At 58.8% G+C, this 51,737-nt stretch carries 47 protein-coding genes (1 of these 47 only partly in view); 31 read left to right on the forward strand and 16 right to left on the reverse strand.

Annotated elements, in window-relative coordinates:
• The 9 genes from ABNT42_RS20235 to ABNT42_RS20275 form a co-directional block, all read left to right on the forward strand.
• Window positions 1–593, forward strand: partial view of a hypothetical protein gene (locus tag ABNT42_RS20235; RefSeq protein ID WP_348700031.1) — the 3' portion only. The gene continues 250 nt to the left of window position 1, outside the view; 593 of the gene's 843 nt are visible here — the last part of the coding sequence; its start codon lies beyond the left edge, outside the window; the stop codon is at window positions 591–593.
• Window positions 590–1,141 carry a hypothetical protein gene (locus ABNT42_RS20240; protein WP_348700033.1) on the forward strand — a complete coding sequence of 184 codons (552 nt, stop codon included), beginning with the start codon at window positions 590–592 and terminating at the stop codon, window positions 1,139–1,141. Before ABNT42_RS20235 ends, ABNT42_RS20240 begins: the two co-directional genes overlap by 4 nt.
• Window positions 1,126–1,716 (forward strand): hypothetical protein, encoded by a 591-nt coding sequence (locus ABNT42_RS20245; protein ID WP_348700035.1) that lies wholly within the window; start codon window positions 1,126–1,128, stop codon window positions 1,714–1,716. Before ABNT42_RS20240 ends, ABNT42_RS20245 begins: the two co-directional genes overlap by 16 nt.
• Window positions 1,713–2,357, forward strand: a complete 645-nt coding sequence (locus ABNT42_RS20250) for a hypothetical protein (RefSeq protein WP_348700036.1) — start codon at window positions 1,713–1,715, stop codon at window positions 2,355–2,357. Before ABNT42_RS20245 ends, ABNT42_RS20250 begins: the two co-directional genes overlap by 4 nt.
• Entirely contained in the window at window positions 2,357–4,384 is a 2,028-nt protein-coding gene (locus ABNT42_RS20255) for a secretin N-terminal domain-containing protein (RefSeq protein WP_348700037.1), read from the forward strand. The genes ABNT42_RS20250 and ABNT42_RS20255 overlap by 1 nt, the downstream gene beginning before the upstream one ends.
• 8 nt (window positions 4,385–4,392) lie before the next feature.
• Window positions 4,393–4,857 carry a type II secretion system protein gene (locus ABNT42_RS20260; protein ID WP_348700039.1) on the forward strand — a complete coding sequence of 155 codons (465 nt, stop codon included), beginning with the start codon at window positions 4,393–4,395 and terminating at the stop codon, window positions 4,855–4,857.
• A complete protein-coding gene (locus ABNT42_RS20265; RefSeq protein ID WP_348700041.1) occupies window positions 4,851–5,231 on the forward strand; it encodes a type II secretion system protein in 381 nt (126 codons plus the stop codon). Before ABNT42_RS20260 ends, ABNT42_RS20265 begins: the two co-directional genes overlap by 7 nt.
• On the forward strand, window positions 5,231–5,917 hold the full coding sequence (locus ABNT42_RS20270; RefSeq protein ID WP_348700043.1) for a type II secretion system protein: 687 nt from the start codon (window positions 5,231–5,233) through the stop codon (window positions 5,915–5,917). Before ABNT42_RS20265 ends, ABNT42_RS20270 begins: the two co-directional genes overlap by 1 nt.
• Before the next feature lie 214 nt (window positions 5,918–6,131).
• Window positions 6,132–6,623 (forward strand): FxDxF family PEP-CTERM protein, encoded by a 492-nt coding sequence (locus ABNT42_RS20275; protein WP_348700045.1) that lies wholly within the window; start codon window positions 6,132–6,134, stop codon window positions 6,621–6,623.
• Window positions 6,624–6,814: 191 nt separating this feature from the next.
• Here ABNT42_RS20275 and murJ read toward each other — a convergent pair whose 3' ends face one another.
• The gene (gene murJ, locus ABNT42_RS20280) at window positions 6,815–8,365 is read right to left on the reverse strand and encodes a murein biosynthesis integral membrane protein MurJ (RefSeq protein WP_348700046.1); all 1,551 of its coding nucleotides are present in this window, start codon (window positions 8,363–8,365) and stop codon (window positions 6,815–6,817) included.
• A 182-nt stretch (window positions 8,366–8,547) separates the two neighbouring features.
• Between murJ and rpsT the strand changes: the two genes are divergently transcribed.
• Entirely contained in the window at window positions 8,548–8,814 is a 267-nt protein-coding gene (rpsT, locus tag ABNT42_RS20285; RefSeq protein ID WP_154359505.1) for a 30S ribosomal protein S20, read from the forward strand.
• A 76-nt stretch (window positions 8,815–8,890) separates the two neighbouring features.
• On the opposite strand, the gene ABNT42_RS20290 is transcribed toward rpsT, so the two are convergent.
• A complete protein-coding gene (locus tag ABNT42_RS20290; protein ID WP_348700048.1) occupies window positions 8,891–9,451 on the reverse strand; it encodes a pseudouridine synthase in 561 nt (186 codons plus the stop codon).
• 197 nt (window positions 9,452–9,648) lie between these two features.
• Here ABNT42_RS20290 and icd point away from each other — a divergent pair, with 197 nt between their 5' ends.
• Both icd and chrA read left to right on the forward strand, forming a co-directional pair.
• Complete coding sequence (icd, locus tag ABNT42_RS20295; RefSeq protein ID WP_155434754.1) at window positions 9,649–10,902, forward strand: NADP-dependent isocitrate dehydrogenase; 1,254 nt, start codon at window positions 9,649–9,651, stop codon at window positions 10,900–10,902.
• Window positions 10,903–10,973: 71 nt separating this feature from the next.
• On the forward strand, window positions 10,974–12,365 hold the full coding sequence (gene chrA, locus ABNT42_RS20300) for a chromate efflux transporter (protein ID WP_348700050.1): 1,392 nt from the start codon (window positions 10,974–10,976) through the stop codon (window positions 12,363–12,365).
• Window positions 12,366–12,446: 81 nt separating this feature from the next.
• Here chrA and ABNT42_RS20305 read toward each other — a convergent pair whose 3' ends face one another.
• Window positions 12,447–12,650, reverse strand: coding sequence for a cold-shock protein (locus ABNT42_RS20305; protein ID WP_008446468.1), 204 nt, complete (start codon window positions 12,648–12,650; stop codon window positions 12,447–12,449).
• Between the two features lie 322 nt (window positions 12,651–12,972).
• On the opposite strand from ABNT42_RS20305, the gene clpS reads away from it, so the two are divergent.
• Together clpS and clpA are read left to right on the forward strand one after the other, a co-directional pair.
• Window positions 12,973–13,275, forward strand: a complete 303-nt coding sequence (clpS, locus tag ABNT42_RS20310; protein ID WP_348700052.1) for an ATP-dependent Clp protease adapter ClpS — start codon at window positions 12,973–12,975, stop codon at window positions 13,273–13,275.
• Window positions 13,272–15,578, forward strand: a complete 2,307-nt coding sequence (gene clpA / locus ABNT42_RS20315) for an ATP-dependent Clp protease ATP-binding subunit ClpA (RefSeq protein ID WP_348700054.1) — start codon at window positions 13,272–13,274, stop codon at window positions 15,576–15,578. Before clpS ends, clpA begins: the two co-directional genes overlap by 4 nt.
• 181 nt (window positions 15,579–15,759) lie before the next feature.
• Here clpA and prpR read toward each other — a convergent pair whose 3' ends face one another.
• On the reverse strand, window positions 15,760–17,418 hold the full coding sequence (gene prpR, locus ABNT42_RS20320; RefSeq protein ID WP_348700056.1) for a propionate catabolism operon regulatory protein PrpR: 1,659 nt from the start codon (window positions 17,416–17,418) through the stop codon (window positions 15,760–15,762).
• Window positions 17,419–17,601: 183 nt separating this feature from the next.
• Between prpR and prpB the strand changes: the two genes are divergently transcribed.
• The 8 genes from prpB to ABNT42_RS20360 all read left to right on the forward strand — a co-directional run bounded on the left by prpB (window position 17,602) and on the right by ABNT42_RS20360 (window position 31,327).
• Window positions 17,602–18,489, forward strand: coding sequence for a methylisocitrate lyase (gene prpB, locus ABNT42_RS20325; protein ID WP_348700058.1), 888 nt, complete (start codon window positions 17,602–17,604; stop codon window positions 18,487–18,489).
• 14 nt (window positions 18,490–18,503) lie between these two features.
• Window positions 18,504–19,649: a 2-methylcitrate synthase gene (gene prpC / locus ABNT42_RS20330; protein WP_348700060.1), complete on the forward strand. Its 1,146-nt coding sequence runs from the start codon at window positions 18,504–18,506 to the stop codon at window positions 19,647–19,649.
• The gene (gene acnD, locus ABNT42_RS20335) at window positions 19,649–22,246 is read left to right on the forward strand and encodes a Fe/S-dependent 2-methylisocitrate dehydratase AcnD (protein WP_348700062.1); all 2,598 of its coding nucleotides are present in this window, start codon (window positions 19,649–19,651) and stop codon (window positions 22,244–22,246) included. Before prpC ends, acnD begins: the two co-directional genes overlap by 1 nt.
• Window positions 22,247–22,248: 2 nt before the next feature.
• Window positions 22,249–23,439, forward strand: coding sequence for a 2-methylaconitate cis-trans isomerase PrpF (gene prpF / locus ABNT42_RS20340; RefSeq protein WP_348700064.1), 1,191 nt, complete (start codon window positions 22,249–22,251; stop codon window positions 23,437–23,439).
• A gap of 34 nt (window positions 23,440–23,473) precedes the next feature.
• Window positions 23,474–25,375 (forward strand): propionate--CoA ligase, encoded by a 1,902-nt coding sequence (locus ABNT42_RS20345; protein WP_348700066.1) that lies wholly within the window; start codon window positions 23,474–23,476, stop codon window positions 25,373–25,375.
• A 91-nt stretch (window positions 25,376–25,466) separates the two neighbouring features.
• Complete coding sequence (locus tag ABNT42_RS20350; RefSeq protein ID WP_348700068.1) at window positions 25,467–25,775, forward strand: DUF485 domain-containing protein; 309 nt, start codon at window positions 25,467–25,469, stop codon at window positions 25,773–25,775.
• Window positions 25,772–27,442: a cation acetate symporter gene (locus ABNT42_RS20355; RefSeq protein ID WP_348700070.1), complete on the forward strand. Its 1,671-nt coding sequence runs from the start codon at window positions 25,772–25,774 to the stop codon at window positions 27,440–27,442. Before ABNT42_RS20350 ends, ABNT42_RS20355 begins: the two co-directional genes overlap by 4 nt.
• Before the next feature lie 252 nt (window positions 27,443–27,694).
• Entirely contained in the window at window positions 27,695–31,327 is a 3,633-nt protein-coding gene (locus ABNT42_RS20360) for an EAL domain-containing protein (protein ID WP_348700072.1), read from the forward strand.
• A 32-nt stretch (window positions 31,328–31,359) separates the two neighbouring features.
• On the opposite strand, the gene xth is transcribed toward ABNT42_RS20360, so the two are convergent.
• A complete protein-coding gene (xth, locus tag ABNT42_RS20365; protein WP_348700074.1) occupies window positions 31,360–32,124 on the reverse strand; it encodes an exodeoxyribonuclease III in 765 nt (254 codons plus the stop codon).
• 402 nt (window positions 32,125–32,526) lie between these two features.
• Between xth and ABNT42_RS20370 the strand changes: the two genes are divergently transcribed.
• Genes ABNT42_RS20370 through ABNT42_RS20380 form a run of 3 tightly spaced genes read left to right on the forward strand, consistent with a single transcriptional unit; the run spans window position 32,527 to window position 33,637 of the window.
• Window positions 32,527–32,934, forward strand: coding sequence for a hypothetical protein (locus ABNT42_RS20370; RefSeq protein ID WP_348700076.1), 408 nt, complete (start codon window positions 32,527–32,529; stop codon window positions 32,932–32,934).
• Window positions 32,934–33,128, forward strand: a complete 195-nt coding sequence (locus ABNT42_RS20375; protein WP_155434769.1) for a DUF1653 domain-containing protein — start codon at window positions 32,934–32,936, stop codon at window positions 33,126–33,128. Before ABNT42_RS20370 ends, ABNT42_RS20375 begins: the two co-directional genes overlap by 1 nt.
• 59 nt (window positions 33,129–33,187) lie before the next feature.
• On the forward strand, window positions 33,188–33,637 hold the full coding sequence (locus tag ABNT42_RS20380) for a hypothetical protein (protein WP_348700078.1): 450 nt from the start codon (window positions 33,188–33,190) through the stop codon (window positions 33,635–33,637).
• 63 nt (window positions 33,638–33,700) lie between these two features.
• Here the strand turns inward: ABNT42_RS20380 and ABNT42_RS20385 are convergent, their stop codons facing one another.
• Window positions 33,701–35,194 (reverse strand): leucyl aminopeptidase, encoded by a 1,494-nt coding sequence (locus ABNT42_RS20385; protein ID WP_348700080.1) that lies wholly within the window; start codon window positions 35,192–35,194, stop codon window positions 33,701–33,703.
• A gap of 113 nt (window positions 35,195–35,307) precedes the next feature.
• Between ABNT42_RS20385 and lptF the strand changes: the two genes are divergently transcribed.
• From lptF to ABNT42_RS20400, 3 genes are read left to right on the forward strand one after another with little or no spacing between them, the layout of a single operon-like run.
• A complete protein-coding gene (lptF, locus tag ABNT42_RS20390) occupies window positions 35,308–36,444 on the forward strand; it encodes an LPS export ABC transporter permease LptF (protein ID WP_348700081.1) in 1,137 nt (378 codons plus the stop codon).
• Window positions 36,441–37,610: an LPS export ABC transporter permease LptG gene (gene lptG, locus ABNT42_RS20395; protein ID WP_348700083.1), complete on the forward strand. Its 1,170-nt coding sequence runs from the start codon at window positions 36,441–36,443 to the stop codon at window positions 37,608–37,610. Before lptF ends, lptG begins: the two co-directional genes overlap by 4 nt.
• A 14-nt stretch (window positions 37,611–37,624) precedes the next feature.
• Window positions 37,625–37,996 (forward strand): CbiX/SirB N-terminal domain-containing protein, encoded by a 372-nt coding sequence (locus ABNT42_RS20400; RefSeq protein WP_348700085.1) that lies wholly within the window; start codon window positions 37,625–37,627, stop codon window positions 37,994–37,996.
• Between the two features lie 23 nt (window positions 37,997–38,019).
• Here the strand turns inward: ABNT42_RS20400 and ABNT42_RS20405 are convergent, their stop codons facing one another.
• From ABNT42_RS20405 to ABNT42_RS20435, 7 genes are read right to left on the reverse strand one after another with little or no spacing between them, the layout of a single operon-like run.
• Window positions 38,020–38,811, reverse strand: coding sequence for a glutaminyl-peptide cyclotransferase (locus ABNT42_RS20405; protein WP_348700087.1), 792 nt, complete (start codon window positions 38,809–38,811; stop codon window positions 38,020–38,022).
• A 39-nt stretch (window positions 38,812–38,850) separates the two neighbouring features.
• Window positions 38,851–39,624 (reverse strand): uroporphyrinogen-III C-methyltransferase, encoded by a 774-nt coding sequence (gene cobA / locus ABNT42_RS20410; protein ID WP_348700089.1) that lies wholly within the window; start codon window positions 39,622–39,624, stop codon window positions 38,851–38,853.
• Between the two features lie 39 nt (window positions 39,625–39,663).
• Window positions 39,664–40,983, reverse strand: coding sequence for a GTP-binding protein (locus tag ABNT42_RS20415; protein ID WP_161036779.1), 1,320 nt, complete (start codon window positions 40,981–40,983; stop codon window positions 39,664–39,666).
• Window positions 40,983–41,915, reverse strand: a complete 933-nt coding sequence (cysD, locus tag ABNT42_RS20420; RefSeq protein ID WP_155434777.1) for a sulfate adenylyltransferase subunit CysD — start codon at window positions 41,913–41,915, stop codon at window positions 40,983–40,985. Before cysD ends, ABNT42_RS20415 begins: the two co-directional genes overlap by 1 nt.
• Before the next feature lie 48 nt (window positions 41,916–41,963).
• Window positions 41,964–42,683 carry a phosphoadenylyl-sulfate reductase gene (locus tag ABNT42_RS20425; protein ID WP_348700092.1) on the reverse strand — a complete coding sequence of 240 codons (720 nt, stop codon included), beginning with the start codon at window positions 42,681–42,683 and terminating at the stop codon, window positions 41,964–41,966.
• A gap of 9 nt (window positions 42,684–42,692) precedes the next feature.
• Window positions 42,693–43,304 carry a DUF934 domain-containing protein gene (locus ABNT42_RS20430; protein WP_348700094.1) on the reverse strand — a complete coding sequence of 204 codons (612 nt, stop codon included), beginning with the start codon at window positions 43,302–43,304 and terminating at the stop codon, window positions 42,693–42,695.
• Window positions 43,297–44,988: a nitrite/sulfite reductase gene (locus ABNT42_RS20435; RefSeq protein ID WP_348700096.1), complete on the reverse strand. Its 1,692-nt coding sequence runs from the start codon at window positions 44,986–44,988 to the stop codon at window positions 43,297–43,299. The genes ABNT42_RS20430 and ABNT42_RS20435 overlap by 8 nt, the downstream gene beginning before the upstream one ends.
• A 153-nt stretch (window positions 44,989–45,141) precedes the next feature.
• Here ABNT42_RS20435 and ABNT42_RS20440 point away from each other — a divergent pair, with 153 nt between their 5' ends.
• The 3 genes from ABNT42_RS20440 (at window position 45,142) to ABNT42_RS20450 (ending at window position 48,025) form a co-directional block, all read left to right on the forward strand.
• Window positions 45,142–46,083, forward strand: coding sequence for a CysB family HTH-type transcriptional regulator (locus ABNT42_RS20440; protein WP_348700099.1), 942 nt, complete (start codon window positions 45,142–45,144; stop codon window positions 46,081–46,083).
• Window positions 46,084–46,097: 14 nt separating this feature from the next.
• Window positions 46,098–46,751: a class I SAM-dependent methyltransferase gene (locus tag ABNT42_RS20445; protein ID WP_348700100.1), complete on the forward strand. Its 654-nt coding sequence runs from the start codon at window positions 46,098–46,100 to the stop codon at window positions 46,749–46,751.
• Between the two features lie 206 nt (window positions 46,752–46,957).
• A complete protein-coding gene (locus ABNT42_RS20450; protein ID WP_348700140.1) occupies window positions 46,958–48,025 on the forward strand; it encodes a porin in 1,068 nt (355 codons plus the stop codon).
• Here ABNT42_RS20450 and ABNT42_RS20455 read toward each other — a convergent pair.
• From ABNT42_RS20455 to ABNT42_RS20465, 3 genes are all read right to left on the reverse strand, one after another.
• Entirely contained in the window at window positions 48,022–49,188 is a 1,167-nt protein-coding gene (locus ABNT42_RS20455) for a PAS domain-containing sensor histidine kinase (protein WP_348700102.1), read from the reverse strand. The two genes, ABNT42_RS20450 and ABNT42_RS20455, sit on opposite strands and share 4 nt — an antisense overlap.
• Before the next feature lie 91 nt (window positions 49,189–49,279).
• On the reverse strand, window positions 49,280–50,041 hold the full coding sequence (locus tag ABNT42_RS20460; protein WP_348700104.1) for a LytTR family DNA-binding domain-containing protein: 762 nt from the start codon (window positions 50,039–50,041) through the stop codon (window positions 49,280–49,282).
• A gap of 59 nt (window positions 50,042–50,100) precedes the next feature.
• Window positions 50,101–51,429 (reverse strand): histidine kinase, encoded by a 1,329-nt coding sequence (locus ABNT42_RS20465; protein ID WP_348700106.1) that lies wholly within the window; start codon window positions 51,427–51,429, stop codon window positions 50,101–50,103.
• Window positions 51,430–51,737 lie beyond the last annotated feature (308 nt).

Genomic DNA, 51,737 nt, shown 5'->3' on the forward strand with positions numbered 1-51,737 from the left:
CGCCTGCCGGGGCAGCCCGTCTGGCTGACCTGCAGGCCAGCGCGGGCTTGCGCTTCCAGTCGCTGTATGGCGAAGCGCCGTCGGGCTGGCAGATCGGTGCGGACTGGAACGCTACAGCGCCGTTCTTTGCGGCCGCGCTGCCGCGTGACTTGCTCACCGTGCTGCAGTTGCTGGCACAGGAGAGCGGGCTGCACATCGTCAGCATCGAACCGCAATTTATCGCCGCACTCAATTGCTGGCGCCGTGCTTTGCAGCCGGGCGCGTGGTTTGGCCAGATCCATGACGGTGTTCTGAGCATCGCTGCGCTGGAGCCAGACGCTTCGGCCATGCGCGCCATCCGTGTGTTGCCGCTGCCGGCGGGGCAGGGGGCGGATCTGCACTGGCTGGGCCAGACCCTGCAGCGCGAAGCGCTCCTGCTGGATATGGCGCCGCCGCAGTTGCTGCAGGTTTGCGGTGCAACGCCCGCCTTGTGGAGCAAGCCAGCTAGCCAGTCCGGCCAGATTGCCTGCGCAGTGCTTGATCACGCGCAGCAGGCTGGTGGGCCGGCCATGTCGCCACTGGCGCAACTGGCCCGTAGCGGGAGCGCACGATGAAATCGATAAAGATCGATTTTGCGGCAGGCAGTGTGCGGCGCACGCTGTTCCATACCCATCCGCTGGTCATGTTGCTGGCTGCTGCCGGTGTGCTGCTGTGTGCCTCGGCTGCTTACGCTAGCTGGCAAATAACACAGCAGCAGCGGCTGCGTGCCGCCGAACTGGAGCAGTTACGCCAGCGTGCTGCGGCACAGGCACAGGCACAGCGCCCGCGTGAAGTGGCACAGGTGGCGATTGCGCCAGCGCAGGCGCAGTTTGTGAATAGCGCAATCGGGCAGCTGAATCTGCCGTGGCGCGAGCTACAGGATGCCGTGCTGGCCGCTACGCCGCGCCAGATCGCTTTGCTGGCGCTGGAGCCTGAACCACGCAAGCAATTGCTCAAGTTGACGGCAGAGGCTAAGTCCAGTGACGACATGGTGGCGTATGTGGCGGCGCTGAAGCAGCAGGAGCTGTTCACCAGCGTCAGCTTGATGCGGCACGAAATTAACGAGCAGGATGCTAATCGTCCTCTGCGGTTTCAGGTGGAGGCTATATGGCTGGCGCGTTGAAGTCGCCCAAGCCGCTGCAGTCTTTGCAGCAGCTAGAGCTGGCGCCACTGGTGCTGCGGGGCCGGCTAGCGCTGGCACGTGCCGGTGTGCTGCCATGTCTGGCGGCGTTGCTGTTGCTGGCTGGTGTGGCGAGCTGGCTGTGGTTGTTACCGCAGCGTACCGCCGTGCAGCAGCAACTGGCGCAGCCATTGCCGCCCGTGGCGGCGCTGGTGGCGCCACCGCCTGCGCCATCTGCCAATCAGAATCTGGCTGATTTCTATGCTGTACTGGGGCCGCAACGCTACGCCGAGCAGCAGGTGAAAGTGCTATTCGATCTGGCGGCAAAAAACGGGCTGGTGCTGAATCAGGGCGAATACAAGACGGCGCGCGATGCGGCCAGCGGCGTGACCACCTACCAGATTATTTTGCCCGTTAAAGGCGGGTATCAGGCGATCTGGCAGTTTGCCATGCAGGCCCTGCGCGATATGCCATTTGCCGCGCTCGATGAGGTGGCATTCCGGCGGGAGAGCATTGCTGAGCCGGTAGTGGAAGCGCGCCTGCGTCTGACGCTATATCTGAAGGATGGTGGCGCATGAAGCCGTATCAGATTCTGATGGCGCTGGCGCTGGTAGGCGCGGCTGCGCTGCTGGTGTTCGGTGATTCCAGCCCCGATGGCGGGATCGCGGAAGCGGTGCAGCGTCCCCGTGCATTATCCGCTGCGGGCGCCAGTTCGGCGCCGGCGGGCAGTGTGTCGCAAGCTGCTGCGCCACAATCCACCGCAGCGGTGCCCGAGGCGGCGGTGCCCGTGGCTGGCAGTACCGCTGGCAGTGCCGCAGGCGTTGCACGTGCCAGCAAGGCGCAGCCCGGGGCGGCGATTCTGCGCCTGATCCCGCGCGCCGCGCTGGTGGGCGAAGCTGGCGAAGCCACTTTCGCGGCGGGTGAGGGCGTCTTCCACGGGCAGAACTGGAATCCGCCGCCGCCACCGCCGCCGCCCGTATCGAATGCGCCGCCACCGCCACCTATGGCGCCGCCCGTGCCGTTTACCGTGATAGGCAAGGCTCTGGCAGATGGGGTGTGGGAAGTCTATCTGGCCCGTGGCGACAAGACCTATGTGGCCCGTCCGCAAAGCACTATCGACGGCAGTTATCGCGTGGAGAAGATCACGCCGCCGACGATGTCGATGACCTACCTGCCTTTGAATCAGGTACAACAGATGAATATTGGAGCGCTCGACTGATGGCTAGTCACTTGAAAAATCTGGGCCGCCGTGCTGCCCTGCCTGCCATGCTGGCGGCTGCATTGAGCGGTTGCGCCGGTCAGATGGCGTATCGCGATGGCCGTGCACTGATAGCCGAAGACAAGATCGAGGCGGGCTTGCTCAAGTATCAGCAAGCCACGCTGGCCGATCCTAGCAATGCTCAATATCGGGCGGCCTATCTGCGCGAGCGCGAGCGGGCTACCCAGCGCCTGCTGGATCAGGCCGAGCGCCTGCGCGCCGACGGCAAGCCGCAACTGGCCGAGCAGAACTTGCTGCGGGTGCAGGGGCTAGACCCGCAAAACGAGCGTGCCCGCGCGGGACTGCGCCTGCTGGAGCGGGACGAGCGGCTGGCCAAACTGTTTGACGCCGCCAGCCAGCATCTGGGCCGCAACGAGCTGGAACTGGCCAAGCAGAAGCTCAATGCCATCCTCACCGAGCAGCCAGCCAACGAGAAAGCGCGACAGCTGCTGCGCGAATTGAGCGAGCGGCAAGCGCCAGCCAGCAGCGAAGCGGGGCTGGCTAAAGCATACAAGCAGGCGATTACCATCGAGTTCCGTGATGCGCCGCTCAAGCAGGTGTTCGATGTGATCTCGCGTCGCTCCGGATTGAACTTTGTATTCGATAAGGATGTGAAGCTGGATCAGCGCACCACCATCCTGCTGAAGAATAGTACGGTGGAATCGGCCATCTATTTCATGCTGCTGACCAACCAGCTGGAGCAGCAGGTGATGGATGCCAACACTATCCTGATCTTCCCCAATGTGGCAGCCAAGCTGAAGGAATATCAGGAGATGTCGGTCAAGACCTTCTTCATGGCGAATGCCGAAGCCAAGCAGGTGGCCAATACGCTCAAGACCATTCTCAAGACCCGTGACGTGGTGGTAGATGAAAAGCTTAATCTGCTGATCGTGCGCGATACGCCGGAAGCGATCCGTCTCGCCGAACGGCTGGTGGCCTTGCAGGATACGCCCGAACCGGAAGTGATGCTGGAAGTGGAAATTCTGGAAGTGAATCGCGGCAGTACCATGGATCTGGGCGTGGCCTGGCCTACATCAGTAGGGTTGACGCCTTTGTCGACGACGAGTGGCGCGGGGCTCACCATCCGCGACTTGAATAATCTGAATCAGCGCAGTATCGGCGTGAGCGGCGTCTCGGGCAGCCTGAATGCCAACACCAAGGATAACAATACCAATCTGCTGGCCAACCCGCGCATTCGCGTGCGTAACAAGGAAAAGGCTAGCATCGTCATCGGTGACAAGCTGCCGGTTATTACCACGACGGTCTCGTCTGGGGTGGGGGGCTTTGCCAGCGATTCTATCAGTCTGGTGGAAGTGGGCTTGAAGCTGAATGTGGAGCCTATCGTCTACCTGAACAACGAAGTGGCGATCCGCGTGGCGCTGGAAGTCAGCAATTTGACTGGCACCATCACCACCAAGAACGGCGGCACGGCCTATCAGATCGGCACCCGACAGGCTACCACCATGCTGCAGCTGAAGGATGGCGAGAATCAGGTGCTGGCAGGCCTGATCAATAGCGAGGAACGCGGCTCAGGTAACCATGTGCCGGGCTTCGGTGATCTGCCTGTGCTGGGGCGTCTGTTTGGTAACAAGCGCGACGATAATCAGAAGACGGAAATCGTGTTGTCGATTACGCCCCACCTGATACGCAATCTGCAGCGTCCGGAAGCTTCCATGTCCGAGTTCTCGGCAGGGACAGAAGCTAGTTTCCGTCGTCGTCCGGATTTCAGCGCGCGGCCACCTGTGATGCCGGCAGCACCCGTGCCGCAGCCATTGCCGGCGCCTGCACCTGCACCTGCACCTGCACCTCTGCCTGCTGCCGTGCCTGCGCCAGCGACGGCGGCAGCAGCCGATGCAGCCACGCTACCACAGGCTGGAGCGGTCAGCCTGCCAGCAGTGGCCGCGCCATTTGCTCCAGCTGCGACGGTGCCCACGCCCGCTGGACAGGATGAAATCGTTGCCCCTTCGCCGCTGCAACCGCGGCCCTGAGTCATGCCATGAAAGGCTTCACACTGATCGAATTGCTCGTGACGCTGGCGATACTGGGCCTGCTCAGTGCGCTGGCCGTGCCCACCGTGCAGGTGGTGGTGCAGCGTCGTCAGGAGCAGGAACTGCGTGAAGCACTACAACAGATCCGGCAGGGCATAGATGCCTATAAGCTGGCCTACGATCAGGGGCGGATTACCAAGATGCTAGGCGAGACCGGCTATCCTAAAACGCTGGAGTCGCTGGCGGCAGGGGTGACGGATATGCAGAATCCCGCGCATGCCAAGATCTACTTCTTGCGTCGCGTACCGCGCGATCCGTTCAATGCGGATACCAGTCTGAGCGATGCCCAGACCTGGGGCAAACGCAGTTATGCCAGCGAGCCGGACCAGCCGCGTGAAGGTAACGATGTCTATGACGTGTACAGCCTGAGCGAGAGAAGCGGGCTGAATGGCACCCCTTACAGGAAATGGTAACTATGCGTAGCCGAGGATTTACTTTGATCGAATTGCTGGTGGTGCTGGGCATCGTCGCCTTGATGCTCACGCTGGCTGTGCCACGGTTTTTCGGCGGCATCGATAAATCGAAGGAAGTGGTGCTGGCCGATAATCTACGCAATGTGCGGCAGGTGCTGGACCAGTATTACGGCGATACGGGGCGCTATCCCGATTCGCTTGAGCAACTGGTCGAGAAGAAGTATCTGCGCGCGCTGCCGGTAGATCCCGTCGCCGATAGTGACGCCAGCTGGATAATCGTGCCGCCGGAAGACGGAAGCAAGGGCGGGGTCTACAACATCCGTAGCGGTGCGCCGGGAAATGACCGGAATGGCAAGCCTTACGCGGACTGGTAATGTTTCCAAAAAAGCGTTCCAGCCAGTCTGGCTTCACCTACCTGAGCCTGATGATAGTGCTGGCGATCATAGGTCTGGTGACGGCGACGAGCATCAAGCTGGGTTCTGTGTTGCAGCGCAGCAAGGCGGAGCAGGAACTCTTAAATATCGGCATGGCCTTCAGTGATGCCTTGCAGAGTTATGCAGAGGCTACGCCGGCAGGTCAGTCCACTATGCCGGCAACGTTAGCCGATCTGCTGCGCGATCCACGCTTCCCTACACCTAAACGACACTTGCGCAAGATATTCGTCGATCCTGTGACTGGGCGTACAGAATGGGGGATAGTCTATGCAGGTGACAGGACGGGCGTGGTGGCGATCTATAGTTTGTCCAATGCACGTCCAGTGAAGATTAGTAATTTTCCACAGCGGTTTGCGGGTTTTGCAGGTGCTTTAAAGATATCTGACTGGAAATTTTCTGCTTCGTCCATGACAGGCTCAGCAGCGCCTAAACAGGAAATGCAATCAAAACCTGGCGAAAATGTCGCTCCAGCGCTACAAAGTGCAGAAAAATATAACGAGATCACCACTCAGGTGCAGGGTGAGCCTGGCGAGTCCCGCGAAAACGCCGATGTTCCCTCTGAAGAGTCACCGACGCCTCCTGTTTCTGAGAAAGTCTATTTGCCTTTACGTCAAGATTCTCACTAGTTCATTTCGGCTCCCGCACCAAAAAGGTGTGAAAAATGTTGCACTGCAGATCGGCTTTTCATACTGCGAAAATAGTTTCTCAAAAGAAAACTAAAATGGAATATTTACAATTGCTTTGCAACTTGTTATGATATGATCTGTTTCGTAGTACACCGATTAACTAATTTGTGGTCAGCGCAAGCGAAGCCACCATTCGTCTGATTAAGGAAATCACATGAAGTTCAAAACTATCGCTGCTGGCGCACTGCTGGCTGTTGCTTCGTTCGGCGCATATGCTGGCGACCAAACCATCGTAGTTAACACCGATGGCGAATCCTATTCCTGGAGCTCGGTTGTAGGTGATGGCATTCTGTCGGGTGGCAAAGACGTCATCAGCTTCACCTCGAATCTGTCGGGCTTTTTTGATGTAGCAATCAGCGTTACCGGTCAGAATCTGACTTTTGATGCTGCTACGAACCTGAACGGTATCGCCGCTGATCTGTCGCAATCGAGCAGCGGTAAGCTGAAGTTCGTTGGCGTAGAGCTGACCGGCAAGTCCCCATGGAAACTGGAACTGTTCGGTACTCCTACCGCTGGCAAAGTGGCTTCGTATGCTGGTACCTACAGCGTATCCGCTGTTCCAGAACCAACCACCTACGGCATGCTGGTAGGCGGCCTGGCACTGCTGGGCGCAGTTGCTCGTCGCAAAGCAAAAAAAGCAGCTTAATTTTTAGCTGACTTGGAAAAACCCGCTTCGGCGGGTTTTTTTTCGTCTATTGGAAATGACGTGCGAAGCGGGGTTGGGTGGAAGTGAGGAGTGATGTGCGCTGTTGGCGGCGCTGGTTCGTGGGGGTTTTTGGGATATTGGTTCAGGCGGAGGGTGGATGGCCGCAGGCGGCCACCCATCCGGTGGTTTGATTAGCGGGCGCTACGTTTGAAGTCGCGCAGGCGGAAACCCATTGCCAGTAGTGCGGTGAAATACACGCCAGCACAGCCGGCTATGACTAGCAGTAGAGCGCCGATACGCAGCAGGGTGTGGTGTTGCATACCCAGCCAGTTGACTTCGTGTGCGCCATACCATGCGGCCGCACCCATCATCACGCAGGCAATTGCCAGCTTCAGGCAGAACAGCGGCCAGCCCGGTTTCGGCATATAGATGCCACGTTTTCGCAGGCCGGCAAACAGGAAGCCAGCATTGATGCAGGCACCCAAGCCAATCGACAAGGCCAGACCGGCCACCTGCAGGTAGGGTACGAATATCCAGTTCATCAACTGCGTGGCAAGCAGCACACCGGTGGCGATCTTGACGGGCGTACGGATGTCCTGTCGCGCGTAGAACGCCGGTGCTAGCGTCTTCACCAGAATAATTCCCAGCAGGCCAGCGCTATACGCGATCAGTGGTCGCGCCGACTGTGTGGCGGCTTCGGCAGTGAATTTGCCGTAATGGAATAGGGTGGCGATCAGCGGTTCGGCCAGCATGGCCAGCCCTACAGCTGCCGGCAATGCTAGCAGGAAGGTCAGGCGCAGGCCCCAGTCCAGTAAGTCGGAGTATTCTTGCGGGTCGCCGTCCGATTGAGCTTTGGACAGGCTGGGCAACAGAATCGTGCCCAGCGCGACGCCCAGCAGAGCAGTGGGGAATTCCATCAGACGGTCGGCGTATGAGAGCCACGAAATACTGCCCTCGACTAAGCGCGAAGCGATGCTGGTATTGATCATCAGGCTGATCTGGGCAGCCGAAACCGCAAACACGGCGGGTGCCATTTTTTTCAGCACGCGGCGCACGCCGGGATCGCCGAGGCCGGCGGCAGGGTTCCACGACAGCGTCGGCAGCATGCCGATCTTGATCAGAGCGGGAATCTGGATGGCCACCTGCAGTATGCCGCCGATGAAGACGGCAATCGCCATGGCATAGATAGGCTGTTCCAGATGCGATTGCAGGAATAGCGAGGCTGAAATGAATGAGAGATTGAGCAGTACGGGCGTAAAAGCCGGTATCTTGAACTCGCGCCAGGTATTCAGTATGCCGCCAGCCAAGGCTACAAAGGCCATGAAACTAATATAGGGGAACATCAGGCGCGTCATCCAGACGGCGGCGTCGAAAGCGCCCGCTTGCTGGTCGAGGCCCGTGGCGATCAGGTAGACAAAGGCCGGGGCGCCGATGATGCCGATAGCACTGACGAATAGCGTGGCCCACACCAGTGTGTTGGCGACGTGGTCGGCTAGCGTTTTACTGGCTTCCTGCCCGTGTTGGTTCTTGTATTCGGATAGAATAGGCACGAACGCTTGCGAGAATGCACCCTCGGCAAACAGGCGGCGTAGCAGGTTGGGAATGCGAAACGCGACGATGAAGGCATCTGTATAGGCGCCGGCGCCAAAGGCACGGGCAAACAGGGTTTCACGCAACAGGCCGGTAACGCGCGACAGCATGGTCATGCTGGAGATGGCGGCTAGAGTTTTAAGCAAGTTCATGGGGCATGATTATAGTTGCTCCTGACGGAAAATATCGCTATAATCGCAGGCTGTACAAAATTCTGTTATGCAGACACTAATGTTTGGCAAGCAGTAGTTTGATCGGCAGATGCAATGAATTGCACCTGCTTGGCAAACAATAATGTTTGCAAACGCACCTTTACCCTGATTTAGGAAATTCCATGGCAAATACCGCACAAGCGCGCAAACGTGCTCGTCAAGCAGTTAAGCAAAACGCTCACAATTCGGCTCAGCGCTCGACCCTGCGTACCGCGATCAAAGCAGTTCGCAAAGCGATCCAAGCTGGTGACAAGGCTGCTGCTACGACTATCTTCCAATCGTCCGTGTCGACCATCGACAGCATCGCCGACAAGAAGATCATCCACAAAAACAAGGCTGCTCGTCATAAGAGCCGTCTGGCCGCTGCTCTGAAAGCACTGGCCGCTTAATTTCCCTCACGGGAAGTTAGCTGTTTTAAAAACCCGCACTAGCCACTGGCTAGTGCGGGTTTTTGCGCTTGCGCGCTCAGGTGTTCAGGTCCTTGGGTGCAACTTCCATCCATTCGCCCGGCATCAGCGGATGGGTCGCCAGCGAGATACCGCCGATGGCCGTGCGCACCAGTCGCAGCGTGGGCAGACCCACGGCCGCCGTCATGCGCCGTACTTGCCGATTTTTTCCTTCCTGCAGTGTGATTGCCAGCCAGCTGGTGGGCTGCCCGGCCCGTTCGCGGATGGGCGGGTTGCGCGGCCATAGCCACTCCGGCGCTTCGATCTGCACGGCTTTGCATGGTTTGGTCACGAAATCGCCCAGATCAAGCGGCGCCTGCAGTTTTGCCAGACTGGCTGCATCCGGCACGCCTTCCACCTGCACGATATACACCTTGGCTTCCTTGTGGTCGGGGTGGGCGATCATGTGCTGCAGCTTGCCGTCATCCGTGAGCAGCATCAAGCCTTCGCTGTCGGCATCGAGCCGGCCGGCAGGGTAGATGTTGGGGATGGTGAGGTGGTCGGCCAGCGTGGCACGGCCATCCTGTGGTGAGAACTGACACAGTACTTGGAAAGGTTTGTTAAATAGAATGAGAGACATACTTTTCTTGGGGTGTTTTTGGTGTAGGCTTATTGGCCAGTATCTGAAAAACCGTAGCGCCTAGTAAAATACTCGTGCATAATGTGAAACGCCCGTCTTATGTCTTATAGAAGACTTCGGACAAATGTACCAACGTGCAACTAATTCCTGCCTGATAGCAGCTTGCTGCTAGTCTAGCGTCCACTTCGGAGATCACGATGTATCAACATATCAAAGTACCTGCCGACGGCCAGAAAATCACCGTCAATGCCGATTTTTCCCTGAATGTACCAGATAATCCTATCGTTCCGTACATCGAAGGTGACGGTACCGGCGTCGACATCAGCCCAGTCATGATCAAAGTGATCGATGCTGCTGTGGCCAAAGCTTACGCTGGCAAGCGCAAGATCAGCTGGATGGAAATCTACGCTGGCGAAAAATCGACCAATGTGTACGGTCCGGACGTATGGCTGCCAGAAGAAACTCTGACGGTACTGAAAGACTACGTGGTTTCCATTAAAGGCCCTCTGACCACCCCGGTTGGTGGCGGCATCCGTTCGCTGAACGTGGCCCTGCGTCAGCAGCTGGACCTGTACGTCTGCCTGCGCCCAGTGCGTTACTTCACCGGCGTGCCTTCGCCAGTGAAAGAGCCAGAGAAGACCGACATGGTCATCTTCCGTGAAAACTCGGAAGACATCTACGCCGGTATCGAATACCAGCAAGGTTCGGAAGGCGCCAAGAAACTGATGGACTTCCTGATCAAGGAAATGGGCGTTACCAAGATCCGCTTCCCAGAGACCTCGGGTCTGGGCATCAAGCCAGTGTCGAAAGAAGGCACCCAGCGTCTGGTACGCAAAGCGATCCAGTACGCGATCGACAATGACAAGCCATCCGTGACCATCGTTCACAAAGGCAACATCATGAAGTACACCGAAGGTGGCTTCCGTGACTGGGCTTACGAACTGGCACAAACCGAATTCGGTGCAGAACTGATCGACGGCGGCCCATGGTGCAAATTCAAGAATCCTAAGACCGGCAAAGACATCATCGTCAAGGATTCGATCGCTGACGCGTTCCTGCAACAGATCCTGCTGCGTCCAGCAGAGTACAGCGTAATCGCTACCCTGAACCTGAACGGCGACTACATCTCCGACGCACTGGCAGCACAAGTGGGCGGTATCGGTATCGCTCCAGGCGCCAACCTGTCGGATTCCGTAGCAATGTTCGAAGCCACCCACGGCACCGCACCTAAGTACGCAGGCAAGGACTATGTGAACCCAGGTTCGCTGATCCTGTCGGCTGAAATGATGCTGCGTCACATGGGCTGGGTTGAAGCTGCTGACCTGATCATCTCGTCGATGGAAAAATCGATCGACTCGAAGAAAGTCACCTACGACTTCGCCCGCCTGATGGAAGGCGCAACCCAGGTTTCGTGCTCGGGCTTCGGCGACGTGATGATCGCCAACATGTAATTCATGCATTAGCATAGAGGGCCCGCTTCAGCGATGAAGCGGGCTTTTTTATTTCCGTACGGAGAAGGTGGATGGCGCAGCAGGGGCAGCAGGGGTGGCAGGGGCAGCAGGCCGGAGCGCCGCAGTCACGGGCGCAGCAACAAGCTGCGCTGGCGCCTACGTTCTGGCAGGCCGTACGTTACTGGTGGCTGCTGGGCTGCATCAGTTTCGGCGGGCCGGCGGGACAGATCGCGCTCATGCATCAGGAGTTGGTAGAGCGGCGCCGCTGGATCTCGGAGCGGCGCTTTCTGCATGCGCTGAACTACTGCATGACCTTGCCCGGCCCCGAAGCGCAGCAACTGGCCACCTACATCGGCTGGCTGCTGCACCGTACCCGTGGCGGCGTGGTGGCCGGCGTGCTGTTCGTACTGCCTTCGCTATTGCTACTGATAGTGCTGTCGTGGCTGTACGCCGCCTATGGCCATCTGCCGCTGCTGGCGGGCATGCTATACGGAATCAAGCCCGCAGTGACGGCCATCGTGCTGCAGGCTGCCCACCGCATCGGCAAGCGTACGCTGCGCAACGGCTGGCTATGGAGTATTGCGGCAGCCGCGTTTGTGGCCATCTTCGCGCTGCACTTGCCTTTTCCGCTGATTATCGGGCTCGCTGCGCTGGCGGGCTATCTGGGCGGGCGCTGGCGTCCGGCCGCGTTCAGTATGGCGGGCCATGGCAGCGCAGCGGTACGGCACTATGGCGCGGCCGTGATCGATGATGCTACGCCACCGCCGCCGCATGCAGAGTTCCGCTGGTCGCGTCTGCTGAGCGTGCTGGCCTGCGGCCTGCTGCTATGGCTGTTGCCTATGTCCGCGCTGACGCTGCTGCTGGGCTGGCAGCATACACTGACCCAGATGGGCTGGTTCTTCACCAAAGCAGCGCTGCTGACCTTTGGTGGCGCCTATGCCGTCCTGCCGTATGTGTATCAGGGCGCCATCATGCAATACGGCTGGCTGCAGCCGGCGCAGATGATGGACGGGCTGGCGCTGGGCGAAACCACGCCGGGCCCGCTGATCATGGTGGTGACGTTTGTCGGCTTTATAGGCGCCTATGGACAGGCGCTCACGGGGCCTTATCCGGCATGGCTGGCTGGCACGGTTGCAGCGCTGCTGGTGACATGGTTCACCTTCCTGCCGTCGTTTATCTTCATACTGGCCGGCGGGCCGCTGGTGGAGGCGACGCGCGATGATCTGAAGCTGACTGCGCCTTTGACAGGGATCACAGCTGCCGTCGTGGGCGTGATCGCCAATCTGGCACTGTTCTTCGGATACAACGTTTTATGGCCGCAGGGTGGGGCGGGTGCGCTTGATCTGACCGCAGCCGGGATTGCCATTGTGGCGGCAATCGCACTGATACGCTATCAGCAGAAAGTGCATAAAGTAATCATTTTCTGTGCTGTGGCAGGGTTGCTTCGCGGATACTTTTTGTAGGGCTGCTACAACAGTGCTGCACAACTCGGGACGAAAAAAAACCTCGCGCTGCGAGGTTTTTCACATCTGCTGCTTAAGAAATTAAGCCGATTGGATGTTGGAAGCTTGCTTGCCTTTAGGGCCTTGCGTGACTTCGAATTGAACTTTTTGACCTTCTTTGAGGGTCTTAAAACCGTTCATGTTGATTGCGGAGAAGTGAGCGAACAAATCTTCGCCGCCGTCATCAGGAGTGATGAAGCCAAAACCTTTGGAATCATTGAACCACTTAACAGTACCTGTTGCCATAAAAAGAACTTTCAAAATTAAAACGGATCACACGAGCCATAAAAGCAAGAAGCTTCTTGCCCCCTCCTCACGCCTCACTTCTTATCAACATGTACATTTCTGCACGCAGCCGATAACGCATTGTTAGCGTAGCAAATTCTAATGTCAAGCATATTTGTATCCATTTTGCTACTTTGAATTAAATTGGTGAAAATGCAACTCTTGAATTTGGAATAGAGGGAGCCATCTGCGACAAGTCGAGAAAACGCGTAAGATGGAAACTATGGACACAGCACTGTGAAATCACATTGCAACAAGACTGAAAGCATTAGAATATAAGCGTATGGCAACCAAGCATGACACCGAAGCGCTTTTAGAGCGGCAGGCCCTGAAACCGCCGTCGCTATATCAGGTAGCGCTGCTGAACGATGACTACACCCCGATGGAGTTCGTGGTGGCCATCATTCAGGAGTATTTCAATAAAGACCGGGAAACGGCCACGCAAATCATGCTCAGTGTGCATCAGCACGGTAAAGGTGTGTGTGGCGTATATTCCAAAGACGTCGCCAGTACCAAAGTGGAGTTTGTTTTAACGCACGCACGCAAGGCAGGCCATCCCCTGCAATGTGTGATGGAGGAAGTATGATTGCGCAGGAATTAGAAGTAAGTTTGCACATGGCGTTTGTCGAGGCACGGCAGGCACGGCACGAATTCATCACGGTCGAGCACTTGCTGCTGGCTTTGCTGGACAACCCTTCGGCTGCCGAAGTGTTGCGCGCCTGCGCCGTCAATATTGAAGACCTGCGCAAAACGCTTACCAATTTCATCGGTGATAACACCCCGACCGTGCCCGGCACGGGTGAAGTGGATACCCAGCCCACGCTGGGCTTCCAGCGCGTGATCCAGCGCGCCATCATGCATGTGCAGTCGGCTTCCAACGGCAAGAAAGAAGTGACGGGCGCGAACGTGCTGGTGGCCATCTTCGGCGAAAAGGATTCGCACGCCGTGTACTACCTGCACCAGCAGGGCGTGACTCGCCTGGACGTGGTCAATTACATCTCGCACGGTGTGCGCAAGGATCAGCAGGGCGAACCGGCCAAAGCTTCGGAAGGTGGCGAGGAAGGCACGCCTAGCGGCGAAGGCCAGCCTAAGGAAAGCCCGCTCGACCAGTACACTCAGAATCTGAACAAGGCCGCTGCCGAAGGCAAGATCGACCCGCTGATTGGCCGCGAAGAGGAGGTGGATCGCGTGATCCAGATCCTGTGCCGTCGTCGCAAAAACAACCCGCTGCTGGTGGGCGAAGCCGGTGTGGGCAAGACCGCGATTGCCGAAGGTCTGGCCTACCGCATCACCCAGAGCGATGTGCCGGAAATTCTGCAGAATGCCGTGGTGTATTCGCTCGACATGGGCGCGCTGCTGGCCGGTACCAAATACCGTGGCGATTTCGAGCAGCGTCTGAAAGCCGTGCTGAAACAGCTCAAGGATAATCCCAACGGCATCCTGTTCATCGACGAGATCCACACCATTATCGGTGCCGGTTCGGCCTCCGGTGGCACGCTCGATGCGTCCAACCTGCTCAAGCCAGCACTGGCGAATGGCCAGCTGAAATGCGTGGGCGCGACCACCTACACGGAATTCCGTGGCGTGTTCGAGAAAGACCATGCGCTGAGCCGTCGCTTCCAGAAGGTTGATGTGAATGAGCCTACCGTGGAGCAGACCGTGCAGATTCTGCGTGGCCTGAAGTCGCGCTTCGAAGAACACCATGGCGTGAAGTATTCCGCTTCGGCGCTGTCCACCGCGGCCGAACTGGCAGCGCGCTTCATCAATGACCGTCATCTGCCGGATAAGGCCATCGACGTAATCGACGAAGCCGGTGCAGCGCAGCGCATCCTGCCGAAATCGAAGCAGAAGAAAACTATCGGCAAATCCGAGATCGAAGACATCATCTCCAAGATCGCGCGGATACCGCCGCAGACCGTCAATCAGGACGACCGCAGCAAGCTGCAGACCATCGACCGCGACCTGCGCAACGTGGTGTTTGGTCAGGACCCTGCGATCGAAGCGCTGTCGTCGGCTATCAAGATGGCCCGTGCCGGTCTGGGTAAAACGGACAAGCCTATCGGTTCCTTCCTGTTCTCCGGTCCTACCGGCGTGGGTAAAACCGAAGTGGCGAAGCAGCTGGCCTTCATTCTGGGCATCGAACTGATCCGCTTCGACATGTCCGAATACATGGAGCGTCATGCAGTGAGCCGTCTGATCGGCGCGCCACCGGGTTATGTTGGTTTCGACCAAGGCGGTCTGCTGACGGAAGCCATCACCAAGAAACCGCATGCGGTGCTGCTGCTGGACGAGATCGAAAAAGCCCATCCGGACATCTTCAACATCCTGCTGCAAGTGATGGACCATGGCACGCTGACGGACAACAACGGCCGCAAAGCCGACTTCCGCAACGTGATCATCATCATGACCACCAATGCTGGCGCCGAAAGTCTGCAGAAGGCTTCGATCGGCTTCACCACGGCCAAGCAGGCGGGCGACGAGATGGCGGACATCAAGCGCATGTTCACACCGGAGTTCCGCAATCGTATCGACGCCACGATCAGCTTCCGTCCGCTGGATGAGGAAATCATCCTGCGTGTGGTCGACAAGTTCCTGATCCAGCTGGAAGAACAGCTGCACGAGAAGAAAGTAGAAGCCGTATTCACCGAGAACCTGCGCAAGTTCCTCGGCAAGAAAGGCTTCGATCCGCTGATGGGCGCACGCCCGATGGCGCGTCTGATCCAGGACATGATCCGCAAAGCGCTGGCCGACGAACTGCTGTTTGGTCGACTGGTAACGGGCGGCCGCGTCACAGTCGATCTGGACGAGAAAGATCAGGTCAAACTGGAGTTCCCGGAACCGCCGGATGCCGCACCAAGCACACCACCGGAAACGGTCGAAGTGGAATAAGGAAATCGGGGCTATGCCCCGATTTTTTTACCAACAGCCGGCAGCCGGGGTCACAGCCGGGGTCAGGTCGGGCAAAGTGCAGGTGTCAGGTCGGGCATTGGTGCACAGTCTGCTCAAACCGTAGCGGGCTCTGCGCCAATGCCCGACCTGACACCTGCATAATGCCCGACCTGACCCCGGCTTAGTTTTGCCCTTCTGCCCGTAGTTTGCGCCACAGGGTGGTGCGGCTGATGCCGAGATAGTCGGCGGCGGCATCGCGCCGGCCGCCGAAGCGGGCCAGCACGGCGCTGACACTTTCGCGGGCAGCGTGTGGCACTGGCATAGGTGCTAGTGCGGGGGCTGGACCGCTGGCTAGTGCCGGCGTGCCGTGGTGGCTTGCATAGCTCAGTTCCGGTGCGACGCTCACGGCGAAGGCGGGCGTCAGTGCCTGCAACGGTTCGGCGGCGAGGAATAGGGCTAGCCGTTCCGTCAGGTTGCGCAGTTCGCGCACATTGCCCGGCCATTCGTAGGCTTGCAGTAGCGGTGCGCAGGCGCGCATCTCGGCATGCAGGTTGGGATGGGGGCGGGCGCCTAGCGATGCCAGCGCATTCTTCAGTGACCACTCGGCCAGTGGTGCGATATCGTCCGGCCGCTCGCGCAGCGGCGGCAAGGTCAGACGCAGCACGGCCAGCCGGTAGAACAGGTCGGCACGGAAGCGGCCTTCGCGCACGCGCTGTTCGAGGTCGCAGTGGGTGGCGCTGATGATGCGTACGTTGATGGGAATGGGGCGGGTGCCGCCTACCCGTACCACTTCGCGCTCTTCCAGCACACGCAGCAAACGGGTCTGTAGCGTTAGCGGCATCTCGCCGATCTCGTCGAGGAATAGAGTGCCACGGTTGGCCGCTTCGAACAGACCGGCGTGGCCACCCCGTCGCGCGCCTGTGAACGCGCCTTCTTCGTGGCCGAACAGTTCCGATTCCAGCAGCGATTCGGCGATAGCGCCGCAGTTGACCGCCACGAACGGCCGGTTCTGGCCCAGCGTGCGCGGGCTTTCGCGGTGGATGGCCTGTGCTACCAGTTCTTTGCCGCAGCCCGTCTCGCCCTGTATCAGCACGGTGGCGGCCGATTTCGCATACAGCACGACGGACTGGCGTATGCCTTCCATCGCCAGCGATTCGCCGCGCAGGTCATTGATGCCGTGCTTGGCGCGCAGCGTGTCTTTCTCGACCGTGCCACGGCTGCGGTGGCGGTTCGACTCCAGTTGGGTCAGGCGTGCTATTTCCAGCGCATTATCGAAGGCATCGCGGATCGAGGTGGCCGAATACACGAATACGCCCGTCAGTCCCGCTTCTTCTGCCAGATCAGTAATCAGGCCGGCGCCGACGATGGCTTTGATGCCGGCTGCTTTCAGGTCATTGATCTGAGCGCGCGCATCCTCCTCCGTAGCGTAAGTGCGCTGTTCCACATCGACGCCGAAGGTGCTGGCAAATTCGGCCAACTCGGGGAGCTTTTCCTGATAGGTGATGATGCCGATGCGGTTCGATACGCGGCGCGCCCGCGCCAGCGCCTGCATCACATCGAAGCCGCTGAAGCGGGCAATCACCACGGGAACGGACAAACGTCCCTTCAGGTAGGCGGCGTTCGAGCCTGCCGCAATCACGGCATCGCAGCGTTCCGTCGCCATGCGTTCGCGGATATGCCGCGCCGCTTCGTCGAACCCCAGCTTGATCGGCTCGATGGTGGCAAGGTCGTCGTATTCCAGCGTGATGTCCCGGAACAAATCGGACAGGCGCGAAACGGATACCGTCCAGATCACGGGTTTGTCGTTGGCATCGAAGGGCAGGGGAGTGGAGTGGCGCATAGTTTCATTCTAGAACAGGTGATGCAATGTTTCAATGTGAAACGCGTGTGAAACATATTTGAAACCCTCATGAACCTCGGTGAAACGTTGCAGTTTGCTAAGTGTTTGATTTGTATAGGCTGGCTGCATGGCACGCTGCTTGCACTAAGGTCAGCACTTAACGCAACATTGAAAGGTCACAACATGAGTCAATATTCCGCAGGCGCCGCTTTCCGTAAAGCTGTACAGGAAGAATCCCCTCTGCAAGTCGTTGGTGCGATCAACGCCAACCACGCCTTGCTGGCTAAACGTGCCGGCTTCAAAGCCATCTACCTGTCCGGTGGCGGTGTGGCGGCTGGCTCGCTGGGTCTGCCGGATCTGGGCATCTCCAGCCTCGACGACGTGCTGACCGATGTGCGCCGCATTACCGACGTGTGCGACCTGCCGCTGCTGGTCGACGTGGATACCGGCTTCGGCGCTTCCGCCTTCAACGTAGCACGTACCGTCAAATCGATGATTAAAGCTGGCGCCGCCGCTATGCACATCGAAGATCAGGTCGGCGCCAAGCGCTGTGGCCACCGTCCCGGCAAAGAGATCGTGACCAAGCAGGAAATGGTCGACCGCGTGGCCGCCGCCGTGGATGCGCGTACCGATGAAAACTTCGTCATCATGGCCCGTACCGACGCACTGGCTGTCGAAGGTCTGGATGCTGCCATCGAGCGCGCCGTGGCCTGCGTGGAAGCCGGTGCCGACATGATCTTCCCAGAGGCCATGATCGATCTGGCCATGTACAAGAAATTTGCCGCCGCCGTGAAAGTGCCGGTGCTGGCCAACATCACAGAATTCGGCGCGACCCCGCTGTTCACCGTGGATGAACTGCGCGGCGCCGACGTTGGTCTGGTGCTGTACCCGCTGTCGGCCTTCCGCGCCATGAACAAGGCGGCCGAAAACGTCTACACCGCCATCCGTCGCGACGGCACCCAGCAGAACGTGGTCGACACCATGCAGACCCGCGCTGAACTGTACGAACGCATCAACTACCACAGCTTCGAGCAAAAGCTCGATGCCCTGTTCGCCGCCCAGAAAAAGTAAGAGGAGAATCCAACATGACCGAAGCTACCTTCAAACCAAAAAAATCCGTTGCCCTGTCGGGCGTTGCAGCCGGTAACACGGCACTGTGCTCCGTCGGTAAGAGCGGCAATGACCTGCACTACCGCGGCTACGACATTCTGGACGTTGCCAACACCTGCGAATTCGAAGAAATCGCTCACCTGCTGGTACACGGCAAACTGCCGACCGAAGCAGAACTGAAAGCCTACAAAGGCAAACTGAAATCGCTGCGCGGTCTGCCAGCCAATCTGAAAGCTGCGCTGGAAGCACTGCCAGCTTCGGCGCACCCGATGGATGTGATGCGTACGGGCGTGTCCGTACTGGGCTGCACGCTGCCGGAGAAAGATGACCACAACACCCCGGGCGCACGCGATATCGCTGACCGCCTGATGGCATCGTTCGGCTCCATGCTGCTGTACTGGTACCACTACAGCACCAACGGCAAACGCATCGACGTGGAAACCGACGACGATTCGATCGGCGGCCACTTCCTGCACCTGCTGCACGGCGAGAAGCCACAGGCATCGTGGGTACGCGCCATGCACACCTCGCTGATCCTGTACGCAGAACACGAATTCAATGCATCGACCTTCACCAGTCGCGTCATCGCCGGTACGGGTTCCGATATGTACTCGTCGATTACCGGCGCGATCGGCGCGCTGCGCGGCCCTAAACACGGCGGCGCCAACGAAGTCGCGTTTGAAATCCAGAAGCGCTACGAAAATCCGGACGAAGCCGAAGCGGATATCCGCAACCGCGTGGCCAACAAGGAAGTGGTGATCGGTTTCGGTCACCCTGTGTACACCATCTCCGACCCGCGTAACGTGGTGATCAAGGACGTGGCACGCCAGCTGTCGGAAGAAGCTGGTTCGACCAAAATGTACGACATCGCCGAACGTCTGGAAAGCGTGATGTGGGAAGTCAAAAAGATGTTCCCGAATCTGGACTGGTTCTCGGCTGTGTCCTACCACATGATGGGCGTGCCGACTGCCATGTTTACGCCGCTGTTCGTGATCTCGCGTACTTCCGGCTGGGCTGCACACATCATCGAGCAGCGCATCGACAACAAGATCATCCGTCCTAGCGCCAACTACGTTGGCCCTGAAGACCTGCAATTCGTGCCTATCAAGGACCGCAAATAATGAATACCCAATTCCGTAAAAGCCTGCCGGGTACCAAGCTCGATTACTTCGATGCGCGCGCCGCCGTCGATGCCATCGCGCCCGGTGCCTACGACAAGCTGCCGTACACCTCGCGCGTACTGGCAGAAAATCTGGTACGCCGCTGCGATCCTGCCACGCTGAACGCTTCGCTGTCGCAGCTGATCGAACGCAAGCGCGACCTGGACTTCCCATGGTTCCCTGCGCGCGTGGTGTGCCACGACATTCTGGGCCAGACCGCGCTGGTCGATCTGGCTGGTCTGCGTGATGCGATTGCCGAGCAGGGTGGCAATCCTGCGCTGGTCAATCCTGTGGTGCCGACCCAGCTGGTAGTAGACCATTCGCTGGCCGTGGAGTGCGGCGGTTTCGATCCGGATGCTTTCAACAAGAACCGCGCCATCGAAGACCGTCGTAACGAAGACCGCTTCGACTTCATCAACTGGACCAAGAAAGCCTTCCAGAATGTCGACGTGATCCCGCCCGGTAACGGCATCCTGCACCAGATCAATCTGGAACGTATGTCGCCGGTGATTCAGGTGACCGACAACGTGGCTTACCCTGATACGCTGGTCGGTACCGACTCGCACACCCCTATGGTCGATGCGCTGGGCGTGATCGCTATCGGTGTGGGTGGTCTGGAAGCGGAAACCGTGATGCTGGGCCGCGCGTCGTGGATGCGTCTGCCGGACATCATCGGTGTGGAACTGAGCGGCAAGCCGCAAGCAGGCATTACCGCGACCGACATCGTGCTGGCGCTGACCGAATTCCTGCGCAAAGAAAAAGTGGTTTCTGCCTATCTGGAGTTCTTCGGTGCTGGCGCTACGGCGCTGACGCTGGGCGACCGCGCCACCATCGCCAACATGGCACCGGAATTCGGTGCAACCGCCGCGATGTTCTCGATCGACGAACAGACCATCAAGTATCTGAAACTGACGGGCCGCGACGACGAGCTGGTAGCGCTGGTCGAACAGTACGCCAAGCATACCGGCCTGTGGTCGGATGCGCTCAAGAACGCCGAGTACGAGCGCGTACTGAAGTTCGATCTGTCTACCGTGGTGCGTAACATCGCTGGTCCATCGAATCCGCACAAGCGCGTGCCGACCTCGGAACTGGCAGCACGCGGCATTTCCGGTGTGGTGGAAAATGAACCGGGCAAGATGCCGGATGGCGCTGTAATCATCGCGGCGATCACTAGCTGCACCAATACCAACAACCCGCGCAACATGATTGCTGCCGGTCTGCTGGCACGCAATGCCAACAAGGCTGGTCTGCTGCGCAAGCCATGGGTGAAATCCTCGCTGGCGCCCGGCTCCAAAGCCGTGACGCTGTATCTGGAAGAAGCAGGCCTGATGCCTGAACTGGAAAAACTGGGCTTCGGCGTTGTCGCCTATGCCTGCACCTCGTGCAACGGCATGTCCGGTGCGCTCGATCCCGTGATCCAGCAGGAAGTAGTGGAGCGCGATCTGTACGCTACCGCTGTGCTGTCCGGTAACCGTAACTTCGACGGCCGTATTCACCCTTACGCCAAGCAGGCTTTCCTCGCTTCGCCGCCGCTGGTGGTGGCTTACGCGATTGCCGGCACTATCCGCTTCGATATCGAAAAAGATGTACTGGGTACCGACGCAAGCGGCAAGCCGCTGACGCTGAAAGACCTGTGGCCTAGCGACGAAGAAATCGACGCCGTGGTAGCTGCTTCGGTCAAGCCCGAGCAGTTCCGCAAAGTGTATATCCCGATGTTCGACCGCAGCAATGCGGTGGCCGAAAAAGCCGAGCCGCTGTACGACTGGCGTGCACAATCGACCTACATCCGCCGTCCGCCATATTGGGAAGGTGCGCTGGCAGGCGAGCGCACGCTGAAGGGCATGCGTCCGCTGGCTGTGCTGGGCGATAACATCACCACCGACCACCTGTCGCCATCGAACGCCATCATGATGGACAGTGCTGCCGGTGAATACCTGCACAAAATGGGTCTGCCGGAAGAGGACTTCAATTCCTACGCTACCCACCGTGGCGACCACCTGACGGCGCAGCGTGCCACCTTCGCCAATCCGACGCTGAAAAACGAGATGGTGCGCAATGCTGACGGCAGCATCAAGGCCGGTTCGCTGGCCCGCGTGGAGCCGGAAGGTCAGGTTACCCGTATGTGGGAAGCCATCGAAACCTATATGGAGCGCAAGCAGCCGCTGATCGTGGTGGCCGGTGCCGACTATGGTCAGGGTTCCTCGCGTGACTGGGCTGCCAAAGGCGTGCGTCTGGCGGGTGTGGAAGCGATTGTGGCCGAAGGCTTCGAGCGTATCCACCGCACCAATCTGGTCGGCATGGGCGTGCTGCCACTGGAGTTCAAGCCGGGCGTGAACCGTCTGACGCTGGCGCTGGATGGCACCGAGACTTACGACGTAGTGGGCGAGCGTGCACCGCGTGCCACGCTGACGCTGGTGATCCACCGTAAGAACGGCGAAACCCTGCAAGTGCCGGTCACCTGCCGTCTCGATTCGTCGGAAGACGTGTCGATCTACGAAGCGGGTGGCGTGCTGCAGCGCTTTGCGCAGGACTTCCTCGCATCGTCCAAGGCGGCTTGATCATGGCGCATCTTCCACAGATCAAAGTCCCTGCGACCTACATCCGCGGCGGCACCAGCAAAGGCGTATTTTTCCGCCTGCAGGATCTGCCGCCTGCGGCACAGCAGCCGGGCGCCGCACGCGACGCCTTGCTGCTGCGCGTGATCGGTAGCCCCGACCCGTACGGCAAGCAGATCGACGGCATGGGCGGCGCTACTTCCAGCACCAGCAAGACCGTCATCCTCGCCAAAAGCAGCAAGGCCGATCACGACGTCGATTACCTGTTCGGTCAGGTTTCCATCGACAAGGCTTTCGTTGACTGGAGCGGCAACTGCGGCAACCTGTCGGCGGCCGTGGGTGCTTTCGCCATCAGCGGCGGTCTGGTCGATGCCGCCCGCGTGCCGCGCGATGGCGTGGCCGTGGTGCGCATCTGGCAGGCCAACATTAGCAAGACCATCATCGCTCACGTGCCGATGACCAATGGCGAAGTACAGGAAACGGGCGACTTCGAACTCGATGGCGTGACCTTCCCTGCGGCCGAAGTCCAGCTGGAATTCATGGACCCTGCGGCTGAGGAGGAGGGCGCTGGTGGCTCGATGTTCCCGACCGGTCAGCTGGTGGATGATCTGGAAGTGCCCGGGGTGGGCACGTTCAAGGCCACCATGATCAATGCCGGCATTCCCACCATCTTCGTGAACGCCGACGCAATCGGCTACACGGGTACGGAACTGCAGGATGCCATCAATGGCGACGCCAAGGCACTGGCCATGTTCGAAACCATCCGTGCCTACGGCGCTGTGCGCATGGGCCTGATTTCGGATGTAAGCGAAGCGGCCAAACGCCAGCACACGCCCAAGATCGCATTTGTGGCACCACCCAAGGATTACGTATCGTCCAGCGGCAAGGCCGTAGCAGCAAACGACATCGATCTGCTGGTGCGGGCGCTGTCCATGGGCAAACTGCACCACGCCATGATGGGCACGGCCGCTGTTGCTATCGGCACGGCAGCTGCCATTCCCGGCACGCTGGTCAATCTCGCAGCGGGCGGCAAGGCGCTACCTGCCGTGCGCTTTGGCCACCCGTCCGGCACCTTGCGCGTCGGCGCGGAAGCCCAGCTCAAGGATGGTGAATGGAGCGTGACCAAGGCGGTCATGAGCCGCAGCGCCCGCGTACTGATGGAAGGATGGGTGCGCGTACCCGGTGATACGTTCTAAATAGCTGCAATCTGATACGGAGTATGGAGGAGACATGAATTACGCTGATTTCTATCAGCGCTCTATCGCCGCGCCCGAACAATTCTGGCAAGACGAATCTGCGCTGATCCACTGGAACACGCCATGCACGCAAGTGCTCGATCATTCCAACCCGCCGTTTGCCAAGTGGTTCGTGGGCGGCACCACCAATCTGTGCTATAACGCGGTGGACCGCTGGGCCGCCAAGCAGGGCGACAAGGCGGCACTGATCGCCATTTCGACCGAGACGAATACGGAACGCAGCTATTCGTTCACTGAGCTGCAGCGCGAAGTCGAGCGTTGCGCCGCTATCATGCAGTCGCTCGGCGTAGGCCGTGGTGACCGTGTGCTGATCTACATGCCGATGATAGCCGAAGCGGCATTTGCGATGCTGGCCTGCGCCCGCATCGGCGCAATCCACTCGGTGGTGTTCGGCGGCTTTGCGGCCAACTCGCTGGCCAGCCGTATCGACGATGCCAAGCCGGTGCTGATCGTGTCTGCCGATGGTGGTTCGCGCAACGGCAAAGCCATTCCTTACAAACACCTGCTGGACGAAGCCATCAACCTGTCTTCGGCCAAGCCGGCCAAGGTGCTGCTGGTGGACCGCAAGCTGGCACCGATGGAACTGGTAGCTGGCCGTGATGTGGACTACGCTGAACTGCGCGCTGCCCACATGGATGCGCAAGTGCCGGTCACGTGGCTGGAATCGAACGAGCCTTCCTACATCCTGTACACATCGGGCACCACCGGCAAGCCGAAAGGCGTGCAGCGCGACGTGGGCGGCTATGCCGTGGCACTGGCTTCGTCGATGAAGTACAACTTCTGTGGCAACGCGGGTGAAACCTTCTTCGCTACCTCGGACATCGGCTGGGTAGTGGGCCACTCCTACATCGTGTATGGCCCGCTGATCGCCGGCATGGCCACTATCATGTATGAAGGTATGCCGATCGTGCCTGATCCCGGCATCTGGTGGAGCATCGTCGAGAAGTACAAGGTGACCCGTATGTTCTCGGCGCCGACGGCGATCCGCGTGCTGCGCAAGCAGCCGCCCGAATATATGCGCAAGTACAATCTGACGTCGCTGCGCGCACTGTATCTGGCGGGCGAGCCGCTCGATGAAACCACTTCGCAGTGGATTTACGACGAACTGCATGTGCCCATCATCGACAACTACTGGCAGACGGAAACGGGCTGGCCGATTCTGTCCATCGCCAAGGGCATCGAAGATCTGCCGACCCGTCTGGGCAGCCCCGGTGTGCCGATGTACGGCTACAAGGTCAAACTGCTCAATGAGTCGACCGGCGAGGAATGCGGCGCCAACGAAAAAGGCGTGGTGGTCATCGAAGGGCCGCTTCCACCGGGCTGCATGCAGACCGTGTATGGCGACGACCAGCGCTTTGTCGATACCTACTGGTCTACCTTCATCGACAAGCAGGTGTATTCGACTTTCGACTGGGGCTTGCGCGACGCGGACGGCTATTACTTCATTCTGGGCCGTACCGATGACGTGATTAACGTGGCCGGCCACCGTCTGGGTACGCGCGAAATCGAGGAGTCGATTACCAGCCACCCGAATGTGTCGGAAGTGGCCGTGGTCGGCGTCGAGGACAAGCTGAAAGGGCAGGTGGCGGTAGCGTTCGTGATCGCCAAGAACGCGGCCGAAGTGAGCAGCGACGAGCAGCGTGCGGCGCAGGAGAAAGAAATCTTCGCCGTGGTCGATCGTCAGCTGGGTGCGGTGGCACGGCCAGCACGGGTATTCTTCGTGCCGCAGCTGCCGAAAACCCGTTCCGGCAAGCTGCTGCGCCGTTCGATCCAGGCCATTTGCGAGGGGCGCAGCCCGGGCGACCTGACCGCCATCGAAGATCCTGCATCTTTACAACAGATCCAGAACGCAGTGCAAAACGGCCTCAAAAAATAACAGCCGTAAGGGGCTGGTAAGCCAGCCCCTTTAATCTTGCCTCAAGCTCGAATAAAAAAAGAGTACCTGTACCTAAAATAGGAGACATAAAATGCAAGATCATCTCGTTCAGAAAATAAAAAGTGATCCCAACTATCACAAGTTGGTCAAGGCCCGTTCGGGCTACGGCTGGTGGCTGACGCTGGCTATGCTGGTGGTCTACTACGGCTACATCCTGCTGATCGCTTTCAATAAAGAGTTCATGGCGACCAAACTCGGTGCCGGCGTGATGACCTGGGGGATTCCTCTCGGTCTGTTCGTCATCCTGTTTACGGTCCTGATCACCGGCATCTACGTACGTCGCGCTAACAGCGAATTCGACGAACTGACCGAAGCCATCAAAGCAAAGGTGAAAGCATGAACGCACGTAAGTTTCTCTCTCTGATGGCAGCCGTCGGGCTGCTCGGTGCCTCCGGTGCAGCGCTGGCTGCCGGTGGCGATCTGGGTCAGGCCGCCAAACAGGCGACCAACTGGACCGCAATCATCATGTTCGGCGTGTTCGTCGTGTTCACCCTGTTCGTGACCAAATGGGCCGCTGCCAAAACCAAATCGGCCGCTGACTTCTACACCGCAGGTGGCGGTATCACCGGTTTCCAGAACGGTCTGGCCATCGCCGGCGACTATATGTCGGCCGCTTCCTTCCTGGGTATTTCCGCTTCCGTGTTCCTGAACGGTTACGACGGTCTGATCTACGCGATCGGCTTCCTGGTGGGCTGGCCTATCATCACCTTCCTGATGGCAGAGCGTCTGCGTAATCTGGGTCGCTTCACCTTTGCTGACGTCGCGGCTTACCGCTTCAAGCAGACCCCGATTCGCGTGTTCTCCGCTTCCGGTACGCTGGTGGTGGTAGCCTTCTACCTGATCGCCCAGATGGTGGGTGCAGGTCAGCTGATCAAACTGCTGTTCGGTCTGGACTACTGGATCGCTGTGGTGCTGGTTGGTACCCTGATGATGATCTACGTGCTGTTCGGTGGTATGACGGCAACCACCTGGGTGCAGATCATCAAAGCAGTGATGCTGCTGGGTGGCGCGTCCTTCATGGCTTTCGTGGTGATGGCACAATTCGGCTTCAGCCCTGAAGCGCTGTTCTCGAAAGCTGTGGAAGTGCACAGCAAAAAAGAAGCCATCATGGGCCCAGGTACCTTCATCAAGGACCCGATCTCGGCAATCTCGTTCGGTATGGCACTGATGTTCGGTACCGCCGGTCTGCCACACATCCTGATGCGCTTCTTCACCGTACCTAGCGCCAAAGAAGCACGTAAATCCGTGTTCTGGGCCACCACCTGGATCGGTTACTTCTACATCCTGACCTTCATCATCGGCTTCGGCGCAATCGTGCTGGTCAGCACCAACCCTGAATTCAAGGATGGCGCTGGCAAACTGCTGGGCGGTAACAACATGGCCGCTATCCACCTGGCCAAAGCTGTGGGCGGCGACGTGTTCCTCGGCTTCATCTCGGCGGTGGCATTCGCTACCATTCTGGCCGTGGTAGCCGGTCTGACCCTGTCGGGTGCTTCGGCGGTGTCGCACGACCTGTACGCTACCGTGATCAAAAAAGGTAAAGCTTCCGGCGCTAGCGAACTGAAAGTGTCGCGTATCACCACCATCGCACTGGGTATCGTTGCTGTGGCACTGGGTATCGCCTTCGAGAAGCAGAACATCGCCTTCATGGTGTCGCTGGCCTTCGCCATTGCTGCTTCGGCTAACTTCCCTGTGCTGTTCATGTCGGTGCTGTGGAAAGACTGCACCACCCGTGGCGCCACCATCGGCGGCTTCATGGGTCTGATCACTGCAGTGGGCCTGACCATTCTGTCGAAATCGGTGTGGGTGGACGTGCTGGGCAATGCCAAGGAAATCTTCCCGTACGCATCGCCAGCCATCTTCTCGATGACGGTAGGCTTCGTTGGTATCTGGCTGTTCTCGATTACCGACAAGAGCCAGCGCGCTGCAGAAGACCGTGCAGGTTACGAAGCGCAGGAAATGCGTTCGGAAACCGGTATCGGCGCCGACGCTGCCAGCGGTCACTAAGAGACCTTGGCCTGACAGGCCACGCGATGGGCTAGCTTTCAATGCGAAACTTAGCTACATCAAGTGGCCTGATTAGCCGAAAATAAATAGTGCTTGAAACGCAATGCCCGGTTCGCCGGGCATTGTCGTTTTTAGGAGGACTCCTCGGCTGGCGCGTTGGCGTAGTCCTAGTTTGTGGTTTATCATCTGCCAACTATGCTGCCAAGTGGTCACTGGCGAGGTGGCATCGCCGATTAGATGCCACAGGTGTACATGACTCACGCTGCAAGTAATTCCGAATTTATCGCCGAGGCCCTAGCGCTGGTTGGCGTTCCCGCCTGCGCTTACGACGTGGATGGCGTGCTGCTTGCGGCCAATCCCGAACTGGTTGCGCTGCTGGGCATCGATCCGGCCGGACGACAGGCGTCCGACCTGTTTGCGCGCCATGTGCGTGCCACCAGCGTCAGCGCCATGCAGGCATCCGTACAGGGCAATCTGCGCTGGGATAGCTGCCTGACGTGTGCCGACGGGCGCTATCTGTCCGTGCAGGCCAGCAGCAAGCCACTGCCTGCGACCACCGGCGTGCGCGGCGCCACCATCGTCTTCCACGACATTACCGATCTCGAACGCGATCAGCGTGCCTTGCGCAAGACCCTGCTTGAGCAGCAGGCCATCCTTGAGAATGCCGCCGTCGGCATTCTGTTCACCAAGGATGCCACGGTACAGGAGTGCAATATCCGCTGCGCCGAGATGCTGGGCTACAGCCGGCATGAACTGGAAGGTGGCTCGACCAATCAGGTATTTCCGTCCGAAGCGGCGTTTGTCGAACTGGGGCGCGCGGCCGGGCCGCTGCTGTCGCAAGGCTTGTCGTTCAAGCGCGAAGCGCAGTTACGCCGCAAGGATGGCACGCTGTTCTGGGCCCGCCTGTATGGCCGCGCCGTCGATCCTAGCCATACGGACGATGGCACCATCTGGATCGTGGAAGACATCAACGAACACCGGATCGACGAGGAAAAGCTGCGCCGCGCACTGCTGGAAATGCAGGCGATTATGGACAATGCGCCGCTGGCCATCGTGTTCCAGCGCGATCACCGCATTCTGCGCTACAACGACCGCTTCGCCGAGTTCTTCGGCTTCAGTGTCGATAGCGGGGTGGGGCGCCTGACGTCCACCCTGTATCCGTCCAGCGAGACTTTCGATACCGTCATGGCGCAGGCCATGCCGCTGCTGGCTAGTGGCAAGCCCTATCAGGCCGAAATGGAAATGCGCCGGCAGGATGGTTCCACTTTCTGGGCCCACGCTTTCGGTTACGTGATCAATCCGGGTCGCTCGCAGCAGGACACCATCTGGATCTTCGATGACCGCAGTGCCCAGCGTCAGCATGAAGAAGCTACCCGTCAGCTGCTGCTGGAGCAGAAGGCAATTCTGGATAATGCCTCGATCGGCATCCTGTTCAGCAAATCGCACACGGTGGTGAGCTGCAACCCGCGTATGGCGCAGATGTTTGGCTACGACGTTAGCGAGATGATAGGCCAGCCTTCTTCCGCCGTGTTCCCGTCCTACGAGCTGTATCGGGCGTTCCGGCGCGAAGCCGCGCCGTTGCTGGGCAAAGGGCTACCGTTCGAACTGGCCGAATACGAATTCAAGCGCAAGGATGGCAGTCTGTTCTGGTGCCGTGTGCGCGCCAAAGCCGTCGATGCCAGCCACCATGAAGGCGGCACCATCTGGATTCTGGAAGACGTGACGGTATCGCGGCAGATGCAGATGGAAGTCGAAGCCATCATGACCAATGCTTCGATGAGTATCCTGTTCACCAAGAACCGCGTGGTCACGCGTTACAACCGCGGCTTTGCCGAGATGTTCCGTTACGAGGGCGATGCTGCCTTAGGCCTGCCCGGCATGGCGCTGTACCCGTCGCGTGCGGCCTATGAAGCGCTGGGGGCTAAAGCCTATCCCTTCCTGTCGGTGGGCAAACCGTTCCAGACCGAGATCGAGATGCGTCGCGCCGACGACTCGCTGATGTGGGCGCAGCTGATCGGCTATGTGGTCAATCCGGAAGACCCGACTCAGGGCACTATCTGGGTGATCGAAGACCGCACCGAACATAAGCGTGCGGAAGAATCCCTGCGCAATGCGCTGCTGGAAAATCAGGCGATACTCGATAGTGCGGTGATGGGGATCTCCATGATCGAACAGGGCCGCAACCTGCGCTGCAACGCCAAGATGGAAGAACTGTTCGGCTATGCGCCGGGCGAAATGCAGGCGCTCAGCGTGCAGTCGTTCTACCCCGATCTGGCAGCGTGGGAACAGGCCCGTGCCGCCACGGCGCGTGATTTTCAGGCAGGGCGTGTGCATGCGGCCGAATACCGGCTGGTGCGGCGCGACGGCTCGCTGTTCTGGGGCCGCCTATCGGGCCGGCCATTCGATCTGTCGCAGCCACAGGGGCGCTCGGTCTGGCTGGTGGATGATGTGACGGAACGCCACGAGGCGGCCGATGCCGTGCGGCGCGCGCGTGATGAGCTGGAACTGCGGGTGCAGGAGCGTACGGCCGAACTGGCCGGTGCCAACACCCAGTTGCAGGCCGAGATCGTCGAGCGCCGTCAGGCCGAAGCGCGTGTGCACCACATGGCTTACCACGACAGCCTGACGGGCTTGCCGAACCGTGCCCTGCTGGCCGACAGGCTGGACCGTGCCATGCTGGCGGCGCAGCGTTCGGAGCGCCTGCTGGCCGTGATGTTCATCGATCTGGATCGCTTCAAGACCATCAACGATACACTGGGCCACCTGACGGGCGACCAGTTACTCAAGGACGTGGCCAGCCGGCTGTGCCGCGCGGTGCGCGCCAGCGATACGGTGGCCCGTCTGGGCGGCGACGAATTCGTCGTGCTGGTGCCGGGCATACGCTCGTCCGAGGAAGCCAGCAACGTAGCGCAGAAGATTATCGAAGCGCTGTCCGAAGCGTTCCCGCTGGAAGGGCGCAATCTGCATATCACGCCGTCGATCGGGATTTCCGTGTTCCCGGATGATGGCGGCGATGTCGAGACCTTGATGCGCCACGCCGACGCGGCCATGTATCACGCCAAGGCCAGCGGCCGCAACAACTATCAGTACTTCAAAGAGGCGATGAACCAGACGGCGGCGCGCCACTTCGAGCTGGAATCGAGCTTGCGTGGTGCGCTGGCGCTGGATGAATTCGAGCTGCACTACCAGCCCATCATGGACATCGGCACGCGCCGCCTGCACAGCATGGAAGTGCTGCTGCGCTGGCGCCACAAGGGCGAGCTGATACAGCCCGACCACTTCATTCCCATCTTGGAAGAAAACGGCCAGATCGTCACCGTGGGCGAGTGGGTGTTGCGGCAAGCCTGTGTCCAGAGCATGGCATGGCGTGCGGCCGGCATGCTGCCGGTGCCGCTGGCGGTGAATCTGTCGCCGCGCCAGTTCATGCACCGCGGCCTGATGGATACTATCCGCAGCATACTGGCCGATACCGGCATGGACCCGCACATGATCGAATTCGAGATTACGGAAACGGCGCTGATGCAGCACGGCGAACAGACGCTGGATGTGCTGGGGCAGATCGATAAGCTGGGTATCCGCCTGTCGATCGACGACTTCGGCACCGGCTACTCGAGTCTGGCCTACCTCAAGCGCTTCCCCGTGAAGAAGCTGAAGATCGACCGCGCCTTCGTCAAGGATCTGGAAGCCAGCGCGGAAGACCGTGCGATTGTGGAAGCCATCATCGCGCTCTCCGACAGCCTGCAGCTATCGGTGGTGGCGGAAGGGGTGGAAACGGAAGGGCAGTATGCGCTGTTGCAGCGTAGTGGTTGCCAGTATGCGCAGGGCTATCTGTTCTCGCAGCCGGTGCCGCATGCCACGGCCCAGCTGCTGCTACCGCGCGCCTGAGCGCAGCAGTAGCAAGATTGGCCGCAGCGCGTTCAGTCCAGCGTGGCGACCACGGGAGCGTGGTCGGACGGCTGTTCCCATTTGCGCGGCACACGGTCGATGATGCAGGCGCTGCAGCGCTGCACCAGCGCTGGCGAAAGCAGAATGTGGTCAATACGCAGCCCTTTGTTGAGGCGGAAGCCCAGCGCGCGGTAATCCCACCAGCTGAACGATTTGTCGGCCTGCTCGAACAGGCGATAGGCATCGGCCAGACCGATGTCGAGCAGGCGCTGTAGCGCTGCGCGTTCCGGTACCGACACCAGTACCTGACCTTCCCATGCGGCCGGATCGTGCACATCGCGGTCTTCCGGCGCGATGTTGTAATCGCCCACCACTGCCAGTTGCGGGTGCTGCGCCGCTTCAGCCTTGATCCAGTCGTGGAAGGCGGCCAGCCAGCCCAGTTTGTACTGGTATTTGTCGGAATCGATACTCTGGCCGTTCGGCACATAGGCGCATACGACGCGCACGCCATCGATGGTGGCAGCAATGATGCGCTGCTGGGCATCTTCATACAAGGGGTTGTTCTTGACCACATCGGCAATCGGCAATTTCGACAGAATGGCGACGCCGTTATAGGTTTTCTGGCCGCTGAATACCACGTGATAGCCGGCCGCTTCGATGGCAGCCTGTGGAAACTTATCATCCGTCATCTTCGTTTCCTGTATGCACAGGACGTCGATAGGGTTTTCTTCCAGCCATTTCAGGACATGGGGCAGGCGAACGTTAAGAGAGTTGACGTTCCAGGTGGCTAATCGCATCGTGGTGTTCTCGGATGGTTGAATTTGTGCCGCGCATCTTACCGCATCTGCCGCAAGCTGGCTGTTGTTGTAAAGATAATCAGTTTTCTAAAAAAACATCGAAAACCACTTTGTGCGCGGCGAGGGCGAGGCTAAAATGCAGCAATTCGCTAAAAAATGAAAAATAATTTCTGAAAATGTCTCGCCGTTGTCAAAAATGAACGGAAAAGGCGGGCGTAGTAAGTAAAAAAGAAATATACTATTGTAAATTCATAAGAGAACTTAATTTTCTCTGTGGCAATAAAGAAATATCAAGTATCTGATAGATTTCTATGTTGTAAAAGAATAATAAATGGTACTATATGGAAATTACTTGTGGTTTTAATAGTGAATTGCGCGTGGCGCGTTTACAAAGGATGAAAAATGCGAGCTGCATTTGAAGCATGGGCACAGAAAGACGGTCACATCGTCCGACGGCGCGAAGATAAACCTGATGAATACCTGGTCTTTGAAACCCAGCGCCGCTGGGTGATCTGGCAGGCTGCTCTGGCTCACGGCAAAGCGCCCGGTGGCCGTAAGACGGCTGCCCAGAAAGAAGCCGAAGCGCAGGAAAAAGCCAAGCAGGCGGTGCAACGCGCACCAGTCGTTGCACAGGCCGATGCTGCGGTGCGTAATCAGGTGCTTAACGAAGTTCTGGATGCGTTCTCCTCGCTCGGCGGTGCCGGCGGTCTGGACGATATTCTGAAAGTGGTGCAGAGCCTGAAACAGAAGCAGGATGTCGCGACCGAGCAAACGGTCAAAACGGCAGAACGCGTGCATCACAACGCTTGATGGCGCAACGCTACAGGCATTACAAAGGTGGCCTCTACGAACTGGTGTGTGAGGCCACCCAGGAAGCTGATCTCCGTCCAGTCATCGTGTATCGCGCCGCGAACGGCACAGTCTGGACCCGTCCCAAAGATGTATTCTTCGAGCTTGTCGAGGTCGATGGCGTGAAAGTACCACGCTTTACGCCGCTTGATTGAGCCTTTGCTTTTCCCCCTCGCTGCTACACTGGTGTGACCGAAGATAATCCAGGTCTACCATGTTCTCTCGCTTATTCCCTGCTACTGTCGGCATTGTCGCTTTGCTGACACTGAGTGGTTGCGCCACGCTGTCGGAAAATACCGAACAGTCGGTACTGGTGCAGACGGTACTTGATCATCGCCAGATCGCCGGTGTTGGCTGCGTGCTGTCGAACGATGTGGGCAAATGGTTTGTGACGACGCCGGCCCGCATCAGCCTGCGCAAGAGTGCCAGCCCGCTGCGCATCGATTGCAAGCAGGAGGGCACCGGCTGGGCCTACGAGAAAGTCGATTCCAAAGTCAACAGCAGCCTGTGGGGCAATCTGGTGCTGACGGCGGGGGTGGGCTATTTCGTCGACAAGAATACGGGGGCCGGCTACGAATATCCGGCCGTGCTGACGGTGCTGATGCGGCCCGCCGCGCCACGCGATGTCGCGCCCGCGCCGGCGCCCGGTGTGACGCTGTACTGAGACGCAGCACAGCGCAGCAAAAAAAAGGCCCGCGATGCGGGCCTTATGCTTGGTTGATACGGATCAGGTGCGATTGATCAGGAAGTTGGTCAGCAGTGGTACTGGACGGCCGGTAGCACCCTTGGCGCCACCCGATTTCCAGGCCGTACCGGCGATATCCAGATGGGCCCAGGTGTACTTGCGGGTGAAGTTTTCCAGGAAGGCCGCGGCGGTGCAGGAGGCGCCGCCCGGGGTGCCGATGTTGGCCAGATCAGCGAAGTTGGACTTCAGCTGTTCGTTGTACTCTTCACCGATAGGCAGACGCCATGCCGTGTCGCTGGCAGCCTGGCCGGCGGCCAGCAGTTCCTCGGCCAGCTTGTTGTGGGCGGCGTCGTCACGGGTGAACAGGCCGCTCTTATGGTGGCCCAGCGCGATGATGCAGGCGCCCGTCAGGGTGGCGATATCGACCACGGCGGCAGGGTTGAAGCGCTCCGAGTAGGTCAGTGCATCGCACAGTACCAGACGGCCTTCGGCATCGGTGTTCAGGATTTCGATGGTCAGACCGTTCATCGAGGTGACGATGTCGCCCGGCTTGGTGGCGCGGCCCGATGGCATGTTTTCGCACGCGGCGATCACGCCGATCACGTTCAGCTTCAGGTTCATTTCGCCGATGGCGCGGAAGGTGCCCAGTACCGACGCGGCACCGCCCATGTCGAACTTCATCTCGTCCATGCCGGGACCGGCTTTGAGCGAAATACCGCCCGTATCGAAGGTAATGCCTTTGCCGACCAGTACCACTGGTGCGTCTTTGGCCTTGCCGCCCATGTGTTTCAGGATGATGAATTTAGGTGGCTGCTCGCTACCATTGGTCACCGACAGGAAGCTGTTCATTTTCAGGGCTTCCAGCTGTTTGCGGTCCAGTACTTCGACTTCGAACTTGTAGTCTTTGCCCAGTTTTTTGGCAGTGTTGGCCAGATAGGTCGGGGTGCAGACGTTGGCCGACAGGTTGGCCAGTTCCTTGGTCAGGTCCATGCCGTTGGCAATCGCGATCGCCTGTGCCAGGGCCAGCTTGGTGGCAGCGGTATTGGCCACGGCCAGAGCGATTTTCTTCACGCCGGCTGGAGCAGGGTCTTTCTTGCTCTTCTGGCCATCGGTGCGGAACACGCCTTCGTGGGCAGCCTGCACTACGCAGCGGATTGCCCAGTTCACGTCACGCTCTTTCACTTCCGTCATCGGCAGTGCGATAATAGCGTCGCTTGTGCCCAGGGTGGCGAATACCTTGAGTGCTGCGGCAACGCCGCTGGCAAAGCTCTTTTCGCTGATGCTGTCCTCGCTGCCCAGACCGACCAGCAGCACGCGTTCGGCGCTGGCGCCTTTTACGCCGCGCAGCAGCAGGGTGGTGCCGGCTTTGCCGGAGATGTCGCCAGACTTCAGTGCGGCGCTGATTTCGCCCGCAGCATCGAGTGCCTTGGCCGCTTGCGACAGCTTCTTGTTATCGAAGACTGCAACGGCCACAACGCCGGCTTTGGCCGTAGCGATGGTGTTTTTTGTGTCGAATGCTTTTATGCTAAAGTCCATTTGATTCTCCGTGTCGTGTACGAATTGCCAGCCCGTTATGCAGGCTGTTATTTAAACTGTGGCTCTGCTCTGTGATGAGCACTAGCCCTTAACTACCGAATTATAAACTTCGAATGATCTTTCAACGCGCCTTACGTCGTGAAATGGCCAGTGCCGCCGGGGCCACCTTCACGGTGCTGTTCAGTGTCAGCGTCACCTGGACCCTGATCGGCGTCCTTGGTAAGGCTGCCGGCGGCAAGGTCGCATCGAGCGACGTGATCGCGCTGATCGCCTTCGCCGCCTTGAATTATCTGCCAACTATCGTCATCCTCACCAGCTTTATTTCGGTGCTGATGGTGGTCACCCGTACCTACCGCGATTCGGAAATGGTGGTGTGGTTCGCCTCCGGCCTGAGTCTGACGCGCTGGATCAAGCCGGTGCTGAGCTTCGGCCTGCCGCTGGTGCTGCTGACGGCAGGCCTGAGTTTTATCGCTACGCCGTGGGCCCAGCTGAAAAGTTCGGAATACGTCGACCGCTTCGAAAAGCGCGAAGATCTGCAAAAGGTCTCGCCCGGCCAGTTCAAGGAATCGGCTTCCGCCAACCGGATTTTCTTCGTCGAAGGCGTGGCTGGTGAAAAGGCCGTGGTACAGAATGTGTTCGTCAACACGGTCGATGAACATGGTACGGCGGTGGTGGTGGCGCGCGAAGGCGTGATCAATACCGGTCCCAAAGGCGAGCGCTATCTGGTGCTGAAGAACGGCCGGCGCTATCAGGGCACGCCGGGCCAGTCCGACTTCCAGACCATGGAATTCGAGAGCTACAGCATGCGCGTGACGCCGCGCAGTCAGGATCTGGATGCCGAACGCAATATCAATGCGGTACCGACCATGGAGCTGCTGGCGGATAATTCCAACTTCGCACGCGCCGAACTGTTGTGGCGTATCGCCTCGCCTGCAACCTGTCTGATTCTGATCCTGCTGGCCATCCCGCTGGGCTTCGTCAATCCCCGTGCCGGCAGCTCGGCCAATCTGATCATCGCGCTCTTGATCTTCTTCAGCTATAGCAATCTGGTCAAACTGGTCGAGGCCAGTGTTAAGCAGGGCAAGGCCAGCTTTGTCATGTCGTGGTGGCCGCTGCATCTGGTGGCGCTGCTGCTGGTCGTGGCCCTGTTCGCATGGCGACTAAATCTGAATCACCGTTATCACCCGCTGGCGTTGCTGTCGGCTCTGAAGCGCAACCGCGCTGCTGACAGGAAGGCCGAACTCAAATGAAAATCCTGCAACGCTATTTTGCCTACTCTATTCTGCAGGCGGTTGCCTTTGTGCTGGTAGCCTTCCTGGCTCTGCAGGCCTTTATGGATCTGACGGGCGAACTGCCATCCGTCGGCAAGAACGGTTATGCCATCCAGTACGCCTTCCTGTATGTGCTGGTGCAGTTGCCGGGCCATGTGTACGAAGTGATGCCGCTGGCAGCGCTGATCGGCACCATCTATACCATGGCGCAGTTTGCGGCCACATCGGAATTCACCATCATGCGGGCGTCCAGTATGTCGACCGGCATGGTGGCGTGGATGCTGGCAAAAGTGGGGCTGGTTCTGGTGCTGATTACTTTTATTTTCGGTGAAGTGATTACCCCGCGTACAGCGCCTATCGCCGACAAGATCAAACTGTCTGCGCGCGGTGCGGCGATTTCTTCGGAATTCCGGTCCGGCCTGTGGACCAAGGATATCGTCAAGTCGGAAGGCATGAGCGGTACGGTAATCGGTTCGCGCTTTTTCAATGTGAAGAAGGTGCAGCCGGACGGCACGCTGGTGGGCGTGAAGCTGTACGAATTCGATAATGATCTGCGTCTGCGCTCGATTACCCTGGCGGCGACGGCTTCGTTCAAAGGGAATAACCTGTGGCAGATGACGGACGTGACGGAAAACCTGTTCACCAATCCGGGCCTGTTGAAACCGGGCAGTGTGGCGACGCTGGAGAATAACTTCGCGCAGGACACCAGTATGATCAGCACCACCAAGCTGGCCACCAAGGATCTGCTGTCCGAAGTGACGCCGCGTATCCTTGCGGTGGCGGGCTCAGATCCGGACCGCATGTCGGCTTCCGAGCTGGCAGCCTATACGCGCCACCTGCAGGAAAACAAGCAGGAGACGGAGCGCTTCAAGATCGCTTTCTGGAAGAAGCTATTCGATCCGCTGGCCATCTTCGTGCTGATGGCACTGGCGCTGCCGTTCGGTTATCTGCATACCCGTGCCGGCGGCGTGAGTCTGAAGATTTTCATCGGCATCATGATCGGGGTGAGCTTCCTGCTGGTGAACACGCTGTTCTCCCATCTGGGTCTGCTCAGTACGTGGCCGGCCGTGATTACGGCGATTGCGCCTAGCATACTGTTCCTGCTACTGGCGCTGTGGGCGCTGTGGTGGGTGGAACGACATTAAGGATGGAGCTGGGTATGAGCAAGGCACTGATATTGTTTGCGCACGGCGCGCGCTCTGCGGCGTGGGCGGTACCTTTTGAAAAGCTGCGGGATCTGACGCAGGCTCGCCTGCCAGAAGTGCAGGTGCGGCTGGGCTTCCTCGAACTGATGTCGCCCCGGTTGCCGGAAGTGGTGGCGGAACTGGCCGCCAGCGGCGTCACGCAGGTGACTGTGGTGCCCGTGTTTCTGGGGCAGGGCGGGCATGTGATGCGCGACCTGCCGCTGATGGTGGATGAACTGCGCAGCAGCTATCCGCAAGTGGCCATCAATGTGGTGGAGGCCGCGGGCGAGAATGCGGCCGTGCTCAATGCGCTGTCCGATTACTGCGTGGCGTCGCTGCCGCTCTGAGTTGCTGTCGGCTTAGTTGCGGCCTATTTGCGTGGCACCAGTTTGATTTCGTACAGCTTGGGCCACAGCTTACCGGTGACGAACAGGCGTTTTTTCTCCGCATCGTAGGCGATGCCATTCAGGACGTTCTCGCCATTCAGGCCTTTGCCGGCTGCGGGATACAGTTTGGCCAGATCGATCCAGCCGATGATCTTGCCCGTGGCCGGATCGATACGGGCGATGGTGCTGGTGTGCCAGATGTTTGCAAAGATCTCGTCGCCCACCACTTCCAGTTCATTCAGCTGATCGACGGCGATGCCGTCTGCCGTGACTTTCACGCGGCGTACTTCAAGGAAGGTCTTAGGGTCGAGGAAGCGCAGCGTCGCCGTGCCATCGCTCATGATCAGTTCTTTGCCGTTCTGGGTCAGGCCCCAGCCTTCGCCCGGATAGACGAACTGGCTGCGCATTTCGAAAGTCGCCAGATCGAAGACAAAGCCCGTCTGGGTCTGCCACGTCAGGCCGACCAGTGTATTGCCCCATACCGTCAAGCCTTCGCCGAAATACTGTGGCGGGATATCCTTGCTCTGCAGGATGGCGCCAGTTTCCAGATTCACTTTGCGAATCGATGATTTGCCGTTCAGGCCAGTGCTCTCGTACAGAAAACCATCGCGGTACAGCAAGCCTTCGGTGAACGCCTGCGGATCGTGCGGGTAGCTGCGCACGACTTTGAAATCATAAGTGGGAATGGCGGCATCGGCGCCCAGCGGCAGCAGGGCCGTGGCGCACAGGGCAAACGAGTAACGGGCAGTGATGTACGACTTGCGCAGAAAATCCATTGTGACCTCGGTTGGTAGCAATGGATATTCTATTACGGATCAGGCGCGGCGTTGCTGAGGTTTTGCTGCGGTGACCAAGGCGCTGGCGCTGTCGGCGTCATACTGGCGCGCGCGCATCTGCATGGCGTCGCCCAGCATCACCAGCACGGGACCGTGAGCCGCGCCCAGACCCTGTGCCAGCGCGGCGATGGTGAGGCGGCGGATGTGCTGGTCGGGACGGCTGCAATTCTCGATTACGACCACCGGCGTGTCGGGGTGACGGCCTTGTGCCAGCAGGCGTTCTGCCGTGGCGATGGCTTCGCGTCCGCCCATGTACTGCACCAGCGTGTCAGTGTCGGGTATGGCATCGTGCTCGCTATGCTCGGGCGCGGTGGAGGAGGTGAAGAAGGCCACGCTGCGTGCTACACCACGCTTGGTCAGCGGCTGTTTGGTGGCAGCGGCGGCAGCCAGCGCGGTAGTAATGCCGGGCACCACTTCCACTTCGATGCCCGCTTCTTCCAGCGCGCGCAGTTCTTCATCGGCGCGGCCGAACATCATCGGGTCGCCACCTTTGAGACGCACTACCAGCGGGAACTTCCTGGCGTTGTCGATCATCTGCTTGTTGATGAACTGCTGCGCCGTGGAGAGCTGGCCGCAGCGCTTGCCGACCAGGATTTTCTCCGCTTGCGGGCACAGCTCCAGCATTTCGTCTGTCACCAGAGCGTCGTGCAGCACCACGTCCGCTTGCGCCAGCAGGCGCGCGCCGCGTAATGTGATCAGATCCTGCGCGCCGGGACCGGCGCCGATCAGATAGACTTTTCCCAATGCTGACATGCTGTGCTCCTAGTTTGCTACGTTTGCTGCACTTGTAACTTAGTCGGCCAGACGGATCATGCCCGCTGCCACGGTCTGGTGGGTGACTTCATCGATCAGGATGAAGGCGCCGGTAGCACGGATATCGGCGTAGGCGTCGGCTGCCAGCGGCTGCTGCACAGTCAGGCCGATACGGGCGATATCGTTGAGCTTCAGGCCTTCTGCGCTGTGACGCTGCTGGGTGTTGATGTCCAGCAGAGATTCGATGGCGGTGATCTTGGCCGACGTCTGTTTGGTGCCGTGCTTGATCCAGTATTTGCGGCGCAGATCGAGCGCTTCATCCGACATCCAGCATACGTCCGCTTTGAGCTGCTTGAGCAGGGTGGCTGGCTGTTCGGCGCCGGCCAGCATGTCGCCGCGCGAGATGTCGAGGTATTCGTTCAGCAGCAGGGTGATGGACTGACCCACCACTGCCGACTGGTGCGAGCCTTCCAGCGTGAGGATGTCCTTCACTGTCGCGCTCTGGCCCGAAGGCTGTACCACCAGCTTGTCGCCCACCGAGACTTTACCCGCTTCGATACGGCCCATGTAGCCGCGGAAGTCGTTGGCTTCGTGGCCGTTGTGGCGTGCCACCAGCTGCACCGGGAAGCGGAATGGCGCAGCGTGCGATTCGTCGTACACCGACAGCGATTCGAGCAGCTCGATCAGCGTCGGACCCTGATACCAGTCCAGCTTTTCGCTCTTGTCCACCACGTTGTCGCCGGTCAGGGCGGACAGCGGAATCGGCGTGATGTCTTTCAGGCCCAGCGTAGCAGCGAATTCGCCATAGGCTTTGACGATGCGGTCGTAGATGCTCTGGTCGTAGTTCACCAGATCCATCTTGTTGACGGCTACGATCACGTGCTCGATCTGCAGCAGGTGGGCGATGGTCGAGTGGCGTTTGGTCTGGATCAGCAGATCCACACCGCCATCTTCGCGCAGCTTCACTTTCGATACGTCGATCAGAATGATCACGGCATCGGCAGTGGAAGCACCAGTCACCATATTGCGGGTGTACTGCTCGTGGCCCGGCGTATCGGCGATGATGAATTTGCGCTTAGGGGTAGCGAAGTAGCGGTAGGCCACGTCGATGGTAATGCCCTGTTCGCGTTCGGCTTCCAGACCATCCGTCAGCAGCGACAGGTCGACCGTGTCGCCTACCGTGCGCTTGTGCTTGGAGCGCGACATGGCATCCAGCTGGTCGGCGAAAATCCCCTTGCTGTCGAACAGCAGGCGGCCGATCAGGGTGGATTTGCCGTCATCGACGGAACCGGCGGTAATGAAGCGCAGCAGGCCTTTTTCGGTCTGGTCTGCGGCTTGGGTTTCTATGCGTGCGTTCATCAGAAGTATCCTGCTTTTTTACGTTTTTCCATCGAGGCTTCGGAGGTCTGGTCGTCCATACGGGTGGCGCCACGTTCGGTAATCTGGGTCACGGCCGTTTCGGCGATGATCTGCTCCACCGTGGCGGCATCGGACGATACCGGGCAGGTGCAGGAGATGTCGCCCACGGTACGGAAGCGTACCACCTGCGTTTCCACCGTTTCGCCTTCGCGTGGCGGGGTCAGATCGGTCAGCGGCACCAGCAGGCCGTTACGCGGAATCACCTGACGTTCGTGCGCGAAGTAGATCGGTGGCAGTTCCAGTTTTTCGCGGGCGATGTACTGCCACACATCGAGTTCGGTCCAGTTCGAGATCGGGAACACGCGCATGTTCTCGCCCGGATGGACGCGGGTGTTATACAGATCCCACAGTTCCGGACGTTGCGATTTCGGATCCCACTGGCCGAATTCGTCGCGGAACGAGAAGATGCGTTCTTTGGCGCGGGCTTTTTCTTCGTCGCGGCGCGCGCCGCCGATGCAGGCGTCGAAGCCGTGTTCGGCGATGGTTTCCAGCAGCGTCACGGCTTGCGCAGCATTGCGCGAATCCGTTTGCGGATTACGCAGACGTACCGTGCCTTTTTTGATCGAGTCTTCCACCGAACCCACGATCAGGCGTTCGCCCAGTTCGGCCACGCGCTTGTCGCGGAAGGTGATCACTTCAGGGAAGTTGTGGCCGGTATCGACGTGCACCAGCGGGAACGGGAATTTACCGGGGCGGAAAGCCTTTTCCGCCAGACGCAGCAGCACTACCGAGTCTTTACCGCCCGAGAACAGCAGGGCAGGGTTGCTGCATTCGGCCGCGACTTCGCGCAGGATGTGGATCGCTTCCGATTCCAGAGCATCGAGGTGGCGCGAATTGACGTGCGCGGCGTGGTTTTCAACGAGAGCGTTCATGACGATTGCCTATTCTTGTGTGTACTGGGTTTTCTGTGGCGCTTGAGCTTATGCCGCCACGGATTTAATGCGTATCAGTTTGCCGTCGACCATGTGCAGGCCGCACTCTTTCGAGTCGGGGTTCTCCCACCACCAGCGGCCGGCGCGCACATCTTCGCCCGGCTGGACAGCGCGGGTGCAAGGTTCGCAGCCGATCGACGGATAGCCCTGATCGTGCAGTGCGTTATATGGTACGCCATGGTTGCGCAGGTAGTCCCAAACGTCCTGTTCCGACCAGTCGGCCAGCGGATTGAACTTGGTCATGCCGTGTGCCGGATCGTCTTCCTGCACATGCAGTTCGGCGCGGGTAGTGGACTGGGCGCGGCGCTGACCCGTGACCCATGCCTTGTTACCAGCCAGCGCACGACCGAGCGGCTCGACCTTGCGGATGCGGCAGCATTCGCGGCGCATTTCCACGCTGTCGTAGAAAGCGTTCAGGCCATGCTGGGCCACGTAGCCTTCAACGGCTTCTGCCTGCGGACGGTACAGGGCGATTTCGTAGCCGTCGTAGTGCTGCTTGACGCGCTCGAGCATGTCCAGCGTTTCCTTGTGCAGACGGCCCGTTTCGAGCGAGAAGACACCGATGTTCAGCTTGGCCTTCAGGATCAGGTCCGTCAGCACCATGTCTTCGGCGGCCAGACTGGAGGCGAAAACAGCGGGGCTGAAATCGGCTGCAATGCGGGCCAGCGTAGCGCTGGTGTCGGCGATTTTCTGGTTTAGGTCAGTCATGGCGCATCCTTAGATACCGAAGCCGGCGTCGCCCGTATTGACACCCACGTTGCGGGTGTGGCGGCGGAACAGCGGTACTTTCTGGTCGACCGAAGCCTGATAGGTTTCCGAGAAATCGGACAGGCCTTTCAGTGCATCGTGGATGTCGCGGTCGGCGCGTACGGCATAGGCGTCGAAGCCCACGCGCTGCATCGAGAACAGCTGGTCGCGCAGCACATCGCCGATGGCGCGCAGTTCGCCGGTCCAGCCCAGACGGGTGCGCAGGTTGTAGGCGATCGAATAGCCACGGCCATCGGTGAATTTCGGGAAGTCCACTGCCACCACGGCGAACTTGGTCAGATCGTCCTTGAGTGCTTCCGGACGCTCGTCGCTGGCGAACCACACACCGATTTCGCCATTTGCAGCGCGTGCCAGCAGCGCCTCGCGCTGGGCGTTCCATACCGCCACCGGCACGATGACTTTACCGGCAGGGACGGGCAGGGCAGCGATGTCTTCCGCTTCGGCCTTCACGCCTTCCGGCAGTTCCGGGCCGCGCAGTACCAGCCACGAGTCTTCGACAACGCTGCGGCCTTTGATGATCTGGCCGGCAGCATTAGCGTTATGGGTGCTTACATCATGCATATTCATCCTCTCCTACCAGACGACCGGGTTCGACGATCGGCGTGGCGTACACAAATTCCTTGAACGGGGCGATGCCCAGACGCTGGGCGCATTCGGCAAACGGTTCGCCTTCGGCACGCTCGCGTACATACACTTGCAGCAGGCGGCCGATTACTTCCGGCATCTGCAGGGCCGAGAACGATGGGCCGATGATTTTGCCGATGGCGGCGTTGTTGCCTTGCGCGCCGCCGATCGACACCTGATACCACTCGCTGCCGTCTTTATCCACACCGAGTACGCCGATGCCGCCCACGTGGTGGTGGCCGCAGGCGTTGATGCAGCCCGAAATATTCAGTTCGATCTCGCCGATGTCGTGCTGGAAATCGATGCTGTCGAAGCGCTCGGCAATGGCCGCAGCAATCGGGATCGACTTGGCATTGGCCAGCGAGCAGAAGTCGCCGCCCGGGCAGCAGATCATGTCGGTCAGCAGGCCGATATTCGGCGTCGCCAGACCTTTGGCTTTCACCTGTTCCCACAGCGTGTACAGTTGCGACTGTTCGACGTCCGCCAGTACGATGTTCTGTTCGTGCGTCACGCGCAGTTCGCCGAAGCTGTATTTGTCGGCCAGATCGGCCATGAAGTCCATCTGTTCGGCGGTCGCATCGCCCGGCGGCACGCCGGTCTTCTTCAGCGACAGCACCACGGCGGCATAGCCAGCCTGCTTGTGTGCCTTGACGTTGCGCTTGACCCAGTTGGCAAATGCCTTGTTGTCGGCGTGCTGCGCCAGATAGTCGATATTCTCCAGCGCTTTGTAGGCGTGCGGCTGGAAGTAATCGATCACGCGCTGCATTTCTTCCTGCGTCAGGGTTTCCGGACCATCTTTCAGGTCGGCCCACTCGGCTTCCACCTGACGGGTAAATTCTTCCACGCCGATGGCTTTCAGCAGAATCTTGATACGGGCTTTGTACTTGTTGTCGCGGCGGCCGTACTGGTTATACACGCGCATCACGGCTTCCGTGTAGGTCAGCAGATGCTGCCATGGCAGGAATTCGCGGATGACGCTGCCCAGAATCGGGGTACGGCCCATGCCGCCACCGGCCATGAACTTGAAGCCGATTTCGCCTGCTTCGTTGCGTACCACGGTCAGACCGATGTCGTGCACGGCAATCGCGGCGCGGTCTTCTTCAGCGCCATTGATGGCAACCTTGAATTTACGCGGCAGCGCGATGAATTCAGGGTGGAAGGTGGACCACTGGCGCAGCACTTCCGCATACGGACGGGGATCGATGATCTCGTCGGCGGCCACACCAGCGTACGGGTCAGAGGTGGTGTTACGGATGCAGTTGCCCGAAGTCTGGATCGCGTGCATCTCTACCGAAGCCAGTTCGGTCAGGATGTCCGGCGTCTGCTCCAGTTCTACCCAGTTGAACTGGATGTTCTGGCGGGTGGTAAAGTGGCCATAACCGCGGTCATACTTGCGGGCAATATGGGCGAACATGCGCATCTGTTTCGATGCCAGCAGGCCGTAAGGCACGGCGATACGCAGCATGTAGGCGTGCCGCTGCATGTACAGGCCGTTTTGCAGGCGCAGCGGCAGGAATTCGGCTTCGGTCAGCTCATCGGCGAGACGGCGGCGTACCTGATCGCGGTACTGGGCAATGCGTTCACGGACGATGAGATGGTCATATTGGTCGTATTGATACATATTCTTCCTAGATAGTCGCTGGCTAGAATCCCCAAACTAGCGGCAATAGTAATAAACTTCGTCTTTATTCCATACGACTTAGTCTTTATTTGCTTATATACGTATTGGGTATAAGCTAGGACACTTAATAATTAAGCTGGGCCAGAACCTGCAATGAACCTACATCAACTGCGCTTCGTGCGCGAAGCCGTACGCCAGAATTACAACCTGACCGACGCTGCCAAGGCACTATTTACCTCGCAGCCGGGGGTATCCAAGGCCATTATCGAACTCGAAGAAGAGCTGGGCGTGGATATTTTTACCCGTCACGGCAAGCGGATTCGCGGCCTGACCGAGCCGGGACGGCTGGTGCTGGAGTCGGTGGAACTGATTATGCAGGAAATCGACAGCCTGAAACGCATCGGCAAGGAATACGCGGCGCAGGATAGTGGTAGTTTCACCATCGCCACCACCCACACGCAGGCGCGCTATACCTTGCCGAAAGTGGTGCAGGCCTTTATGGTGAAATTCCCCAAGGTGCGCTTGTCTTTATTGCAAGGTAACCCCCAGCAGATTGCCGAGATGGTGCAACGCGATCAGGCCGATCTGGCCATTGCCACCGAATCGATCGCGGAAATTAATGGTTTGATCACATTGCCATGTTATCAATGGGAACACGTGGTGGTGGTGCCGCACGACCATCCTTTGTTGAAATCCAAGCAAGTAACGCTGGAAGAAATTGCTGCTTTCCCCATCATCACGTACGATAGCGCCTTCGCCGGCCGCAGCAAGATTGACCATGCGTTTTCCCTGCGTGGTCTGAAGCTGGACGTGTTGCTGGAAGCCATAGACGCCGATGTCATCAAAACCTATGTGGAACTGGGTATGGGCATCGGTATTATTGCCGGTATGGCGTTTGACCCGGAACGGGACAAGAATCTGCGCGCCATCCCTGTAGGCCATCTGTTCGGCATGAATGTGTCGCGGGTAGCGGTCAAGCAGGGCGCGTATCTGCGCAGCTATATATATACCTTCATCGAACTGCTGGCGCCTACGCTCAACCGTAAGCTGATCGAGCAGGCTATGAACGGTGAAAAAGAGCACTACGAACTATAAAGAGAAAGCATCCCATGATTACCAATCAGTTGGCACAATTCTATGCCGTCAACGCCGACAACTACGATCAGGTCTATGCGCAGGAAGCGCGCTTCGATGATCTGGACGACCTGCAGGAAATGGTCGCCGAACTGTTCCAGGGCCACAAAGTGCTGGAACTGGCTTGCGGCACCGCATACTGGACCGATCTGATCGCCGAAGTGGCGGAATCCGTGCATGCCACCGACCTGTTGCCGGAAATGATAGAACTGGCCGAAACCCGTGGTCTGGACGAAGATGTGGTCACTTTCGGGGTGATGGATGCCTTTAACTTGCCGGATGGGCTGGAAGGTCAATATACCGCCGTGTTCGCGGCCGGTCTGTGGGCCCACGTCAAACGCGAAGATCAGGAGAAATACCTGAAGACCCTGCGCGCCAAACTGGGCAAGGATGTGCTGCTGGTGCTGCTGGACGAATCTTATGTGGATGGCAATTCCATGGTGTTCGCCCGCACGGATGCGGAAGGAAATACCTTCCAGATTCTGACGGCCGACGATGGACAGCGTTACGAAATCATGAAAAATTACCTGACTGATAGTACGCTGCGTAAGCGTTTTGCCACGGCTGCACGCCAGATCCGGGTGGAGCGGCTGGAATATTACTACCTGCTCAGCTGCCGTCTGAAGTAGTAGAAGCAGGGATTTCCTTGAGAATTATCGAAAAAAGCCGCTTTTAGCGGCTTTTTCTTTTATGACGTTGATTTGCAACAAAATCAGTCATGTCACATTCCTGAAGCAATTGGTAGGCATGATTCGCCCCGTAGATGCAAACCTTGCTTTACCTTCTATCAACTCATCAAAGAGATTTTCAAGTGAAAAAACTGACTCTGGCAGCAATGATCATCGGCGGCTTCGCCGCCCAAGCCCAAGCTCAATCGAACGTGACCATCTACGGTCTGGTCGATGCAGGTCTGGTGAGCGAGCGCGGTGGCGCCGCCGGCAGTGTGACCAAATTGACCAGCGGTATCGGCGGTCAGTCCCGTCTGGGCTTCCGCGGTACGGAAGACCTGGGCGGCGGTCTGTCGGCCATCTTCCAACTGGAAACCGGTCTGAAAGTGGACGACGGTGCACTGGATAACACCAATAGCGCACTGTTCAACCGTCAAGCTTTCGTCGGTCTGAAAAGCAAAGAAGCGGGTACCCTGACCATCGGTCGTCAGTACACCATGCTGTACAACGCCATGAGCCAAGTTGCTGACCCATTCGGCGCTGGCTACGCGGGCAGCATCAAAAACCTGTTCCCAACCTCGGGCGCGAACACCCGTGTCAGCAATGCACTGGTGTATGCAACCCCAGTGATGGAAGGCTTCAGCGCAGAAGCGCTGTACGCTCTGGGCGAACAAGCTGGTAGCGCGACGGCTGGCCGTCAATTCGGTCTGGGTCTGAACTACGCCCAAGGCCCGCTGAATGCACGTCTGGTGTACAACAACCGCAACAACGACACCGCTGCTGTGGGCACCACCCCAGCCAAACTGCAAGATACCGGCCGCAACACTCTGTTTGCGATTAACTACGATTTCCAGGTTGCTAAAGCTTACTTCGCTTACGGCAATGACAAAGGTGTCAACAGCGCTGCTCTGCCAGTTGCCAATGCTTACGGCTATGCCGTTGCACCAAAAGCCAGCCTGGACAGCAACGACATGCTGATCGGTGTACAAGTTCCAGTGGCGCCAGCTGGCACCATCCTGGCTTCCTACACCCGTAAGAACGACAAGACCAGCTTCAATCAGGATGCTGATCAGTGGGCTGTGGGTTACCTGTACGCGCTGTCGAAACGTACCAGTACCTACGTCGCTTACGCCAAGCTGAAAAACAAAAACGGCGCTGGCTACACCGTTGGTAACAACAACGAAGCTGGTACTGGTAACAAAGCCTTCAACGTCGGCGTACGTCACTCGTTCTAATCGGACGGGGCGGGAGCCTGAAGCGGCAGCGGCAGACGGATAGAAATCTGTGTGCCGCCATCGCTGAGGACGGTGATCTCGCCATGTAGGGCACGTACACGCTCGCGCATCCCGAGCAGACCGAAAGTCATGGCCTTGTCCATGTCCTGCTCGGCGATGCCGCGACCATCATCCTGAATTTCAATCTGCAGAGTGTGTTGCTGGCGCTGTAGTGATAACAGTACCTTGCTGGCTTCGGCGTGGCGTGAGATATTCGTCAGCGCTTCCTGCGCAATGCGGAAGATCGCCGTACTGTAGGCATCATCGAGTATCAATTCTTCTTCGTTCGCTTGCAGATGGCAGGGAATGCCGTAGCGGTTGACGAAATCCTGACACAGACTCTCCAGCGCGTAGTACAGCCCCCCTTCATCGAGCGCACGGGGACGTAGATTGCTGGCGATCCGGCGTAGCGACGTAATGGCAGACAGCAGCAAAGTATCCATGCCAGTCAGCAGCTTGCGCGCGGCCGGTCCGTATTGCTGGGCGCGCTTTAGCAACGCTAGATCGCCGCGCAGCGTGGCCAGCAACTGACCCAGATCGTCATGCAGTTCGCGTGCGATATGCTTGCGTTCTTCTTCCCGGATAGTCTGTAGCGTAGCGGACAGTTCGCGCAATTGTGCGTAGGACTGTTCTAACTGTTCCTGTACCTGCTTGCGCTCGGTAATGTCGCGCAAAATGATGGTGTAAATATTGTGCTGGCCTTCATTTAACGTCGAGATCGAGCCTTCCAGCGGAAATAACTGACCATGGGTGCGCTGGCCCGTCACCAGATAGTCGCCGGCACGGCGCCCCTTCATGCGCAGGCGTATGCCGGTCTGGCCAAAATAGCGTGCATTGGCGTTATCGCCATGCTGGCGCTGGTCACGTGGCAAGTAGTGCTGCAGTAATGTGCCCTCCATGGCTTGCACGGTGGTGTCGAACATGGCGGCGGCGGCCGGATTGGCGTGCAGTATGCGCTGCTGCTCGTCGGTGGAAATGATGGCGTCGCTGGCATGCTGGATGATGCTGCGGCTGCGCCGGAAGGCGGGACTGGCGCTGGCAGGTGCTTGCAGCATGCGTCTGAACCAGTACGCGGCCAGTGTTATGCCGGCGGTCAGCCACAACAGGGGGCGGGTGCGAGCCATGGGAATCTCCCTCGCGGCGTACGCCGCATGGCTCTACACTAGAACAGGCGAGGCGCGGCAGCTTGCGCTGCCGCAGGTGTCGCTAGCGGGATTACATCTGTTTAAATAAGTGAAGGAAACTGCGGCTTACTTCGAGGCGCTCGCTGCGCCCTTTGATCATTACCAGATGGCGGCCACGGATATCGCGCGTCACGCCTTCGATGGCATTGACGTTGACGAGTGTGGCGCGGTGGATCTGCCAGAACAGGGCAGGGTCCAGTTCTTCGGCCAGATCGCGTACGGGTTTGCGGATCAGCGCTTCGTAGCGCTCGGTCTGGACGCAAGTGTATTTTTCGTCCGAGCGGAAGAACAGGATCTCTTCCACGGGGATCATGCGCAGATCCTGCCCGATGCTGGCCTGTATCCATTGCAGATGGGCGGGCTTAGGCGCGGCAATTTTCTCTGCCAGTTGCGACAGCATGGCTGTTACGCTGGCATTCACATCGGCGGCGGGTTTGGACAGACGGGTTTTCAGGCGATCCACAGTGATCTGCAGGCGCTCTGGCTCAGGCGGTTTCAGCACGTAGTCGACTGCGCCCCGCTCGAACGCTTCTACCGCGTAAGCATCATAAGCAGTGACAAATACGATATGGCTCTTGGTGCCGATCACCGTGGCAGCTTCCATGCCGGTCTTGCCCGGCATGCGGATATCGAGGAAAGTGAAGTCGGGCTTGAGCTGATCGACCAGTTCGATGGCTTCGTCGCCATTTTTGGCTTCGCCGATAATGTCCAGTTCCGGCCACACTTGTTCCAGCCGCATACGCAGCTGGTCGCGCATCAATCTCTCGTCGTCGGCAATAATTGCAGTAGGCATGTGCTCGTGCTCTTTGATGTTTTTTAGTTAAGCGATTATTCAACGAATCGGCGTAATAATCAATTGGGTTTTTTATCGGACGATTGAGCGAGTTGATACGGTACTTCGATGGTGGCGATGACACCGCTAGGGCTGTTGGCCGCGATCAGTAACTGGCCCTGATCGCCATGCAGCAGTTTCAGACGTTCACGAATGGTCATCAGGCCCAGACCCGTGCCATCGCTGGGCACGGCGCCGAAGCCGAGGCCATCATCGGTGACGATGACCCGCAGCTTGTTATGGGCTACGTCGGCGCGGACTTTCAGCGTGCCGCCTTCCGGCTTGGCTTCGAGGCCGTGCTTGATGGCGTTTTCCACCATGGATTGCAGCATCATGGGCGGGAAGGCGGCTGTGCGCAGGCCATCGGGGATATCGAAATCTACCGTCAGGCGTTCTTCCATACGCATCTTCAGCAGGTTCAGATAGGCCAGTACCATATCGGCTTCACGCCCCAGATTGGTAATCAGGGTGTTATCGCGCATTTGCGGCAGCACGGCACGCAGATATTTAATCAGGCTGCGCTGCATGGCTGAGGCGCGTGGCGGGTCGGTTTGTATCAGGTGCTCGACCGATGCCAGCGTATTGAACAGGAAGTGCGGCTCAACCTGCGCTTGCATCATCTGCATCTTGGCTTCGCTCAGCTGGCGCTGCATGGATTCCCGTTCGGCCGCAGCATTGGCGTTCTGGGTTTCCGCCTCAGCGCGTTTTTTGCCGCCCATCAAGGCTTTGGTGCCGAACAGGGCCAGAACCAGCAGGGTCACGAAGCTCTTGAACCAGGTAGAAGCCTGACGGTGGTAGCGGGTAACTTTCTGCTCGGCCGCATCATCAACTGCCTCTTCGATCGCGTTCGAGAGTTCTTCGCCGATTTGCGGTGGTAGATCGATATGCACTTCCTCGCCCGGCAGGGTGGGCAGTGCAGGTACCGAGGCTGATTTGCCGGATTTACTTGCATGTTCAGTGCCGGAAGGGTCTGCTGGTTCGGCTGGCGCAGCAGCAGGTGCTGGCTCGGCTGGTTCAGCTGGAGGTGCTGGCGGAACGGTATTCTCGCCATCTTTATTACGGATTTTTCCACGCGGATTGAAATGGATGCCGCTGTCATCAATCAGAATATTGGTATCGCCGTTCTTCCGTTTTGGCCGCTTTTCATTATGAACCACCACTTCTTCATCGGGACCCGAGGAGAACAATTCATCCTGCAGGATGGAGCCGGCGATCAGCATCAGAATGGCGAATACGAGGAACTTCCACCAAGACAGCTGGGTAACCCAGGTTGCGACCGAATCAAAGAAGCGGTGCAGCCAGATGGCGGCGGCTTTTAGAGTTTCCTGGGTTTTAGGGGTAGGCAACATATCAGCGAAACACTCCTGAGTTCAGTCTTTGTGGCAATTGGTCAGATGTTACAACTGTAACGATGCGCGCCCATAGTTGCCAAGTGAATGCGACAGTCTGCATAAAAACGGGAGTGGACGGTGAAAAGCTGGATAAAAGCCATCCCTTGCGGAAACCCGTAAATCTTTGCTATAGTTCGGTCCCTCGCAAAACAAGGCGTCGCTCAAAACAGCGCCAAGTTAAACGAGATGAAAAGTAGGGGTTGACGAAACGATTTAAATTCTTCATACTCTCGCTTCTCTGCTGCTGACAAACACAACGATTTGTC

Source organism: Duganella fentianensis, from assembly GCF_964031615.1.
In the GTDB taxonomy this organism is placed as follows: domain Bacteria; phylum Pseudomonadota; class Gammaproteobacteria; order Burkholderiales; family Burkholderiaceae_D; genus Rugamonas; species Rugamonas fentianensis_A.

Coding starts and splice junctions, on each gene's coding strand:
- prpC (WP_348700060.1), top strand. CDS start 18,504: ATGACCGAAGCTACCTTCAAACCAAAAAAATCCGTTGCCCTGTCGGGC.
- ABNT42_RS20345 (WP_348700066.1), top strand. CDS start 23,474: ATGAATTACGCTGATTTCTATCAGCGCTCTATCGCCGCGCCCGAACAA.
- prpR (WP_348700056.1), bottom strand. CDS start 17,418: ATGCGCCACTCCACTCCCCTGCCCTTCGATGCCAACGACAAACCCGTG.
- ABNT42_RS20240 (WP_348700033.1), top strand. CDS start 590: ATGAAATCGATAAAGATCGATTTTGCGGCAGGCAGTGTGCGGCGCACG.
- acnD (WP_348700062.1), top strand. CDS start 19,649: ATGAATACCCAATTCCGTAAAAGCCTGCCGGGTACCAAGCTCGATTAC.
- clpA (WP_348700054.1), top strand. CDS start 13,272: ATGATTGCGCAGGAATTAGAAGTAAGTTTGCACATGGCGTTTGTCGAG.
- ABNT42_RS20360 (WP_348700072.1), top strand. CDS start 27,695: ATGACTCACGCTGCAAGTAATTCCGAATTTATCGCCGAGGCCCTAGCG.
- ABNT42_RS20305 (WP_008446468.1), bottom strand. CDS start 12,650: ATGGCAACAGGTACTGTTAAGTGGTTCAATGATTCCAAAGGTTTTGGC.
- ABNT42_RS20260 (WP_348700039.1), top strand. CDS start 4,393: ATGAAAGGCTTCACACTGATCGAATTGCTCGTGACGCTGGCGATACTG.
- icd (WP_155434754.1), top strand. CDS start 9,649: ATGTATCAACATATCAAAGTACCTGCCGACGGCCAGAAAATCACCGTC.
- chrA (WP_348700050.1), top strand. CDS start 10,974: ATGGCGCAGCAGGGGCAGCAGGGGTGGCAGGGGCAGCAGGCCGGAGCG.
- cysD (WP_155434777.1), bottom strand. CDS start 41,915: ATGAACGCTCTCGTTGAAAACCACGCCGCGCACGTCAATTCGCGCCAC.
- ABNT42_RS20455 (WP_348700102.1), bottom strand. CDS start 49,188: ATGGCTCGCACCCGCCCCCTGTTGTGGCTGACCGCCGGCATAACACTG.
- ABNT42_RS20375 (WP_155434769.1), top strand. CDS start 32,934: ATGGCGCAACGCTACAGGCATTACAAAGGTGGCCTCTACGAACTGGTG.
- ABNT42_RS20440 (WP_348700099.1), top strand. CDS start 45,142: ATGAACCTACATCAACTGCGCTTCGTGCGCGAAGCCGTACGCCAGAAT.
- murJ (WP_348700046.1), bottom strand. CDS start 8,365: ATGAACTTGCTTAAAACTCTAGCCGCCATCTCCAGCATGACCATGCTG.
- ABNT42_RS20400 (WP_348700085.1), top strand. CDS start 37,625: ATGAGCAAGGCACTGATATTGTTTGCGCACGGCGCGCGCTCTGCGGCG.
- ABNT42_RS20405 (WP_348700087.1), bottom strand. CDS start 38,811: ATGGATTTTCTGCGCAAGTCGTACATCACTGCCCGTTACTCGTTTGCC.
- ABNT42_RS20450 (WP_348700140.1), top strand. CDS start 46,958: ATGATCATCGGCGGCTTCGCCGCCCAAGCCCAAGCTCAATCGAACGTG.
- ABNT42_RS20245 (WP_348700035.1), top strand. CDS start 1,126: ATGGCTGGCGCGTTGAAGTCGCCCAAGCCGCTGCAGTCTTTGCAGCAG.
- ABNT42_RS20460 (WP_348700104.1), bottom strand. CDS start 50,041: ATGCCTACTGCAATTATTGCCGACGACGAGAGATTGATGCGCGACCAG.
- ABNT42_RS20415 (WP_161036779.1), bottom strand. CDS start 40,983: ATGAACGCACGCATAGAAACCCAAGCCGCAGACCAGACCGAAAAAGGC.
- ABNT42_RS20290 (WP_348700048.1), bottom strand. CDS start 9,451: ATGTCTCTCATTCTATTTAACAAACCTTTCCAAGTACTGTGTCAGTTC.
- ABNT42_RS20380 (WP_348700078.1), top strand. CDS start 33,188: ATGTTCTCTCGCTTATTCCCTGCTACTGTCGGCATTGTCGCTTTGCTG.
- ABNT42_RS20250 (WP_348700036.1), top strand. CDS start 1,713: ATGAAGCCGTATCAGATTCTGATGGCGCTGGCGCTGGTAGGCGCGGCT.
- clpS (WP_348700052.1), top strand. CDS start 12,973: ATGGCAACCAAGCATGACACCGAAGCGCTTTTAGAGCGGCAGGCCCTG.
- rpsT (WP_154359505.1), top strand. CDS start 8,548: ATGGCAAATACCGCACAAGCGCGCAAACGTGCTCGTCAAGCAGTTAAG.
- ABNT42_RS20430 (WP_348700094.1), bottom strand. CDS start 43,304: ATGCATGATGTAAGCACCCATAACGCTAATGCTGCCGGCCAGATCATC.
- ABNT42_RS20425 (WP_348700092.1), bottom strand. CDS start 42,683: ATGACTGACCTAAACCAGAAAATCGCCGACACCAGCGCTACGCTGGCC.
- lptF (WP_348700081.1), top strand. CDS start 35,308: ATGATCTTTCAACGCGCCTTACGTCGTGAAATGGCCAGTGCCGCCGGG.
- ABNT42_RS20255 (WP_348700037.1), top strand. CDS start 2,357: ATGGCTAGTCACTTGAAAAATCTGGGCCGCCGTGCTGCCCTGCCTGCC.
- lptG (WP_348700083.1), top strand. CDS start 36,441: ATGAAAATCCTGCAACGCTATTTTGCCTACTCTATTCTGCAGGCGGTT.
- cobA (WP_348700089.1), bottom strand. CDS start 39,624: ATGTCAGCATTGGGAAAAGTCTATCTGATCGGCGCCGGTCCCGGCGCG.
- xth (WP_348700074.1), bottom strand. CDS start 32,124: ATGCGATTAGCCACCTGGAACGTCAACTCTCTTAACGTTCGCCTGCCC.
- ABNT42_RS20355 (WP_348700070.1), top strand. CDS start 25,772: ATGAACGCACGTAAGTTTCTCTCTCTGATGGCAGCCGTCGGGCTGCTC.
- ABNT42_RS20270 (WP_348700043.1), top strand. CDS start 5,231: ATGTTTCCAAAAAAGCGTTCCAGCCAGTCTGGCTTCACCTACCTGAGC.
- ABNT42_RS20265 (WP_348700041.1), top strand. CDS start 4,851: ATGGTAACTATGCGTAGCCGAGGATTTACTTTGATCGAATTGCTGGTG.
- ABNT42_RS20275 (WP_348700045.1), top strand. CDS start 6,132: ATGAAGTTCAAAACTATCGCTGCTGGCGCACTGCTGGCTGTTGCTTCG.
- ABNT42_RS20350 (WP_348700068.1), top strand. CDS start 25,467: ATGCAAGATCATCTCGTTCAGAAAATAAAAAGTGATCCCAACTATCAC.
- prpF (WP_348700064.1), top strand. CDS start 22,249: ATGGCGCATCTTCCACAGATCAAAGTCCCTGCGACCTACATCCGCGGC.
- ABNT42_RS20445 (WP_348700100.1), top strand. CDS start 46,098: ATGATTACCAATCAGTTGGCACAATTCTATGCCGTCAACGCCGACAAC.
- ABNT42_RS20385 (WP_348700080.1), bottom strand. CDS start 35,194: ATGGACTTTAGCATAAAAGCATTCGACACAAAAAACACCATCGCTACG.
- prpB (WP_348700058.1), top strand. CDS start 17,602: ATGAGTCAATATTCCGCAGGCGCCGCTTTCCGTAAAGCTGTACAGGAA.
- ABNT42_RS20465 (WP_348700106.1), bottom strand. CDS start 51,429: ATGTTGCCTACCCCTAAAACCCAGGAAACTCTAAAAGCCGCCGCCATC.
- ABNT42_RS20370 (WP_348700076.1), top strand. CDS start 32,527: ATGCGAGCTGCATTTGAAGCATGGGCACAGAAAGACGGTCACATCGTC.
- ABNT42_RS20435 (WP_348700096.1), bottom strand. CDS start 44,988: ATGTATCAATACGACCAATATGACCATCTCATCGTCCGTGAACGCATT.